The organism is Chloroflexota bacterium, assembly GCA_015478725.1.
In the GTDB taxonomy this organism is placed as follows: Bacteria; Chloroflexota; Limnocylindria; order Limnocylindrales; family CSP1-4; genus C-114.
Window position 1 is genome coordinate 1 of record JADMIG010000004.1, and the last position, 57,671, is coordinate 57,671.

Here is a 57,671-nt window from a genome sequence, read left to right on the forward strand (position 1 = left end):
CCGGTGGGACCCCACGAAGCCCGATGGACAGCCGCGGCGAGCGCTCGACACGAGCAGAGCCCGGGACCGTCTCGGGTTCGTCGCCGGGACACCCTTCGAGGTCGGCCTCCGGCGGACGATCGACTGGTACGAGCACCGGCGTATCGAGGAGCGCCCGACCGCCGCCGGGGTCCGTGACGCACCCTGACAGCAGGGCGGCCCACGGTTCGCCCGGCCCGATCCCGGCGTCGTCATCCGTCCCGGTCGTCGAGATCGGCGGGATCCCCATCGCGACGCTCACCTATAAGCAGGCCCTGTCGCTGTTCCTCGGGGCGCGCGCCGCCGGTCGGAGGCTGGCGGTCCACTTCTGCACCGCCCACACGATCGTCGAGTCCACGGACGACGATCGTCTGCGGACGGCGCTGCGACACGAGGCCCTCAACGTCCCGGACGGCGTGCCGCTCGTGTGGGTCGGGAGAGCGCGCGGGCGCCGCATCGAGCGGGTGTGCGGCCTCGATGTCCTGCCGGACATGGCAGACCGCGGGCGCGCGCTGGGAGCTCGGCACTACTTCTACGGCGGCGCGGAGGACGCGGCGGAGCGCCTTGCCGCCCGCCTCGACGAACGCTTCCCGGGCCTGATCGTCGCCGGGATCGAGGTGCCGCCGTTCCGGCCGCTCACGGCGGACGAGGACGAGGCCATGGTCGCCCGAGTCAACGCAGCCCGTCCGGACTTCATCTGGGTGGGACTCGGGACTCCCAAGCAGGACCTCTGGCTGGCCGACCACCGCGATCGCCTGGACGCCGCCGCGCTGATGGCCGTGGGTGCCGCCTTCGACATCGTCGGCGGACGGCGGCGGCGCGCGCCGCGAGTCATGCGCAGGCTGGGGCTCGAGTGGCTGTTCCGGCTGGCACTCGAGCCCCGTCGGCTCCTCCGCCGCTACACGATCGCGAACGCGCGATTCCTCGGGATCGTGCTGCGAGACGCCGCACGTCGCGGACCTCGCCGCGCGGACCGGCCGGGCGGCTGAACCCGCGCCCGGACTCAGGCCGCGGAGGACATCTCGGCTTCGAACGCCGCGACCGTCCGGGTGAGACCCTCGGACAGATCGATGCCCGGGGTCCAGCCGTAGCGCGCCCGCATCCTTGCGATGTCAGGCTGGCGGTGCTCGGGATCGCCCGGTCGTCGTTCGGCGTAATCGATGGGTGAGTCGGTACCGGTGATCCCGCGGATCCGTTCGGCGAGCTCGCGCATCGTGACCTCATCCGGGTTGCCGATGTTGAGCACCGCGCCGTCGAGGTCGCGGTCCAGGGTGACCGCCAGGAGTCCGTCCACCAGATCGCTGACATAGCAGAACGAGCGGGTCTGCCCGCCGTCGCCGTGGAGCACCATCGGCCGCCCGGCCAGCGCGGCCGTTATGAGTTCTGGGATGACCCGGCCGTCGTCGTGCCGCATCCGCGGGCCGTACGTATTGAAGAGGCGGACGATGTTGGCCTGGACCCCGTGTCGCCGGCGCATCGACATGACGAGCGCCTCGCCGAACCGCTTCGACTCGTCGTAGCACGAACGCGGGCCGATCGGATCCACGTTTCCCCAGTACGTCTCGGGCTGCGGATGGACCAACGGGTCCCCGTAGACCTCGGACGTCGAGACGAAGGTCATGACGGCGCCCGACTCGCGCGCGACATCGAGCAGTCGCCAGGTGCCGGTCGAGTTCGCCGCCAGCGTCTCAAGGGGCATCCGCACGTAATCGATCGGGCTGGCCGGCGAGGCAAGATGGAGGACGACGTCTGCCTGCATGGAGAGCGGCCTGGTGATGTCGCGTTCGACGAACTGGAAGTCCGGACGAACCTCGAGCTCGGAAATGTTCCGTCGAGCGCCGGTCGAGAGATCGTCCACACAGACGACCTCGTGCCCTCTGGAGAGAAGCTCGCGGCAGACGTGGCTGCCGATGAAGCCCGCGCCGCCGGCGACGAGGACCCTCAATAGTCCGAGCTCCGTCGGCGCGGCGTCGTCGCCGTCCGGCCAACTCCCATGTACGCCAGCCCCTCAGCCTCGACCAGGTGCCGGTCCAGGACGTTCCGCCCGTCGAAGACGAGACTGCCCTTCATCGCGGTCCGCACCGCGGCGAGATCGACGGACCGGAACTCGGCCCAATCGGTGAGGATCGCCAGGGCGTCAGCGTCCCGTGCCGCCTCGAGCGCGCTGGATCGAAGGTACGGGGCGAACCGGCCGGGCACGAGCCCCGCGTCACCGGCGACCGCGGGGTCGTAGGCCTGGATGTTCGCGCCGGCGTTCGCCAGGAGGCCGACGACGTCCATCGCCGGGGACTCTCGCGTGTCCTCGGTGTCCGCCTTGAAGGTGAGCCCCCAGACACCGATACGTCGACCTTCGAGGCTGCCGAGCCTCCCCTGGAGGCGGCGGACCGCGCTCGTGCGCTGCGCCTGATTGACCTCCTGGACCCCGGACAGGACCGGGGTCGCCACCCCGAACGTCTCACCGATGTAGCGCAGAGCGGCGACATCCTTGGGCAGGCAGCTGCCGCCGAACCCGATGCCCGGTCGGAAGAAATGATCGCCGATCCGCGGGTCGAGGGCGATTCCCTCGACGACGCGGTCGATATCCACGCCGATCGCGTCGCACAGGCGGCCGATCTCGTTGATGAACGAGATGCGCGTCGCGAGGAACGAGTTGGCGACGTACTTGATCATCTCCGCCGTGCGCAGATCCGTGACGATCACCGCGCCACCGGTGCCCGTGTAGAGGTCCGCCACCTCACGCGCGTCGGCGGAGGACCGGGAGCCGACGACGATGCGTTCGGGATGGAAGAAGTCGTGCACCGCCCGGCCCTGACGGAGGAATTCGGGGTTGGAGACGATGCGCGGCGCGCGGTGCCGCCCGGCGAGCTCCGTCCGCAGGACTTCCTCGATCGTCTCGCCGGTGCCGATCGGCGACGTGCTCTTGTTGGCGATGATCGGCGACGTCCCGTTGAGCGAAGCGGCGATGGTCCGGGTGGCTGCGCGGATGTTGCGGAGATCCGCCGCCCCCGCGAGGGTCTCCGGCGTGTCCACGGCGAGGAAGATGATCTCCGCCTCCGGGATCGCCGCGGCGTAGCTCGTCGTGAAGGCGAGCCGGCCGGAGGTGAGTCCGGAGACGACAAGATCCTGTAGGTCCGTCTCGCGGATGCGGACGACGCCGCTGCAGAGCTCCGACACGAGACTCTCCTGCGTGTCGATGCCCACGACGGAATGGCCGAGCCTCGCGAGACCTGCGGCGAGGACGAGACCGACGTGCCCGCAACCGACGACCGCGACGCGGCGCGAGCCGGGTGCTCGCCCGTAGCCGTCAGCGATCGCGGCAGCGACCGGAACCTGGTCCGGCGTTTCGTTCAGTGGATCGATCAATCAGCGGCCCTCCGCGCGAAGCATGGCTGGGATGGTCTGGACGATGAGGCGGAGGTCGAGCCAGATCGACCAGTGGTCGATGTACTCGAGGTCCAGCTGGACCCACCGATCGAAGCTGGGTTCGGACCGACCGGCGATCTGCCAGAGCCCGGTGATGCCGGGCTTCATGGAAAGGCGACGGCGATGCCACGGGTGGTAGCCGGCCAGGTCGTCGAACGGATGGGGCCGCGGCCCCACGAGGCTCATGTCGCCCCTCAGGACGTTGAGCAGCTGGGGAAGCTCGTCGACGCTCGTCTTGCGCAGGATGCGACCGATCGGCGTGATCCGGGGATCGTTCGTCATCTTGAACGAGGCGCTTCCGGCGATCTCGTTATGGGCACGGAGTGCCGCTCGCTGCGCGTCCGCCTCCCGCGTCATGGTCCGGAACTTCACCATCCTGAAATGCCGGCCGTTCACGCCTGCCCGCTCCTGGATGAACAGGATGGGCCGGCCATCGGCAACAAGGATGGCGACCGCGGCGGCGGCGAAGATGGGCGCGAGGATGACAAGGCCGATCGTCGCCCCGACGACGTCCACCACCCGCTTTGCGGCGAGGGCGACGGTGTGATCCGGGCCGCTGACGACGGACAGGACGGGCGTGCCGTCGAGATCCTCGACCCGGCCGGAGGACAGCACCTGATCGGGAAGCTCGATGGGGATGCGGATCGTCTTGCCCTCGTCCGCGCAGAGCTGGTAGATGCTCTCGATCCGGCGCCGTTCACTGGCCGGAAGACAGATCGCGACTTCATCGACCACCTGCTCGTGGAGGATGGCCGGGATGCGGTCGAGGGTGCCCAGGTATGGATCCGGTCGGCCGCCCCGCTGGTTTCCGGGCCCCACGTACCCGACGACCCGCAGCCCAAGGTCCCACCGTTCGGCGATCTTCCGACCGAACTCGACGGCGGGCCTGCCCGTGCCGACGATGAGGACGGTCTCGAAGTTCCGTCCCCTGCGGCGGGCCTGCCGGAAGACTTCGCGAAGCGCGGCCCGGGCGACGATGGTGGCGGTCGCGAGGAGTGGGAAGATCGCGAGCAGGGCGAACCGGCTCATGCTCGTCCAGCCGAGCATGAACAGCACGGCGATCGTGCCGAAGGCAAGGAGGACCGCCGCTCGCGCCACGCCGATCGCGTCGCTCCGGACGGACCATCGCGCGCGGGGGCGGTACAGGCCGTGGGCGGCGAGGAGGCCGATCCAGGCGACGCAGAAGATGGCGATCGAGACTGCCGGCTGGGGCAGCAGCTCGGTGAGGACGTCTGGCCATCCAGGTCCGAAGCGTGCGGCGAACACGACCACGATGAGGGCCGACGCAAGGGCAGCGTCTGAGCCCATCAATGCGACCCGGAAACCGGTCTCATGACGACGGATCATGTCCTGGGACCCGTTCCAGCGCCCGGCGGTGACGAGATCGATCTCGCGTTGCGGCCGGCGGCCGGGAGGATCCGTCTCCCTTCTGAATGACTCATGCATCCCCCATCGCGTGCGCGATCGATGGGGGTCGGGCTGGCCAGTTCACCACCCGACCACAGGCATCGTCAAGCGCAATTACCCGATATGTCGGCCATGGTGGTGACACGACGCACCAACCCATCTGAAGCAGTCGAGGGGCGATGACGTCTGAGCCGTCACCGCCCCTCGTATAGGAAGTCCAGGTCAGCTACCGGGCGTCGTCCCGCTGGACGGCCAGGCCGGTGTGACCGGGCGCGCCGGTCAGCGGCGCCGCCGGGTCGTGCGGGAGACCGCCTGACGCGGTGTCAGGAGGAGGACGGAGAGGCCGAGGCCGACGAGGGCAGCGATGGCGATCGGCAGGCCCGAACCCGTCGAGCCGCCGACCGAACCGATCGTCGAGGTGGACGGTGGCGTGACGCCGGGTGTCCCGGTCGCTCCCAGGACGCCACCGCTCGGCGTCGAGGAGGCGGATGGAGTCGGCGTCAGGACGGGGGTCGGGGTGGGCGTCGGCGTCGAGGGCGGCGGGGGCGGGGTGTTGAAGAAGCAGTTGTTGGCCGGTGTGCACGGGATGACCGGCGGCGTCGGTGTCGAGGGCGGCGGGGGCGGGGGCGATTCCGTGCACGCGCCGACCTTGAGATCAAAGGTCACGATCGGAGGCGAATCCTGGTCGAACGTCGTGATGACGACCTTCGCGGTGTGGGGCGACGTCGTGGGCGGAATGGGATTGAGCTGCCAGTGGTAGTCCCCCCAGAAAATGAGACTCGAAACGATCGGAACGCCGTCGACGGTGATCGACACAGTGTTGACGAAGCGGCTGTCCCCGGAATGGGGATAGCCCAATAGGTCGACTTTGAGTCCGTTCGTGCAGTCCATCGTCGCGCTCGGCGTGTTCCCGACGGCCGTGCCGGCGAACAAGGCGAGACCGAGAGCCGCGGCCATCACCGCCCCGCCAAACCGCAGGGCTGTTCGGCGTTGACGAGACATCAGTTGAACCTCCGTCGAGCGATATGGAGTGCGGCCGCGTCCACGGAGCGTCTCCGATGAGGATGGATGAGTGCTCCCCGTCGTTCCCGATTCGGGAGCGCCGGGAGGGCCATTCTGCCCCTGCAGTCGTGCGCGCGTCTAGTACCTTTGCAGGACCGGATACTACTCGTAACCGGACCCGATTCACACTATCCAACCCGCACCACGGCACTGATGTGGTGTGAGCGGGCAACGCCGGTCCCACCCGATGGGCAGGACCATCGCCGCCGGGCCACGGCTCGGACGTCGTCTTGGGAAGGGATCGCCGGATGCTGGATCACCTTCGGGGCCTCATCAGGAACCCGTTAAAGGTGCTCGTCTGGATGTACTACGCGTGGCGGTTCACGGTGGCGCGCCTGATCCGACGCCGATCCGGCTCCGCCTTCTTCACCCCGGAACAGCCGCGCCTGGTCTACTCAGTCTGGAAGATCTGCCGCGAGCTCGGGCTGCGCGTCACGGAAACGTACGGCTCCGACTGCGTCATGGCCTTCAGCTGGGAGGACACCACGGTCAACCGGCAGCCGCCAGCGGCGCCGCCGCTCGGCCGGCCGCGCCTGATCAACGAGCGCTGCGTCGACATCCGCAAGTCGACGGTGGAGGCGGCATCCATCGCCGCGTTCGGGTACGGGCTCGCCGTGGATCCCCGCACCCACGTCGGGCGCTACGTGCGGAAATCGGAGGAGAACGCCGTCCACGACGGGACGCTGATCGAGGGCCCGAGGGAGCCCGAGGCCGGCTATGTCTACCAGCAGCTCGTGGACAACGTCGTCGACGGTGATCGGGTGGTGGACGTGCGCGTGCCGATCGTGGGCCGACGCATCCCCTTCGTGTACCTCCGTCATCGGAGCGAAAGGGAGCGCTTCACCCAGCTCCACGACCGCACCGAGATGCGGTCGACGGCCAGCGTGCTGGCCGTCCGGGAGATCGAGCTGCTCCTGGACTTCTGCGCGCTGATCGGTCTCGAGTTCGGAGAGCTCGACGTCCTCCGGGATCGCCACGACGGGCGGATCCACGTCGTGGATGCGAACAAGACACCTGGCGGGCCGCCGCTCCACGCCCCCTTCTGGCTCGGCGTGCGCGCGAACCGGATCCTGGCAAGGGCGGTGGCCCAGGAGTTCCTCGCGGATCGCGGGCAGCAACCCACCGGGCGCGACGTTCGGTGAGCACCTATGATCGGAGCCCATGGCGAGTGTCCACCTCCTCCACGCTGGCTATGCCGGCGATCGCGTCGCGAGCAGCGTCGTCCTGGTCCTCGACGGAGCGGCCCGGATCGTCGTGGACCCGGGGATGGTCGCCGACCGGGCCCGCATCCTCGATCCGCTCGCGGCCCTCGACGTGACTCCGGACTCCGTGACCCACGTCTTCCTCAGCCATCACCACCCCGATCACACGATCAACGTGGCCCTCTTCCCGAACGCCGAGGTGGTGGACTTCTGGGCCCGCTACGTCGGCGACCAGTGGCTCGACCACGACGGCGACGGGTATCGCCTCGCCCCGTGCTCGCAGCTGTGGCTGACGCCCGGCCACACGGAGGAGGACGCATCGCTCATCGTGCAGGCGGACGATGGGATGTACGCGATGACCCATGCGTGGTGGCGCGGCGACCGCACCCCGGAGGTGGACCCATACGCGCCCGATCAGGCGGTCCTCGCCGCGAGCCGGGCCCGGATCCTCGCCGTCGCGGACATCGTCATCCCCGGCCACGGATCGCCGTTCACGGTCCGCCGCTGAGGTGAGCGCCGCCTCGCGGCGTCAGACAGCGCGCGTCGCGACGATGTTGAGCCGGACGTAGTCGATCGGCGCGCCGGCCAGGCGGGCGGCGACGGCGCGGACGAACGGCATTCGGTCCACCTCCGGTAGCCGGAGGAGATGCGCCCGGAGGATGACGGTCGCGAGGTAGGTCTCGAGCGGCTCGCCGGGCTCGATCGGCGTCGGCTCCGGCTTGAGCCAGGTGGCGATCTCGCTGAAGCCCGCAGCGGCGAGTCGGACCGTCGTCGCAACCGGCGACTCGAAGCGCCACGGACCCTGCCAGCCCGGGTCGATACCAAAGCCCTCCCCCACCTCCGAGGCTGCCGCGAGGACGGCCGCGATGTTGCCCAGCCCGCCGCACTGGGCGACGAGGCGACCGCCCGGCCGCAGGACTGCCGCGAGGTTCGAGAACAGCGCGTCGTGATCCGTCACCCAGTGGAACGTCGCGGTCGAGAGGATGGCGTCGAGCGGCTCGATCGGCAGCGGCTCGAGGAGGTCGGCGACGATGAACGTCACGCGGTCGCCGGCCGCAGCCAGACGGCGGCGAGCCTCCGCCACCATCGCCGCGGAGGCATCGAGGGCGACGACACGGCCAGTCGGCAGCCGTTCGAGGAGCTGTTCGGTCACCCGACCGGACCCGCATCCGGCGTCGAGGACCCGCTCGTCACCGGCGAGCGGCAGGCGGTCGAGGACGGCCGAGCCCCAGCGGGTCATCGGGTCCGCGATCCGGTCGTACGTCGCGGCGTCCCACTCGCGGGCGCTCACCGAGCGAGCGTCGCCGGACGCAGGCGCCGGGTCATGGATCGGCCCCGCCGGGGTCCGGTGGGGCCGATGGAGGCGCCGATGTGACGAGAGCGATCAGGCGACGCTGCGCGCCGCCTTCGCGACGATCGTGCCGGCGAACTTGTCGTGCCAGCCTTGCTTGGTCGGACTCTGTGCAGTGGTGACGAGGAGGAAGATGACCCACACGAGGGCCGCGAGGCCGATGAGCAGGCCGACGAGCGGCAGCGGGTTGAGCGTCTGGGCGAGCGAGAAGATCCCGCCGAGGGCGAGCCAGCGCCGGATCGCCTGGTCCATGGACATCGTCGCGCCGTTGGCCGCGTTGCCGACCTGCATCCCGAGGGCCCGCATCCCGATCGTGCCGCGCATCGCGGTCCACGTGTAGATGAAGTAGCCGGCGGAGAGGCCGATCCCGAGGACGGCGTACACGAGCGTCGGCAGGATGTTCGTCTGGGTCTCGAAGCGGACGCCGAGGAGGGCGTTCGGATCGGCCACGGTGGAGACCGACGTCGGCGAGCCGAGGACCGCGAAGACGACGATCGAGATGATGAGCCCGACGATGCCGACGATGATCGCATCGATGATATAGGCGATGACCCGGTTCGGAACGTCAGCGTAGAACAGGCCGGCCGGTCCGGGCGTCGGAGCCGTCGAGGTGAGCGCGCCCGTCCAGGCGGGCATGCTCGGCGGGGCGGACATCGGCCCGGGCGGTGGGGCGCTCGGTGGCTGCGGCGACGGTGCGTTCTCTGGCCCTGGACCGGACATGGACGACCCTCCGTTATGGCCGCGATTCCCGCGCCGGCGGCGTGGGCATCGCCGGATGGCGACGGGCGACCGGCTCGCGTCCCGACAGCATACGCACGTCGGCAAGCGTCGAACAGGCCGATTCGCGCCCCGCCTCCACAGCGGGCACCGATGTCAGCGGCGACGGCGGCCGAGGAGCTCGTCCGCGCGGAGCTGGCAGACGACGACGAGCGCCTCAACGACGATCCGGCGGCTCATCTTTGACTGGCCGACGCGCCGGTCGCGAAAGGTGATCGGGATCTCGCGGATGCGCGCGCCGGCCCGGCTCGCCCGGTAGGTCATCTCGATCTGGAAGACGTAGCCGCCGGCGTGGACTCCGTCGAACGGGATCGCCGCCAGCGTCTCCGCCCGCCAGGCCTTGAAGCCACCGGTGAGGTCGTGCGCCCGGAGCCCGAGGACGAGGCGGGCGAACAGGCTCCCGCCGCGACTGACGATGCGACGCCCGAGGCCCCAGTCCACGACGCCGCCGCCCTCGACGTACCGCGAGCCGACGACGAGGTCCGCCCCGTCCTCCGCGATCGGCCGGAGGAGCCCGGGCAGCGCTCCGGGGTCGTGCGACCAGTCCGCGTCCATCTGGACGACGGCCGTCGCGCCGCCATCGAGGGCGATCCGGAACCCGTCGAGGTACGCCCGCCCGAGTCCCTGCTTCGCCGGGCGATGGCGGACCCGGATCCGCGGCTCTGCGGCGGCGAGCTCGTCCGCCAGCCGGCCGGTCCCGTCCGGCGAGCCGTCGTCCACCACGAGGAGCGTCGCAGCCGGGAGCGCGGCGAGGATCGCAGCCGAGATCGACGGCAGGTTCTCGGCCTCGTTGTACGTGGGGAGGACGATCCACGGACGGTGTTCTGCCGGCCGGCCGCTCACCTCATCGTCCATCGCTCGCAGTGTACCGGGCGGCAGCAGCGTGCTCGGCAGCCGCGCGCTCGCCAACCGCGCACCCGGCAGCGGTCAGACCGGGGTACGGCGCGACAGGCCGTTTCGGACAGGTGACCCCCAGGCGGGCGCACGTCAATGACTCCCCACACGGCGCTGGCAGATCTGAGCGTGGACCGGGCCGGGCCGACGGGTGGATCCTGCCAGATGCCCGGCTGAGGGCCACCTGTCAGCGACGTGCAGACCAACGCCCGCCTGATGGCCATATGCCGGAATCTCGGACGGCGGGCTCGATCCGATGGGCGTCCTCGTCACCCAGACGCCGGCGGTGCGGTGTCGTGGAGGAACGCGAGGGCCAGCGCGCGGTTGAGCTCGGGCCGCGTCCCGTCGTAGCCGAGCGCCCAGATCCCCACGCCGCGGAGTCCGCTGCGGATGACGAGGTCGCAGCGCGCCCTGAGCGCCTGCGCGTCGTCGAAGTAGACCTGCCGCCAGCTCGTCGCGCAACCGGACGTGGTGCACGTCAGGCGACGGTAGGAGAACCAGGCGACCTGCTCGGTCGGGTCGTACCGGCGCCCATAGACCGTGGCGAACGATGCCGCGTCGCTGTAGAGGACCGGGTTCGACGTCCCGTATCTCGTCCCGCTGCGGTTCGGGGCGCGAACGGCGTTCGTCGTCGTGGACCAGGCCCGACCGAAATACGGGAGGCCGAGGATGAGTTTGGACGGCGAGACTCGGGCCGTGTACGCCGCGATCGTGTCGGCGAGGGTGTAGCCGGATCCGCCGAGGGGATCGATGGAGCCGGCGATGGACGTGCCGGCGGTCCGGTAGTCGTAGCCCATGATGAAGATCGCGTCCGCGCCGCCCCGGGCGGTCGCCGCCTCGACCGGATAGTTGCCGATCCAGCCGGTCGTATCGAACGTCACCTGGTAGCCGCGGTGGACCCGGTCGAGCTCGGTGCGCATCGCCCGGACGAGCGCCGTGAACTCCCGCGCGCGGCCGGCGGCGAGCGGCTCGACGTCGAGGTTGATCCCATCGGCACCCCGGGCGCGGACGGCCGCGGCCGCCTGGCGGGCGAGGTTGCGTCGTGCCGAGGCGCTGCCGAGGGTGGCGCCCTGGAGCGCGGCGCCGGCGGTCGTCCAGCCGAACATGGAGATCGTGAGGACGACGCGCGTGCTGCGCCGATGGGCGGCCGTGATGACGCTCGAGAGCGCCGAGCTCGTCCAGCCGGCCCAGCCGAGTGCCGTCGAGCCGTCCGGGTTCCGCCTGACGAGGTTCCCGCTGCGGTCCACACCGACGCTGAAGTAGGCGATCGTCGAGAGGAGCGAGTAGTCGAGGCGGGTGGTCCGGTCGCCGAGCGTCCAGTAGGGGAGGAAGCCGAAGACCTCGCGGCGCCTCTTCGTCGTGGCAGCGACGTTCTGGACGGCGACGTTCGGGCCGAGGGCCATGACTCGAGACGCCGCGCCGGCGGCGGGCAGCGCTGTTGGCGCTCCGCCACCCACCGGCCAGTTGTCGGCGCTGCTCGGGGTGAATCCCACCTCGACCGGGGGCCCGGGCGTGAACCGGATCGGATCGTGGGCGTGGGCTGCGGCCTCCTCGTACTGGATGGACGGCTGGATTGCCGGCGGGAGGTCCGGCTGCGTCGCCGGCGAAGCGGCGGTCACGGCCGCCGGGAGGGCCGGCTCGAAGGTGGGGGCGGTCGCGGTCGAGCCCGGGATGTCGGCCGGCGCGACGATGACGGCGACGGACGTCGCGGTGAGGATCGCGACGAGGATTCCGACGACGGCTCCGAGGACGAGGCGCCCGGCACGGCGGCCGGGATGCTCCATTCGCACCGTAACGATCTGCTGCCGCTCAGTGGAGCGGGAGCCGCACCGTCGTCGAGTTCACGTGCCCGCTGCGGTCCCGTCCGCTCACGATGAGGAACATCGTGCCGGTGTGACCCGCCACGAGGCGGATGGAGGCCCGAAACGTCGTGGCCGAGACCTTCGTCATCGTCACGGCACGGGCGGCGAGGCGCGGCTGGACGATCGTGAGTCGCGGGTTCGCGCTCAGCGGCCCGGCGCTCGTGGCCGTGACGGTGATGATCTGACCGCGGCCCGGTGTGGTGTCGGAGACGACGACCTTCGCCCACGGTGACGCGGTGGGCGTCGGCGGCGGCGCGGTGAGCGTCGGCGGGACGGTCGGGGTCGGGGTCGGGGTCGGCATCGGCGTCGGCGTCGGCGTCGGCGGAACCGTGGGTGCCCCGCCGGCCGGGACGGTCGTCGTGCCGGCGACGACATCCGCCGTGCGGAGCGCGAGATCGGCCACGATCGAGCGGTGATACGGCGGCGCGAGAGGACCGTCGGGGTCCATCGCCGCGCTGAAGCCGGGCGATCGGACGGACGGGAAGCTCACGACGTTGCCATGAGCGGTGGGATCGCTCCGCCAGACCTGGTCGATGGATTGACTGGCCCCGAAGAGCTGGTCCACGTACCAGGCGGCGCCGCCGTAGAGTCCCTCGCCGTAGACCTCCGCGATGACCGCACGGGCTCCCGCGCCGATCCAGCCCGCGGCCATGTTGTCCACACGCTGGTGGGCGACGGCGAACGTGGGATCCGGATTCCCGGGCTCCGAGTTGCCGGCCGAGTAGCAGAGGTGGGCGAGGATAACGATCGCGTTCGGGGCAAGCCTGACGTCGCTCGCGAGGTACGACTCGCCCCAGTACTGGGTCGTCGTGTCGTCCGTCCCGGCGGTCGGGTTGAGCCCGAGGCCGTCCATGAGGTTCGGCCGGAACGGTGGATACGGGCTCGGCCAGCCCGTTCCGTGGCCCATGTAGATGACGATCGACGCGCCCTGGAGGGCCGCCTTCGCCGCGGCCCAGGTGGCCGTCGGCGAGTAGACCTTGACGACGTTCGGGGTGTACCTGAGGGCCTCCGCGGCCGCCGCGTCGGCATCGCTCCGATAGGCGTCCGTCGTCGCGCCCACCGGACCGACGATGATGACGACCTTGGGACCCGTCCCGCTCGTCGCGGCCGCCGTGGCGACCATCCCGGTCGACGGGAGCGCCCCGACGACGAGACAGGCGAGCACGACCGCGGTGAGAGTGTTCCGCACTGGGTGACCTCCGCTGAACAGGGACGGTGCACGGGCTCCGAGCCCAGCGCACGTCGTTCAGCCTGGCCGACCGGCGGCGCGCCCTCAATCGCGGGATGGTCCGGGTGGCGATGGCCCCATCGTCGGGCGCGACCGCCGGTGAGTGGCGGAGCGGTGGGCTGTTGTGCGGTCGGGCTGGCGAGGCCGGTGTTCGGTCCGCGTCGCGCTCAGGCGCGGCCGCTGCCCGGTCGCGTCGCGCTCAGGCCCGCAGGCGGTCGACGAGCGTGGCGAGGGTCGGCGTCGTCCGGTCCCGCTCGGAGAGGATCGGCCGACCATCCGCGGTCGGCAGCGCCGCCGGCCACGGCACGGCGGCGAGCGGATCGTCCCAGGCGAAGCCGTACTCGTCCGTGCCGTCGTACTCGTTGGTCACGAGGTAGAGGAGCTCGAGCGGCTCGAGGGCGAGGAACCCGTGACCGACGCCGGCGGGGATGACGACCCAGTCGTCCACGGTGAGCTCGTGGGTCTCGACGATCGGCGCACCCGCCCCGGCGACGAACGGCCGGACATCGACGAGGGCGACGAACGCCCGACCGGACACGACGACCCAGTAGTCGAGCTGCTGCCGATGGAGATGGATCCCGCGGAGGACGCCCGCCGCCGAAGTCGAGAGATTCGCCTGGACGAACGCCGGCGTGCCGTCGAAGGCGCTCGCTCGCCACAGCTCGCGGAAGGCGCCGCGGCCGTCCTCGTGACGGACGAGGCGCCCCACGCGGACGCCCTGGATGGGCACCTCCTCCGTGCGGTCGCCGCTCACGGGGCGGTGGCCCTCCCGACGCCGGCCCGCACGAGATCCGCCGCCCGGGCCCGGAGGAGGATCGGGGCGTAGTCGGCCATCGCCTCCTGCCAGGCGCGCAGTGGCTCGCCGGACGGCAGCTCGGTCGGCTCGAGGACGCCCCAGCGGGGCGGCGTGGAGCCACGTGACCAGGTCGAGCCGGGGACATCCTCGATCTCCACGTCGAGTCCGGCCCGACCGACGATCGCCCTCGCCCAGTCGGACCGCCGGGCGGATCCGCCATTCACGATGTGGTGCGTGCCCGCGAACGCGCCGGAGCCGAGCAGCTCGACGATCGCGTCGGCGAGGTCGACGACATAGGTCGGCGTGCCCCACTCGTCGGCGACGACACGGAGGGGCGCGCCGGCCGCTCGGGCGCGGTCCGCCGCGAGGAGGATCTTCGTCGGGAAGTCGGGGGCTCCCGGGCCGAAGAGCCAGGCGGTCCGGACGATGGCGAGCTGGCCCGGGTCCGCGCCGGCCCGGAAGGCAGAGCGAGCGGCCTCTTCGCCCGCGAGCTTGGACGCGCCGTAGGCATTGATCGGACCCGGAGGATCCGCGAGCCCGTAGCCGCGTCCGTCCGTCCGGGCGCCGTCGAAGATCTCGTTCGTCGAGACGACCACGAGGTCGAGGCCGGCGCCGACACAGGCGTCGGCGAGGACGGCGGTGGCCTGCGCGTTCCGCCGGTCCGCGGTGGCGGGGTCGCGGGCGCAGCCGTCGACGTCAGTCCAGGCCGCGGCGTGGAGGACGACCTCCGGTCGATCCCGCCCGATCGCGGCCACCGCGGTCTCCGGCTCGTCGAGGTCGAAGTCGCGACGCGTCCAGCCGATCGGGCCGGCGAGACCGGTGAAGGGCGCGTCGGCGAGGGCGGTCATGAGGGCCCGGCCCAGTCGGCCGCTCGAGCCGGTGACGGCGATGCGCACCTCAGTCCGTCGCGGGTGGAGCGACGCGCTCGGTCGTCGCGACGTGCTCGTTCGTCGCCTGGCCATGGGCGAGTCGCATCCCGTACTGGCGGTCGTAGTAGGCGTCCCAGCCTCCCGAGCGGGCTGCCCGCCACCAGGGCTCGTTCGCCCGGTACCAGTCGACCGTCGTCGCGATCCCATCCTCGAATGACACCCGATTCCGCCAGCCGAGCGCCTCGAGCCTCGAGCCGTCCATCGCGTAGCGGCGGTCGTGGCCGGGCCGATCCTCGACGGTCCGCACGAGCGACCACGGCTTGCCGAGCCGGTCGAGCAGCGCCGCCACGACATCGCGGTTCGCCAGCTCGACGGAGCCGGGGATGTTGTACGTCTCCCCGGAGGTGCCGTGCCGGAGGACGTGCTCGACAGCCCCGGCATGGTCGGAGACGAAGAGCCAGTCGCGACGCTGGAGCCCGTCGCCGTAGAGCGGGAGGGGTTCGTCGTCCATAGCGTTCGTGATGAAGAGCGGGATGAGCTTCTCCGGGTGCTGGTACGGACCGTACGTGTTCGAGCCGCGCGTGACGACCGCATCGAGGCCGTGGGTCACGACGTAGGACTGGACGAGCAGCTCGCCGGCGGCCTTTGCGGCGCTGTACGGGGAACGTGGCCCGAGTGGGTCTCCCTCCCCCGATCGGCCGGTCGCGACGGACCCGTAGACCTCGTCCGTGGACACCTGGAGGAAGCGCGGCGCGGCAGCGCGTTCGCCGATCGCGGCGCGATCGCGCTCGCGGCGGCACGCTTCGAGGAGCACGTGGACACCGATGACGCCGGTCACGAGGAACGCCTCGGGATCGAGGATCGAGCGGTCGACGTGCGATTCGGCGGCGAAGTTCACCACCGCGTCGGCCGCGGCGACAAGCGGGCGGACGACCTCCGGGTCGGCGATGTCGCCGTGGACGAACGCGAGTCGCTCGGCCTGCTCGGGATCCGCCGTCGTCGGATCGAGGTTGCGCTCGCTGCCGGCGTACGTGAGCTTGTCGAGGACGGTGATCCTCGTCCCGTCGTGGCGGGCGAGGATGCCGCGGACGAACGCACTGCCGATGAAGCCTGCACCGCCGGTCACGAGGAGATGCGACCTCGCCGGGGCACGGTCGGCGGCGGCGGTCCGCGGTCCTGCGGCAGCGGTCGGCGGTCCTCCGGCGGGGAGTCGACCGGTCATGCGTTGTCCCGGGGCGGTGGGGAGAGACGCCCGGCCGCGTCGTCCTCGGCGGCGAGTTCGGCCGCCCGGAGCAGGGACGGAACCGTGCCGGCGTCCATCCAGTGGCCTTCGTAGACGCGGCTGTAGAGGCCACCCTCGGCGATGTAGTGGTTGAGGACGTCCGTGATCTCGAACTCGCCACGCCCGGACGGGGCGAGACGCTCGATGACGGCGAAGGCGTCCGGGCGGAGGAAGTAGACGCCGATCGGGATGAGGTCGCTCCGCGGGTGAGCGGGCTTCTCCTCGAAGCGGATGACGTGGCCGCCCTCGTCGAGCTCCGCGACCCCGAATCGCTCGGGGTCCGGGACGCGGTAGAGGAGGGTCCCGGCGCCCCACGACCCCTCCTCGAACTCGCGGGCGGTCGCCGCGAGCGTGGGACCGCGGAGGATGTTGTCGCCGAGGACGCAGCAGAAGGCGTCGTCGCCGACAAAGTCACGGGCGAGACCGATCGCATGGGCGATGCCGAGCGCGCCGCGCTGGTAGCGGTAGGTGAGGTCGATGCCGAAATGCCGCCCGTCCCCGAGCAGCTCGACGACGTCGCCCACGCTCTTGCCGCCGACGATGACGAGGACCTGCCGGATGCCCATCCCGGCGAGCGTCTCGATCGGGTGGTAGATCATCGGCCGGTCGTAGATCGGCAGCAGGTGCTTGTTCGTGACGATCGTCAGCGGGAAGAGCCGCGTCGCGGTGCCGCCGGCCAGGACGATGCCCTTCATCGACGCGCAGCGTAGCAGGCCGCGGATGACGAGCGGCCACTCTCCCGGCCCTGGGCCGCAGCGATGCGGCCTACGGCACCGGCGACGGCGACCCCGGCGCCGAGGGCAGCGGCAGCCCGCCCTGGTAGTCGGTGATGACGAGGAGGTACTCGACTTTGTCGAGGTCCGCGGTGGGCTGGAGGAACGCGGTCTGGACGATCGCGTTCGCGTCCCGCTGGACATCGACGACCTGACCGACGAGAAGTCCCTTCGGATACGGCGAGCGGATCCCGCCGCCAAGGTCGATCCCGGCGGTGACGACCTGGTCGCCGATGTTGACCCGCGCGGTCGCCTCGATGTTCCGCATGACGAGCACCCCCCCGAGCTGGCCGGTCACGTCGCCGGTCACCCGATTCGATTCCATCATCCCGGTCACGGTGGAGGTCGGATCGTTGATGAGGGTCACGTGGGCGGTGGTCGATGCGGCGTCCGTCACCCGACCGGCGAGCGCGCCGCCCGCAGCGACGACGACATCGCCGACCGCCAGCCCGTCGTTCGTGCCGCGGTCGATGGTGACGATCCGTCCGATCTCGGGACGCTCCCGTCCGATGACGGTGGCCGCGATCGTGTGGAAGGTCGTCCCGTTCTTCACGGCGAGGAGCGCGGTGAGGAGATCGTTCTCGTGCTGGATCTCCCGGAGTCGCCCGTTGTCGGCGGTGAGACGGTCATTCGCCGCGCGCAGCGCCGCGTTGTCCTGCCGCAGCGAATCGATCTCCTGGACGGTGGCGACGACCGATCCGATGGAGGCCGCCACGCTCGACGCAGTCACCTGGAGCGGGCGGAACGCGAAGCCGACCCCGGACTGGAGCTCCCGCACGCTCGATGAGCCCGAAATCGCCATGAAGCCGATCGAGACACTCACGAGGACCGCATACACGATCGCCCGGCGGCGGGCGAGGCGGCTGCTGCGGGACGAGATGAGACCGGTCATCGCCGTCGCGCGTGCCCGGGCCGTCAGCGGGGGGCGCGGGCGTACGTGTCGGCGACGAGCACCCGCTGCATGCGATCGAGCTCCTCGAGGACGACGCCCGTTCCCCGGGCGACGCAGGTGAGCGGGTCATCGGCCACGTGGACCGGCATCTGGGTCGCCTCGGCCACCCGCCGGTCGAGGCCCGACAGGAGGGCACCGCCGCCGGCGAGGACGATGCCCTGGTCCATGATGTCCGCGACGAGCTCCGGCGGCGTCTCCTCGATCGTATCCTTGATCGTGTCGACGATCTGCTGGACGGAGGGCTCGATCGCCTCGCGGATCTGGTCTGCGCCCACCTCGACGGCCCGCGGCAGGCCAGTCAGGAGGTCGCGGCCCCGAAGGGTGACCCGCTGGACGTCCCAGTCCCCGGGACACGCCGAGGCGATCGCGATCTTGATGTCCTCCGCCGTCCGCTCGCCGAGCAGCAGGTTGTACTCGCGACGGGCGAAGGTGACGATGTCCTGATCCATCTCGTCGCCGCCGATGCGGATGCTGCGGCTGACGACGATCCCGCCGAGGCTGATGACGGCGACCTCCGTCGTGCCACCGCCGATGTCCACGATGAGGCTGCCGGACGGCTCGCTCACCGGCAGCCCGGCCCCGATCGCGGCGGCCATCGGCTCCTCGATGAGGCGGGCCCAGCGGGCACCGGCGTTGAGCGCCGCGTCGCGGACCGCCCGCTTCTCGACCTCCGTGACGCCGGACGGGACGCCGAGGATCATCCGCGGCCGCGGGATGAGGCCGTGGCTCTTGTGAACCTCGTGGACGAAATAACGGAGCATCTGCTCGGTGACGTCGAAGTCGCTGATGACGCCGTCGCGGAGCGGTCGGATCGCGATGATGTTCGCTGGCGTCCGGCCGACCATCCGCTTCGCCTCCGCGCCGATGGCGAGGACCTTCCGCGTCTTCGCGTCGATCGCGACGACGCTCGGCTCGCTCATGACGATGCCGCGGTCGCGGACGTGGACGAGCGTGTTCGCCGTCCCGAGATCGATCCCGATATCACGGGAGAAGAGGCCGAGGAGAGCGTCGAACATCGGCGGGTGAGGGTCCTCGTCGGGGTCGCAGGCCGCGGTCGCGGATCCGTCGGCCCACGTCGCCGACGGTGGCCGCCGGCAGGGCCCGAGCAGTATACCCGCCGTCGCGCGAGGGTCCGGTCGCGTGGCTCAGGTCACGTGGCTCCCGTCACGTGGCTCCGGTCGCGTGGCTCAGGTCACATGGCTCCGGTCACGCGTGACGATCGAACGCCACGCCGCGGTCGCGGAGCGAGACCCATGCATCGTGGCCGATGACGAGATGGTCGAGCAGGTCGATATCGAGGAGCCGTCCCGCGGCGAGCGCTTCCGCCGTGAGGTGGAGGTCGTCCGAGCTCGGTGTCGGATCGCCGGACGGATGGTTGTGGACGAGGATGACGCCCGTCGCGTTGAGCCTGACCGCGTCGCGAAACAGCTCGCCGACCCGCACGAGCGAGGCGCTCACGTTGCCCTGGTAGACCGTGACGACGCGGAGGACGGTGTTCTTCGTGTTGAGGAGGACCGCCCGGAGCTCCTCGCGCTCGAGGCGGCCCATCTGGAGGACGAGCCGGTCCGCGACATCGGTCGGCGAACGGACGGTCCACCTGCCGGCCGGCCAGTCGGCGAGGAGCCGGCGTCCGAGCTCGAACGCCGCCACGAGCTGGCCGGCCCGGACGGCTCCGACACCGGGGAGTGCAGCGAGCTCCAGCTCGCTCGCCCGGGCGAGGCCGGTGACGCCGTCGTGGCGGGCGAGCGCCTCTTCGGCGAGGTCGAGGGCGGACGCGCCGCGGGTGCCCGATCCCCAGATGAGCGCGATGAGCTCCGCGGTCGTCAGGCCGCCGACGCCCCGCAGGGCGAGGCGCTCGCGCGGCCGCTCGGCGGCCGGGACTTCGCGGATCCGCCGACCCGCAGGCACGGCCGTGGGCGCCGTCCGGGGACTCGGGGCGTCAGGGGTGGGTTCGAGGATCGCGACCAATGTACGTCTCCGCTCGTGGACACGCTCGGGGCGTCCCCCGGACCCGGACGACGGGAGCCCGCCGATTCCCCCCGCCATCCGGATCCGAGGAACGAGGCGAAGACTAGCGAAGCTCGCTCACCTGGCCATTACCGCGGGCGGCGGTTCGCGCGCGGCGGTTCGCGCGCGGCGGGTTCATCGCATATCGCTCCGCCGAGACCGTTACGGGGCGAACCGGGGCGGATCGACCGCCCCGCTGATCGCCGTGCGAGTCGACGCGCCACGGGTTGAGCGTGACGAGGACACCGGAACGCGCGCCACGCAGGCAGGAAGTGGGCCGTTGCCGGAGCTCGAGTGCCGTAAAAGTCTGCCGGTGTCGATACGCGATGAAATGGCGTTCCCGACCCGGGCCGTTACCCGTCCCCGGCCGCGCCGGGCGCGTGCGCGGTCGACGCCGCCGGTCACCACGCACTGCCCGGCGACTCAGCCGTGCGTGGCGACCTGGGCGAGGACGAGGAGCAGTCCGTTGAACGTCGCGTGGAGGGCGAGCGGGGCGGCAAGCGACCGCCGCCGGACGAAGATCGCCCCGAGGGCGAGGGCCACCGGCAGGCGGGTCACGAACGCCACCACCGCCCGGCCGGTCGCATCGCCGAAGTCGGTCCCGCCCACGGTGAGGACGTGGCCGATGGCGAAGAAGACCGCCGCCCGGAGGACAGCCGCTCGGACCGGCATGGAGCGGGCCCAGATCGTCGTCGAGAAGCCGCGGAAGAACAGCTCTTCGCCCAGGGGAGCGACGACGACGGCAGCCAGGACGTTGGCGGCGAGACCGCCGCCGCTGCCGGACGGCGGGAGCGGACTGTCCGGTGTCGGCAGGATCGGCGAGAGGAGCACCGCGAGGAGCGCGCTCGCGAGGAGGACGGGAACGGCGATCACGACACCCCAGGCGACGTCCTCCACGAGGGCGGGCAGCGGCCGTCCGCCGATCCCCATCGCCCGCCACGTGAGCGTCCCAGGGCCGACGACGAGGAGCCGGATGAGGGCGAGGTAGACGAGCGCCTGGACGGCGACCGAGAGGAGCGTCGCGACAGGTCCCGCGGTGTCCATGCCGAGCGCCACGAGGGGCACGCCGAGGATCGCGATGATGAGAAGCGAGAGCGGGATCGAGGCGGCGAAGACGAGGAACGGTGACGGCCCGACCGGCGACGATGGCGGTCCGTCCGGGGCGTGAGCCGCCCGCTCGATCGTCTGCGACCCCGCCCCGGCGACCAGCCCGAGCGAGAGGAGGGCGAGCCCGATGAGCGCGAGCGCGAAGGAGACGCCCTCGGCCACGCCGGACAGGAACGCCACGACGAGGAACCCGGCACCCATGAGGAAGGCGAGCCAGCCGACGAGGAAGAGCCCCGGTGCGGCGCGACCCTCGAGGGTGAACGTCCGCGCTCCGGGACGCGGCGGTCCCGGGAGATCGGGTCCGGTCAACGCTCCGGCAGCGGGTCGGACGAGGAGCGGGTCGGGTTCGCCGGGCGGATCGGGCGGGCTGGTCGGACGCGGGTCGACGGCGGGACCGCGAGCGGGTCCGGCGCGATCTCCGGCATCGCGCCCCGAGGGATCGAGCGGCCGACGCTCACGTCGGTCACGGCCGGGGCGAGCGCGGCCGGCGCCTCACGCCGCTCGAAGTCGCGTCCGCACCAAGCACAGAGCGACCAGTCCAGGCCGACGAGCCGGCTGCAGTTCGGACAGACGCGCTTGAGGCGGGTCCGACACGTGGGGCAGAGGATCCACTCGTCGTTGACGCGGCGGGCGCATGCGGGGCACGACGAGACGGACTCCACCTCCGCGAGGAGCGCCTCCTCGGCGAGCGTCCGCTCGAATACCTCGCCGATCTTCTCCTGCGGCCGGACGATCCGGTAGACGATGACCGCGGCGACGAAGGCGACCGGCGAGAAGACGATGATGAACGCCGCCGCCACGTACGGCAGCACCGGATTCTCGGTCCGCAGCTGCATGTCGCGGAACGCCCAGTACGACGCGGCGAGCCAGATGACGACGACGTAGACCGCGACGACCTGGGATGTCAGCTGGACGATCGGATTGCCGACGATCCCGCCGAAGAAGGATCCGACCTGCTGGATGAGTTGGTCCATGGGTCGGTTCGCGCGCCTCCATGGGTCGCCGATCCGGGAGTCGACGGGACGGCCCGGGGGGCGACGACGTGGGCCGCAGTGTAGCAGGGGCCCCGCCGCGGACCCGCCGGCTGGCGCGGACCCGGGTTTGGGCCGACGCGCCGTCCGTCCGGCCCGTCACACCGCGTCGCGGGCCGAGGGCCTCGTTCCGCCGGATCGGACGCGGGCCGTCCAGAGCGCGCTTCGCCACGCCGCGGCGATCGCGAGGATCGTCAGGCCCACCAGCCAGGCCGTGACGAGGAGGACGATCCACAGCCCGATGAGCGGCGGCGGCGCTGCCTTCGCGATGAGGTCGTGCACGGCGCCCCTCGCCGCCGCCGGTGCCCCGAGGGCGGGGACGAGGGCGACGAGCAGGCCGGCGAGCCCGACGACGACGACGACGGCGCTCGCCAGCGGGTCGCGGACCAGTCGCAGCACGGACCGTCCGAGCGCCCGGACCGTCGATGCATCCTCGACGAGGACGATGCGCAGGGCGACCCCGCCGATCGCCTCGACGGCGATCCAGGTGGCGACGACCGCGACGATCTGCGGGACGGATGCGCGGACGACGCGCTCGACGAGCGAGACGGCGATATCCGACGGTGTGAGCAGCTCGCGATAGACGGCCTCGCCGATGGACGGCGCCACGGCCACCACGACGAGCGCGAGCGGCAGGAGCGCGACGAGCCGCACGCCGACAAGCCGGCCGAAGCGGCGCGGTCGGTCGGCTGGAAGCGGCGGCTGGAGCGACGCCCGGACCAGCGTCGCCTCCATGATCGCCCCGAGCGCGACGCCGAGGAGGACGGCTCCGAGCGCCACCGCCGCGACCGCGCCGAGCGCGAGGATCGTCGAGCTCGTGGGGCCGGCCGCCGTGACCGCCGTGGGGCCGACGAGGTTCGCCAGGCCGACCGCCGAGGGGAACGGGATGAGCGGCAGGAGGACCACGCCGATCCCACCGCGAACGAGGAAGCCGGCGAGTGCGATGGGCCAGAGGCCCGGATCCTCGAGCGTCCGGCGGACGGCGGCGCGGACCGGCGCGGTCCAGCCCATCAGGGCGCGAGGCTCGCTCCGGACGATGGCGCTGCGGGGGATGAGGTTGGGGCGGCGGGTGACGAGGGAGCCGGAGATCCGCCCGTCAGGGTCGCGAGGCGCGCGAGCGCGTCCCGGACGAGGGCGATCTCCGATCCATACGTCGCGAAGTCTCCGGCCCGGAGGGCGGCCTGCGCTCGCTCGAAGTGGAGGTTCGCGTAGCCGACGAGTGCCTGGACATCCGCCGGCAGGGCCTGGCCGGTCCCTGGGCTCGCCGTGGGACCGGGGCTTGTTCCCGGACCCGGACTCGCGGTCGGGCCGCCGGATCCGCCGCCAGCCGCCCCGTTGCTGCCCGGGAATCCGCCGGCGAGGAGGAGCCGCAGCGCCTGGTCGAGCGTGTCGCCCCAGACGACGGTGGTCGACGTCGCGAGGACGACTTTCTGCAGCTGCGGGAAGGCCGCATTCGCCGATTGCAGGTAGATCGGCTGGAGATAGATGAGCGAGTCCTGGAGCGGGATGACGATGAGGTTGCCCTTGATGACCTTGCTCCCGGCCTGGTCCCACAGGCTCACCTGGGAGGAGATCGTCGGTTCCGCGTCGATCTTCGCCTCGATCTGGTTCGGGCCGAGGACGCTCGTGTCCTGGGGGAACTGGTAGACCAGGACCTGGCCCCGGTTCGACCCGTCGTTGCGAGCGGCGATCCAGGCGATCATGTTCGGTCGGGACTTGGGGACCATCGGCTGGAGGAGGAGGAATTCCGCCTTCGGCTGATCGGGCAGGCGCATGACGACGTAGTACGCCTCGGTCGGCAGGCTCTGCGAGCCGCCCGGGTTGGCGGGGACCGTCCACAGGTCGCTGTTCGAGTAGAACGCCGCCGTATCCGTCACGTGGTACTTCGCGAACTGGTTCGTCTCGACGTTGAACAGGTCCTCCGGGACGCGGAGGTGGGCCTGGAGATCAGCCGGCATGCTCGCCAGCGGGGTGAACAGTCCCGGGAAGATGCCCTCATAGGCCCGGATGATCGGGTCCGTGGGATCGGCGACGTAGAACGTCATGGACCCGTCGTAGGCGTTCATGACGATCTTCACGCTGTTCCGGATGTAGTTGAACGAATCGGCCGCGAGACCGCTCGTCGAGCCGAGGGTCGAACCGTCGAACGACTGGGCGTTCGGGAAGCGGTCGCTGATCGTGTACGCGTCCTGGACGTAGAACAGCTTTCCGCCCGAGATCACGAGGTACGGGTCCTGGTCGAAGCGAAGGAATGGCGCGATGAGGCCGAGCCGGTCGCTGAGCGAGCGGTGGAAGAGCAGCTGGCTGTCCGCGGTGATCTGGTCGCTGATGAGGAGGTTGACGTCCCCGAACCGGATGGCGAACAGCGCACGCGCGAGGGTCGTGTCGAGCCTGATTCCGGAGGTGCCGGTCCAGGGCGGCGCGGCGGTCCCGTCCGTCGCGCTCGTCGTGCTGCCGACCGGGTAGTCGAATGCCGCCTGCTTCGCGTCCACGATCACGTAGTCCGAGGGACGCTCACCGAAGTAGATCCGCGGCTGGGCGATCGCGGGCGCACCGCCGACCGAGACCGGCGGCAGATCCTTGATGATGAGGTCCGGCTGACCGGCCGGCGTCGCCTGGTTCACCGGGACCATCGCGACGCCCACGCCATGGGTGAACGTGATCCGCTGGTTCACCCACGAGTTTGCCTGCGGGTTCTTGTCCGGCGCCAGCTCCCGCGCCGAGAGCATCACCTGGCGTAGCTGGCCGTCGATCGTGTAGCGGTCCGTGTCGACGTCCGTGAAGGCGTAGTACTGCCGGATCGTCTGCAGCTGGCCAAGCGCGTCGCCGAGCGGCACCTTGTCCCACAGGCGCGCGTTCTGGAAGGTCGCTGATTCCGCCGTGACCTTCGCCTGGGTGAGCGGGGCGGCACCGTCGAACGGCGTCGGCGACCATGCGGACAGGCCGAACGCGAGTCGCGTCATCGCGATGTTGTTCGCGATGTATGGCTGCTCCTGGGCGTACTGGTTCGGCAGGACCGAGAACTGCTGGACGAGCGCCGGGTACACCGTCCCGAGCACGAACGAGGCGACGAGCCAGCTCGCCACGGCGAACCCGAGCGGCCAGACCCAGCGGGTGAAGGCGGCGCCCACAAGGAACGCTCCGGCGAGCGCGGCGATGACGGTGAGGACGTCGAAGGCGAGGAACTGGGCGTGCGCATCCGTGTAGCTCACGCCGGTCGCGACGCCGCGGTTCGAGTAGACGAGCTCGAGCTTGTCGAGCTGGTAGCCGACGGCGATGAGGATGAGCAGGAGGCCGCCGAGGACCGCGAGATGGACCCGCACGCGCGTCGTGAGCTGCAGGCCGGCTTCCACGAGACCGACCGCGTACCGCGCGCCGGCGAGGATGAGACTGCCGATCAGCAGCGTCGTCGCGACGGACTGCAGGAGCCGGATGAACGGCAGCTGGAAGAGGAAGAAGCCGATGTCGCGCCCGAAGACCGGGTCCGTCACCGGCGGAGCGCCGGCCGGTGCATACGGGACCTGGTGGGCCCAGAGCTGGATCGTCTCCCATCGGCCGGCCACGGTGCCGGCGATGCCGAGGGCGAAGAGGACGGCGATGACCACGAGCGCGATGCGGAGGATCGGCGTGAGCTCCGGCATCTCGTCTCCGTCGACGACCACGGGACGGGGCCCGCCGGGCCCTCGACCGCCACCGGCCCGCTGGTCGAACCGCTCGAACCGGGGATCGTCGCCGAGTCGACCGCCGAAGCGCCGGGCGTTCGCCACCCGCGCCTCCATGGAGCGTTCCTCCATCGTCCGCATCGCCTCGGCGAGACGGTCGAACAGCGAGCCGGCACCGCCGCGGCCGGTCGATCGCGGCACGCCTCGATCGGCAAGCCACAGCCCGCCGAGGAGGAGGACGAGGGCGACGACGAGGGTGCCGACGAAGAGGCCGAGCTGGGTGAGGACGCGGGTCCAGAAGACGCTCTCGAAGCCGACGCTCCGGAACCAGATCGCGTCCGTCCAGAACGTGACCGTCGTGCCGCCGAGTGCGAGGACGAGGAGGATCGCAACGACGAGGACCGCGAGGCCGATCCGCCGCCCTCCGCCGCGAGGGGATCTGCCGGCGCCGTCGTCCGGTCCGCCCGGCGGAGGCGATCCGCCGCCGCCCGTCGGGCGCCGCCCCCGAGGGCCTCGCAGGCCGCGCGGGCGGCGAGGCCGGTCGTCGATCGGCGTCGGGCGCGGTCCTGGTGGGACGTCGTCCCGCTCGTCAGGCGACGCGTCATCGAGTGCCTCGGCGGCCTCCGGCTCTGACGGCGGCGGCGCCGGGACCTCGTCCGACGCGTCCTCCACCGGGGCCTCGTCCGGTCCATGCGGCTCGCCGCTCGCCCGACGGTTCACCGATCCGCCGGCGGCCTGACCCGACGCCGCCGCCTGACGGCGTCGGAGTTCGTCCATGAACTCGTCGAACAGGTCACGCATGACGGTCCGCCGAGTCTACCCTGCGCGCCTCCGCTGCGCCGTGGGGCCGGGTCGAACGGCGGATCAGGGTCGCGCCAGGCCTTCGACGGAGCGGCGGAACCCGGCGAGGACAGCCTCCGCGAGCTCGTTCGGCCGCATCGCCGCGGCCCGGGCCGGTTCGGGCCGGATGGCCACGAGGACCGCGAGCGGCAGGTCCCACGGTCGCAGCGGATCGTCCGCCGCGCTGGCGGGGGCGAGTCGGAACTGGAGCCGGCCGGCCTCCTCGAGGACGAGGCCGGACAGCGATCCTGCAAGGCTGGGCCCCAGGCGCAGGGCCGGAGGATCCGGCGGTGGTCCCGCCGCGGGCGCCACGTCGCGGAACGAGACGATGCCGTCGCCGTCCGTCACCCAGCACATCGCCGTCCACCAGCCGCCCTCGATCTCGGTCGGGCGCCCCATGCCGGCCCGCAAGTCACGATCGCGGACGCGGATGACCTGCTCGCGGAGAAAGGATGGACCGGGGGATGGCAGTCGGGCTGGCACTCGAACGGAGTCTAGTCGTCGGACGGCGCGGGTCCCGGCGGTACGGTCGACGGTGGCGACGCGGTGGGCCGAGCGGACTCCTCGACGGCCGCCTCCGCGGCGAGCGCCGCAGCCTCCGCCGCAAGGCGCCCCCGGAAGGCCTCGAGCTCGAGCCGGACGATCTCCATCCGGACGTCGCCGCCCGGCGGGGCGAGCCGCTCGAGATCGGCCTCCGACGGGACCTCCGACTCGTCGCGGGTCTCGCCGGACAGGAAGCCGAGGATCCCCCCGCGCGACCTCCGGGCGCTTCGGGACTGGAGGACCGCCGCCGCATCGATGGTCGTCACGCCGGGGACCGAACTGTCTGCCGTCGAGACGAAGGAGGCGCCGCACGTCGGGCAGGTAGTCGTTCCTGCCGGAGCCTCCGTGGAGCACCACGGACATCGGATGGACCCGGGCGCAGGATCGGCGGTCGGACCGCTCGGAGCGTCGGACATGGCGGACACTGTACCGCCTGCGAAGCGGCCGCCGCACCCCTCGATGGTCCCGGGAGCGGTGCGACGGTGCACCGCGACCGCGGACGACCCGGTCCGTCACGCCGGGCCGGCGGTCACTCCCATTCGATGGTCGCCGGCGGCTTGCTGCTGATGTCGTACACGACGCGATTGACGCCCGGGACCTCGTTGACGATCCGGCTGCTGATCCGGCCGAGGACGTCGTACGGGAGCTTCGCCCAGTCAGCGGTCATGCCGTCCTCCGAGGTGACGGCCCGGATCGCGACGACATTCGCGTAGGTCCGCCCGTCACCCATGACCCCGACGCTGAGGACCGGGGTGAGGATCGCGAACGACTGCCAGACGCTGCGGTAGAGTCCGGCGGCCTTGATCTCGTCGATGACTATCCAGTCCGCGTCGCGCAGCGTGTCGAGGCGCTCGGCGGTCACTTCGCCGATGATCCGGATCGCCAGGCCGGGTCCCGGGAACGGCTGGCGCTGGACCATCGCGTCCGGCAGACCGAGCTCGATCCCCACCGCCCGGACCTCGTCCTTGAACAGGTAGCGGAGCGGCTCGATGAGCTGGAATCGGAGATCCGCCGGCAGCCCCCCGACGTTGTGGTGGGTCTTGATCTTCTGGGCGGCCTTCGTCTCGGGGGCGGTCGATTCGATGACGTCCGGGTAGAGCGTCCCCTGGGTGAGGAAATCGATCCGCCCGAGCCTCGTGGCCTCCTCCTCGAAGACGCGGATGAACTCGTCGCCGATGATCCGCCGCTTCTGCTCGGGGTCCTCGACGCCGGCGAGCCGGGCGAGGAAGCGACCGCGGGCGTCCACCATGACGAGGCGCATCCCGAGGTGCTCGGCGAACGTGGCCCGGAGGAGCTCGGACTCGCGCTTCCGCATGAGACCGTGATCGACGTAGATGCAGGTGAGCCGATCCCCCACGGCGCGATGGACGAGCGCCGCCGCGACAGCCGAGTCGACCCCGCCGGAGAGGGCGCAGATCACGAGCCCGTCCGATCCGGTGATACGGGCGTGAGCGTCCACGCGCGCCCGGATGTCCGCCACGGTCTGGTCGATGAAATTCGTCGGTGTCCAGCTCGGGGTCGCACCGGCGATGCCGACGATGAAGTTCCGGAGCACATCGCGCCCGCGCGGCGTGTGGACGACCTCGGGATGGAACTGGATGCCGTGGAGGCCGCGAGCGTCGTCGACGAGGCCGGCGTACGGTGTGGAGTCCGTCTGGGCGGTCGCCCGGAATCCCTCGGGCAGGCGGGTGATCGAGTCGCCGTGACTCATCCAGACGGGCTGCTCCCGATCGAGGCCGGCGAAGAGACCGTCGTCCTCCGTGACCGTCACGCTCGCCGGTCCGTATTCACGACGCGTCGCCGGCAGGACGTCGCCGCCGAGCTCATGGGCCATGAGCTGGGCGCCGTAGCAGATGCCGAGGACAGGGATCCGGCCGGTCCAGATCGCCGGATCCGGTTTCGGCGCGTCGGCGTCGTAGACGGAGTTCGGACCACCGGAGAGGACGATCGCCTTCGGCCGCCGCCGCAGGATCTCCGCCCAGGATGTGTCGTGCGGGAGGAGCTCCGAGTAGACATTGAGCTCCCGGATCCGGCGCGCGATGAGCTGGGCGAACTGACTGCCGAAGTCGAGGACGACGACGGTGTCCGGTTCGGCGGGCCGATCCGCGGACGATCGGGCGGGCGCCCCGGCGTCGAGCGCGACCTCGAGGTACGCCTCCACCTCCGCATCGTCGGGAGCGAGGACGCGGTGGCCGGCGTTGGCGGCCGTCCCGTGGACGGTCTTGCCGCGGTCCGATCGAGGGTCGGGGCTGGCCTCCCCGACCGGGTGGGCGGCTGTTGGTTCGGGATCTCGCCGCTGGGCCTTCGTGTCCTCTGCCGCCTCGGTCAATGCCCGCCTCCTCCGCCGCCGCCTGTCCGGCCAGTCTAGCGGACGGTCGTGGCACCGAGCTCCCGGCACACCGAGCTCCCGGCGTCAGGCCCGGTTGCGCATCGCCTCGGCGGCCATCACGAAATAGCCGTCGAGCTCCGCGGCGACATCCGCCGGCGGTGCGAGGGCGGCGATCGCGGCCCGCATGTGGACGAGCCATCCATCGCGCTCGGACGTGCCGATGGCGAACGGCGCGTGGCGCATCCGCAGGCGCGGGTGACCGCGCTCCTCGTCGTACGTGGTGGGTCCGCCCCAGTACTGGGTGAGGAAAAGGGTCAACCGGCGGCGGGCCTCGGGGAGGCCCTCGTCCGTCTCCGGATAGAGCGGCCGGATGAGGGGATCGCCGGCGACCCCATCGTAGAAGCGCCCGACGAGTGCCTCGAAGAACGGCATGCCGCCGGCCCGTTCGAACAGCGTCGTGCGTCCGGCGAGGCCATCCATGGACGAGGCGACGACGACGTCCGGGACCGGCCGGACTAACGGCCCCTTTGCCAGGACTTGCCCTCGGTCTGGACGGACGGCGCATACACCATTTCGACCTGCTGCATCTCGCGAATCGTGCGGGCCCCGAGCGCCGCCATCGACTGGCGAAGGGCACCGACGAGGTTCTCCGATCCGTCCGTCACGCCGGCCGGCCCGTACAGGATCCTCTCGAGCGGACCGACAGTCCCGACCCGGATCCGCGTCCCCCGCGGCAGGACCGGCGACGGGGCGGCCATCCCCCAGTTCACGCCGCCGCCGGGCGCCTCGGCCGCGCGGGCCAGTGGACTCCCGAGCATGACGACGTCCGCTCCGGCCGCGATCGCCTTGGCGATCTCGCCGCCCCGGCGCATCCCGCCGTCGGCGACGATCGGCACGTACCGACCGCTCGCCTCGTAGAACGCGTCACGGGCACCGGCCACGTCGCTGATCGCGGTCACCTGGGGGATCCCGATGCCGAGGACCTCGCGCGTCGTGCAGGCCGCGCCCGGGCCGACCCCGACGAAGACGGCCGCCGCACCCTGCTCCATCAGCTGGAATGCCGCCTCGGGGTTGGTCGTATTGCCGACGGCGACGGGGATCGGCATGAACCGGGTGAACTCGACGAGCGACAGCGGGTCATAGCCGGTCGCGAGGTGCCGGGCGCTCGAGACCTGGCTCTGGACGAGGAACAGGTCCGCGCCATGCTCGGCACAGAACGGACCGAAGCGGCGGGCGGCGGCGGGCGTCGCCGCAACGGCGACCTTCGAGCCGGCCGCGCGGATCTCCTCAATCCGGCGAGCGACGAGCTCATCGCGGATCGGCGCGGCGTACGCCTCGCCGAGCACGTCGTGGACCTCGACGTCCGGGGCGGCGGCGATCCGGGCGAGGATGGTGGCGGGTTCGTCGTAGCGGGTCTGGACGCCCTCGAGGTTCAGGATCGCGAGGCCGCCGAGGCGGGCAAGCTCCCCGGCGAGGCGGGCATCGACGACGGCGTCCATGGCGGCGGCAAGGATGGGGATCCGAAGGTCGATCCCGCAGAACGCCTGGCCGAGGTCGACGTCCGCCGGCTCGATGGTGTCCGTGCCGGGGGCGAGCGAGACGTCCTCGAAGCCATAGGTCCGCCGGATCGAATCGACCTTCGAGCGGAAGACCCGACGATTTGCAGCCGGACTCGCCGGACTCGCGGTCGTGGTGGCGGCGGCGGTCGTGGTCGTGGCAGCGGTCGCGGTCGCGGTCGCGGTCGTGGCAGCGGTCGCGGTCGCGGTCGCGGTCGTGCCTTCAGCGTGCGTCATCGATCGATCCGTGCCTCCGCCGTGTCGTCGTCAGTGCCGCCGCCCGCACCCGGTCGACGACCACAGTCTACCGCGCCCCCACCACCGCGCTCCCGGGATCCGGCCGCGGGATCGGACCGCCAGCGCGAGGCGCCGACCTCGCGAGGCTCCCACGCTGCGCCGATCCTGCCAGATGGTCACCAGGCGGGCGCTCGTCACGCCGATCCCGCCAGGTGGTCTCCACGCGGGCAGATGACACATAACGGATCCGCGGCGGTCGGCAGCCCACGCTCGATCCGGAACGTTGATCGTCGTGGGACCTCGCGCGCCCCGGACGAGTGCCTGCCTGGGGGTCGTTTGGCGGAAACGGCGCCCCGGCTCGACGGATTTGCCGGCGGCGCGATCCACCGTCAGGCGATCCGCCGTTGACCCTGGAGGTCGAGCTCGAACCAGGCGGCTCGATCCGGGTCGACGAGGTTGTCGGCGATCGCGCGGAGGGCGACGCGGTACCCGGGCCAGATGACGGTCGCGTGGGCGGCTTCGAGCGAGATCCAGCGAGCCGCGTCGTGTTCGTGCGAGAGGATCGGCTCGATGTCCGGGCGAACGCGCACCGCGAACACGGCAGCGCTGACGATCGCATCGGCCGGCGCCCAGTGGAACTGGTTCACGAGGTCGAGATCGTAGAACGCCTCGATCGCTGTCGGTCCGAAACCTGTCTCTTCGACGAGCTCGCGGAGAGCGCCCGCCGTCACCCGTTCCTCCGGCTCGAGCGTGCCCGAGACACCCTGCCACAGGCCGCCGAGGATCCGGCCGTGGGCGCGGCGGAGGAGGAGTATCTCGGGCGTGCCGTCCACCATCCTGTGGATCCACACGTCGACGAGGTCCGGCCGGAACGCCATCAGCCCGGGACCTTCGCGTCGACCGTGCCGAGCTGCGCGGCGAGCCCCTGGAGCTGCTCGAGGTGCATGAGGTCGTGGACGCCGGCGAAGAGCAGCCACTCGCCGCAGCGGAGCCGCCCGACGAGCGGATGTTCGAGCGGGCACGGATCCGTCTCGTGGCCGGCGATGGCACGAGCCGCCCGCTCCACGATCCGCTGGCTCGCTGCCAGCCGCCGGCGCAGCCCGTCCCGATCCGCCCCCGCCGGCCCCGGCACGCCCGGGACCACGACCGGCGCGTCCGCCGGCCAGCGCCCGGACGCGGCGAGGGAGCCCGCCATCGCCAACCCGGCCCGCGACTCCGCGTCGTGCCCGATCGCCTCGGCGACGTTCCAGCCCGCCTCGCCGCCGGGCATCGCGAACGCCTCGTCCGGCAGGCCGGACACGAGCGCGTCGAGCGCCCCGGCGACCGCCGCCAGCTGGTCGACGATCCTCTCGGCCGAACCCATGCCGGCCCGGCGACGGACCTCACGACGGACCGCAACGAACCGCCCGGCCTCGATCCCGCTGAACGCCGCGACGACGTCCGGGGCACCGGCTTCCAGATCGTCGAGCCACGTCATCGTCGCCGCTCGATCACCACCCCGTCCCTGCCGATACATCTCACGAAGAGCTGCTCGGGTCCAGGATCGACCGGTTCGCCGAGTTCCAGCGTGCCCCAGACGTCGTCCAGCGGGCTGTGCGCGGTCGTCTTGCGCACGATGGGAGACGGTGGCTTTCATACCTCGAGTGCAGGACCGGCGCTACAGCCGCTCGAACCGATCGACCGGGACGACGAAGACCGTCGCTCCGCCGACCTCGACTTCGAGCGGGTAGGGCATGAAGAACTCACCCGGCTCCATGATGGGCGGCATCGGGTTGACGACCTGGGTCCGGGCCTTGCAGTTCGCGGCGATGATCGACATGACCTCGTCCACGGCGGGCTCCTCGACGCCGAGGATGATCGTGGCGTTCGATTGCTTGAGGAAGCCGCCGGACGAATGGAGTCGCGTCGCGCGATATTCCCGCTTGAGGAGCGCCTCAACGAGCGCACCGGCGTCCTCGTTGTGGACGATCGCGACGACAAGCTTCACGCGGCGAGTATAGACATCGGTCGCGGGGGAACCACAGCCGCACCGAACCACCCGGAGGCGAGGTGTACGATGCCGTGCGATCCGTCTCCGCCGCCCGACAGGAGCCCCTGCAGTGTCCGCCGCCGACCGCTCCGCCGCGTCCACGCCGTTCGCCGTCCTCGCCCACGGCGCCGATCTCCTCGCTCACGGTCAGGATTCCGACGACAGCCTGGCCGCCCTGCTCGCCGCCGCACGTGAGGCGCTCGGCGGCCCGGTGATGAGCATGTTCGCCCAGGATCCGGACCGCGGCGGACTCCAGCTCGTGGCCGCCGTGGGCCTCGACGAGGCCTCCCTCGCAGCCCTCGTCAGCGCGGTCACCGATCCGAGCCATCCGATCAGTCGGGCGGCCGACGAGCGAGCAACCTCGTTCGACGTCCCGCCGGTCGGGTCCGGTGGCCCTGCGCTCCGGAGCCACCTGCCGTTGGCCGTCAGCCGCGACGGGATCGAAGTGACGCTCGGTGTCCTGGCCGTCGCCCACGACCGCCCGCTCGGCGCGGATGCCCGCGGACTCCTCCGCGCGGTCGCCGACCTTGCCGCGATCGCGATCGACCGGGCCCGCCTCGGCTCGCTCGCTGCCGAACGGTCCGAGTGGTTCGAACGGATGGCGCACACGGATCCGCTCACCGGCCTCGCGAACGGCCGCACGTTCGGGCGCGTCCTCGAGCTCGAGCTGGCTCGCGCCGGCCGTCAGGACAGCGAGGTCTCCGTCGCGATCTTCGACGTCGACGGGTTCGAGGCCATCAACGCCGAGCTCGGTCGGGAGGCCGGCGACGACGTCCTGCGGGCCGTCGCGGCGGTCCTCGCGGAGTCCGTCCGGCTCGTCGACACGGTGGCCCGCTACGGCGGCGACGAGTTCGTCGTGGTGGCACCCGGGTCGGCGGGCGTCACGGTCGCCCAGCGCGTCCTCGATGGGATCGCCCGGCTCGACCCGATCGCCGGTCGTACGGCGACCGTCTCCGCCGGCGTCGCCCGCTTCCCGGTCGACGGGACCACGTCGGAGGAACTCCTCGGGGCCGCCGAGGCGGCTGTGGGCCGGGCGCGGAACACCGGGCGCGGCACGCTCGCGACGGCGGCCGCCGCGTCGGGCTAGGAAGAGCTTCCGGCGACCCCGCTCGACACGATCGGGAGCGTCGGCGTCGTCGCCCCGGGCCCCGGCTCGAGCGTCAGCGCCACCGTCACCCCGGCCGCGCCCGGGCCGGCCCCGGTCAGCGATCCGGTCCCGTCCGGACCCACCGTGAACGATCCGATCGGGGTCGGGGCCGCAGAGCCCGCGATGACCCAGGCTTCGTAGACGTGGCCGCCGGTCGTCGGGGCGAGGCCGTGCATGACCACGTGCACGGAGCCGTCGGCTGCGATCGCGGCGAGGCCCGCACGACCGGGATTGTCCCTGCTCGACAGGACGGCGGTGTGACTGCCGGGCGCGGCGGCGGCGGCGAGCACCTGCCCGACGGCCTGCCGATATGCGGTGGCGCTGTCGAGCTGCGCGCGAAGGGCCACATTCCACGCTCCCAGCGCGACGATCGCGAGCACGGCGGCGATCCCGATCGCCCAGGCGAAGCGCGGTCGTCCGAGCCCTGCTCGTGCGGGAGCGATGGATGGCGGCGCGCTCCGCCGCTCAGCGAGATCGACCGCGGCAGCCGCCATGGATGACGGCGCGCTCCGCCGCTCAGCGAGATCGACCGCGGCAGCCGCCATGGATGACGGCGCGCTCCGCCGCTCAGCGAGATCGACCGCGGCAGCCGCCATGATCCGATCGCGGAGCGATGCGGGGGGCTCCACGAGCTCGATCGGCACATCGAGGGCCGGCACGACCGAGCCGAGCTCGGCGAACTCCTCATGCGCGTGCGGGCAGGTGGCCAGATGGCCGCGCACCGTCTGCTCCTCGTCTCGCTCGAGGGCGCCGAGCACGTAGGCGGGTGCCAAATCGCGGGCCTCGTCGCACGTCATGGGGCATCCCCCATTCGCGGCTCCTCGACGACGAGGACTCGACGCATGGCGAGGAGGCCGAGGCGCATCCGGCTCTTCACGGTCCCGAGCGGCGTGTCCGTGCGGGCCGCGATCTCCTGCTGCGTGAGGCCACCGAAGTAGGCGAGCTCGATCGCCTCGCGCTGGACCGCGCTCAGCGTCCCGAGGGCCGCCCGAACCGCCTCCCGATCAAGGTTCGCGGCGACGTCCGACCAGATGTCCGGCAGTGTGAGGCCGGGCGGCGGGATGTCCTCGCGATCCGGCAGCTCGATGGTGGGGCGCCGACGGCGGATCGCATCCACCGCGCGATGGTGGACGATCGACAGGAGCCAGGTCTTCACGCTGCCCCGACCCTCGACATACCGGGCGGCGTTTCGCCACGCGCCGAGGTACGCCTCCTGCACGACGTCTTCGGCGAGGGTGGCGTCGGCGGTGATGCGCAGGGCGATCGAGTAGGCCATCGTTCGGTATCGGTCGTACAACTCTTCGAGGGCACGGAGCTCACCGGCGGCCACCCGCTCGAGCACGGCTCGGTCCGCGTCGTCATCCGCGGACGGACGACGACCGGCGACCTGTCCACCAGGGTCCGTCACGTGGTGATGCGCAGACGGGGCCGCTCCGGTTCACCGGGCTGGCGCTCCCCGTCGGCAGCGGTGCGATCCCGATTCGCGACGGGCTCGGGGTTCGCGGCGAGCTCCTGGTTCGCGGCGAGCTCCGCGTTCGCGACGGGCTCGGGGGGCCGGGCCTCGATCGCGAGTTCCGGGAGTCGGGCAGCGACCATCGCGAGCACCCTCGCGAACACCAGGTCCGCGGATCCGGTCGCGTCGACCACGGCGATGCGACCGGGGTCGGCGGCCGCGATGGCACGGAACCCAGCCCCGACCCGACCATGGAACGCGGCATCGTAGGCGGCCTCGAAGCGGGTGATCTCGTCGCCGGCCTTGCGTGCCAGTCCGGCGGACACCGGCAGGTCGAGGAGGATCGTAAGGTCGGGTACAAGCCCGCCGGTGGCGAACCGTTCGAGCGCACGGAGCTCGTCGAGGGGAAGCCCCGCTCCGTATCCCTGGTAGGCGAGCGTGGAGTCCGCGAACCGGGCACTGATCACAAGGTCACCACGGGCGATGGCCGGTCGGACGACTTCGGCAACGAGCTGGGCGCGGGCCGCGTTGAAGAGGAGGGCGTCGGACCGTCCGTCCGATGACCGTGATCGTCGGTCGAGGAGGATCTCGCGAATGCGTTCGCCGGTGGTGGTCCCGCCGGGTTCCCGGGTGAGCGTGGCGGCGAAACCCGCCTCGCGGAGTGTGGCGTGGAGTCGCGCCGCCTGGGTCGTCTTGCCAGATCCGTCGGGTCCCTCGAACGTGATGAAGCGCCCGATCGAGGTCGCTCCACGCCGCATCGTCACAGCCTGAGTGTACCCGGCGTCGCGGCCCGCCTTGGCCGAAGCGGCACCAAGCGGCGCCGCATCCTGAGGTTGGCCGCCGGGTTGGTGCGCCGGGTTGGTGCGCCGGGTTGGTGCGCCGATCCCGATCCTGACAATCGACCATCAGGCGGGCGCTCGTCGCGGGTCACTCTGCCAGATGCCCGCGTGGTGGTCCGTTGGCAGCGACGGAACATGGAACGGTGGGCGACCACGTTCAGGACGGCGGGCCTCACCCGGGTGCGCCTGGGTTCCGGTGACCAATGGCCGCCTGAGGCACATCTGGCGGGATCGCCGTCCCCGGACCGGACGGGGTGCGGAGCGCCGCCCGCCATCGCCGTCTCCGGACGGGGTGCGGGTCACTGGCCCGTCGACCACAGACCGCGTCGGAGAGGTCTCCTCTGCTACCCTGACCGGCGATGCGCGAGCTCACGGACCGAGCGCTCGACACGGCCGCCCGGCGTGGGGCGACGTACGCCGACGTACGCATCGTCCGCCGGCTCGACGAGTCGATCTCGGTGAAGTCCGGTCGACTCGAAGGCGCCTCGTCCGGGGAAAGCGAAGGGTTCGGCGTTCGCGTCCTCGTCGACGGCGCGTGGGGCTTCGCGGCGTCGCATCGGCTCGAAACACCGGAGATCGACCGGGTCGCGGCAGAGGCGGTCCGCATCGCCCGGGCCTCGGCGACCGCCCTTCGCCGGGCCGTCGCCCTCGACGACCGACCAGCGGCCCACGGTACCTACGAGACGCCGGTGGCGGAGGACCCGTTCACCGTCCCGCTCGAGGCCAAGATCGGCGACCTCCTTGCGGCGGACGCGGCGATGAACCGGGTGAAGGGCCTCGCCTACACGGAGTCCATGTACGCCGCGCAGCGTGAATGGAAGACGTTCGCCGCTTCGGACGGCAGCTTCACCGAGCAGACGATCACGCACGTGGGATCGGCCGTCGAGGCGAATGCGGTCGACGGAGACGAGCACCAGCGGCGGAGTTATCCGGACAACGGCGGCGGTTGGCAGGCGGCGGGTTACGAGCACGTCCGCCGGCTCGACCTCCTCGGCAACGCCGAGGCCTATGCGGACGAGGCGGTCGCACTCCTCTCCGCACCGCAGTGCCCGCCCGGGCGGCGGACGATCGTCCTCGATCCCTCGCAGCTGTACATGCAGATCCATGAGTCGTGCGGCCATCCGACCGAGCTCGACCGGGTCTTCGGGACGGAGGCGAGCTACGCAGGGACGAGCTTCCTCACGACGGACAAGCTGGAGTCGGGCTTTCGCTACGGATCCGACCTCGTCACGATCGTCGCCGACGCAACGGCAGCGGGGGGCATGGGCACGTTCGGCTGGGACGACGAGGGCGTGGCGGCGCAGTCCGTGCCACTCATCCGCGAAGGGATCCTCGCCGGCTACCTCACGAGCCGCGAGACGGCGCCGCGGATCGGGCGGCGGTCTGGCGGCGCGATGCGGGCGGATGGATGGAACCGCATCCCGCTCATCCGGATGACGAACATCAACCTCCTGCCGGTCGCGGGGATGAGCCTCGACGACATCGTCGCCGACACGGATGACGGGCTCTACCTCGCCCAGTGCCGGAGCTGGTCGATCGACGACCGCCGCCTCAACTTCCAGTTCGCCACGGAGGTCGCCTACGAGATCAAGGGCGGCAGGAAGGGCCGGCTCCTCAAGAACCCGACGTACACCGGCATCACGTACGAGCTGTGGCGATCGTGCGACGCGGTGGGCGACGCGTCGAGCTACCGGATGCTCGGGACGCCCAACTGCGGCAAGGGTGAGCCGGGCCAGGCCGGCCACATCGGCCACGCGGTCTCCGGCGCCCGCTTCCGCAACGTCCAGGTCGGGGTCCTCGACTGATGGGCTCGACGCCTCCCGGGGAGTGGCTCGCCGTCGCCGAACGGGTGGTCGCCCTCGCGATGGCGGCCGGGGCGACGGAGGCGGAGGCGCTCGTGAGCGCGGACGATGCCCAGCTCACCCGATTCGCCAACAGCGAGATCCACCAGAACGTCGCAGAGACGAGCGTCGGCTGCAACCTCCGATTCGTCGTCGGAAAGCGGATCGGCGTCGCCTCGACCGGGCGACTCCACGATGACGGTCTGCGTCGCCTCGTCGAACGGGCCGGCGCGATCGCCCGGCACGTCGAGGAGCTCGAGGATTGGGCCGGGCTTCCGGAGCCGGCCGGACCGATCCTCGACCTTCCGGCGGCCTTCGCCACCGGTACCGCGTCATCCTCGCCGGAGGAACGCGCTGCCGGAGCGCGAGCGGTGATCGCCGCAGCCGACGCAGCGGGCGTGACCGCCTACGGGTCGTTCGCGACCACCACCGAGCGACTCGCGGTCGCCAACAGCAGGGACGTCCGCGCGGCGGGCGAACGGACATGGTCGCAGCTCATCACCGTCTCGATGGGACCGGACGGCGGTACCGGCTACGCGGAGTCGGCCGCGGTGGACGCGACCGCGATCGACGCGGCGGCCCTCGGCCGGGAGGCGGCCGCGAAGGCGCGAGCGACAGCGGCTGCCCGCCCGATCGAGCCGGGCGACTACCCGGTCGTCCTCGAGGAGTATGCGGTCGTCGATCTCCTCGACATGCTCGGCTACCTCGGCTTCAGCGCCCTCGCCGTCCAGGAGGAGCGGTCGTTCGTCGAGATCGGGAAGCGGGTCGGCTCGGACCTCGTCACGATCTGGGACGACGGGGCGGACCCGGCAGGCCTGCCGATGGCGTTCGACTACGAGGGTCTCGCGAAGCGAAGGGTCTCGCTCATCGATCATGGCGTATGCCGCGGCCTGGTCTACGACGCGCAGACCGCGGCGCGGGCGGGAGTCCACTCGACCGGCCACGGCCTGCCGGCCCCGAACCCCTACGGACCGTTCCCCCTCAACATGCTCATGGCGCCCGGGACGACGCCTCGAGACGAGCTCATCGGCGGCCTGGACCGGGGCCTCCTCGTCACGCGCTTCCACTACACGAACCCCGTCCATCCGAAGCTCGCGATCGTCACCGGGATGACCCGCGACGGGACCTTCCTCGTCGAGGGCGGCCGGATCGTCGCTCCCGTCCGCAACCTCCGGTTCACGCAGAGCTACCTCGAGGCGATCGCCGGCGTCTCGGCCGTCGCGAGCGAGCGGCGGACACTCAAGGGGTTCCTCGGCGGGGTGGTCGTGCCGGCTGTCCGGATCGACGCGTTCACGTTCACCGGCGCGACCGAGCACTGAGGGCGACGGTGCCAGCGCGACCGGCGCGAGGACCCGCGCGACCGGCGCGACCGGCGCGAGGACGAGGAGGACGCGGGTGACGGACCGCGGATCGATCCGGGGGCGCCTCGCGCGTCGATTCGACCCTGCCGAGCTCCGCCAGATCAAGCGTCTCTGGGTACGCCACTCGATCGCCGAGGATCGGCGCGACATCGACGGTCTCGTCGCCACGCTCGCCCCGGATTGTGTCTACGAGCTCATCCCGACCGGCCAGCGCTGGGACGGCCACGACGGTGCCCGGGCGTTCTACTCGGAGCTGTTCGCCGCCTTCCCGGACAACGCCTTCGCCCTGAGCGAGATCGTCGTCGGGCCGCAGGGCGTCTTCGAGGTCGCGACCCTCACCGCGACGAACCTCGGACCGTGGGCGGGCGTACCGCCGAGCGGCCTGCCGATCCGCATGACCGTCCTCATCCTCTTCCCCTGGGATCCCGCCACGGAACGCTTCGGCGGGGAGCGGATCTGGCTCGACCGGGGTCCGTGAGGCGCGCATGTCACGGGGTCCGAGCTGGTCGCCGGGCACTTCCTCCCCAGCCCCAGCTGCGCACCGCCGGCCACCGGATTCCCTGTCATATGTTCCTCAGGAGGGCACTCGTCAGGCCGCGCGCACGCCCCGATCGACGGGCCGTACGGCGGTGACCTGTCCGGTCGTGACAACCGACCCTCAGGCGGTCATCAGACGCTGGCCTGGTGACGAGTGACCGCCTGAGGGTCATCTGGCGGGATCGCGGACCCACGAGGACGCGCGCCACGCCGTCCGCCGATCCGACGACGCGTGAGGCGCCGCTCCGCGACCATAGGGGGATGAACGGCGATCGCGCCCCCGATGTCGTCGTGGTCGGCTCGGGCCCGAACGGTCTGGCGGCTGCGATCACCCTCGCCCGGGCGGGCCGCTCGGTCGTGGTCTACGAGGCGGCGGCGACGCCCGGCGGCGGGACGCGCTCGGCGGCGCTCACGCTCCCCGGCTACGTCCACGACGTCTGCTCGGCGATCCACGGGGTGGCCCTCGCGTCGCCGTTCCTCCGGACCGTCGACCTCGCCGCCCGCGGCGTCACGTGGATCCAGCCGGATGCGCCCGCCGCGCACCCGTTCGACGACGGCCGGGCGGCGATCCTCGAGCGGGACGTTCGCGCCACCGCAGACGGGCTCGACGCGCTCGGCGGTTCGGACGGCCGGGCCTGGCGCCGGCTCTTTGAGCCGCTCGTCACCTCGGCTGAGCGACTCCTCCCCGAGCTCCTCGGACCGGTCCGCCACGCCCCTCGACCGGGCGGCGTGCTGCCACTCCTGCGGTTCGGTCCGCCGGCTCTTCTGCCGGCGCGGCGACTCGCGGCGACGGCCTTCCGCGGCGATGCCGCGCGCGCCCTCTTCGGAGGATTGGCCGCCCACTCGATGGTCGCCCTTGACCGTGCGGCCACGGCAAGCTTCGGGCTCGTCCTCGGGACCGTCGCCCACGCCTACGGCTGGCCGATGGCGCGGGGTGGGTCGGGTGCCATCGCCGACGCCCTCGTCGCCGAGCTCCGCTCGCTGGGCGGAGAGGTCGTCACGGATCGGCGGATCGCCTCACTCGCCGAGCTGCCGCCGGCGCGGGCGATCGTCCTCGACGTCACCCCGCGTCAGGTCGTCGCGATCGCCGGCGAGCGGCTGCCGGCCGGCTACCGACGTCGTCTGGAGCGCTTCCGCTACGGCCCCGGGATCTTCAAGCTCGACTGGGCGCTCGAGGGGCCGATCCCGTGGACGGATCCCGCGGTCTCCCGCGCCGCGACGGTGCACCTCGGCGGACGGCTCGAGGAGATCAGATCGGCCGAGGCTGACGTGGCGGCAGGTCGCCATCCGGACCGTCCGTACGTCCTCCTCGTCCAGCACACGCTGTTCGACCCGAGTCGAGCGCCCGCCGGGAAGCACACCGCCTGGGCCTACTGCCACGTACCGAATGGCTCGACCGTCGACATGACCGACCGGATTGAATCGCAGATCGAGCGCTTCGCGCCCGGATTCCGGGGTCTGGTCCTGGCGCGATCGGCGCGCGACAGCCGGACGATGGAGGAGTACGACGAGAACACCGTCGGCGGCGACATCAACGGCGGGCTGCAGGACCTGGGCCAGCTCATCTTCCGGCCGACCCCACGCCTCGACCCCTACGCGACACCCGTCCGAGGGCTCTATCTCTGCTCGTCGTCGACGCCACCCGGCGGCGGCGTGCACGGGATGTCCGGCTACCACGCCGCGCGGTCCGTCCTGCGACGGGAGTTTCGGTAGGGCGGGCGGAGGCGGCGGGACCGCCGAGCGGGACGCGCCCCGTTTGGTGTCAACTGCTCCTCAGACGCGCACTGGTCCGCGTCCGCGACGATCCAGAGCAGGCTCGCGTGCATGAGACCCGCGTCGAGCAGTGCCATCGGGTCGCCTGGCGCACATCTGGCAGGGACCAGGTGACGAGTGCCCGTGTCAGGGCCATCTGGCAGGAACCGCGAGCGACGAAACCGCGAGCGCCCGTACCGCGAGCGCCCGAACCGCGAGCCCTCGAACCGGCCCGGCCCCCCGCACCGCGACCTACCGCCAGGCGCTCCGAGCGACGTCCGGGTACAGCCGGACCCGCCGATAGGGCTCGCGGCCGCGCGATCGGGAGACGAGGTTCGCCCGCTCGGCCATCTGGTGCTGAAGCCGCCGAATGTAGGCGTTCTGTGGCGAGAGTTCGACCGGCTCGGAGCGGTGCAGCACGATGTCGATCGCCTCCTCCGTCTCCCGCATCGCCGCCTCCCGGGGATCGAGCTCGAGGGCGAAGATGGAGGTCAGGCTCGCCTGGATCTGCTGGGTCGTGTTGTCCTTGAGGACGTAGATCGGCATGGCCCGTTCCTCGGCTTCGCGGAGGAGCGGAGTCTTCTGGCGGTACTCGTTCTTGAGGGTCATGACGACGTCCGCATCGTCGACGTCGCGAGCGATGAGGACGGGCAGCTGGAGCTCGCGGACGGCCAGCTCGAGGCGCTTGCGGCTCAGGCCCTGCGGGAGGACACGGATGGTCGGAAGCGTCCCCGCACCGTCCACCCGAAGGATCGCTGCGGACCCGGCGCCGAGTGGGCCGGCGTCGCCCTCGCCTTCGTCCGCCTCCTCCGGCTCCTCCGGCTCGAAGTCGTCCACCAACCCGGAGACCAGTGCCAGATCGGCGGCCGCCGCGATCTCGTCGGCGTTGATCGGACGCGTTCCCTCCTCGACCCGCAGGGCGCCGATCGCGCGCGCCGCCTGCTCGCGCCACTCCCGCTGCCGCTGCCGCTCCCGGGCATCGCGGGCCCGAACGTCCGCCGGCGTGTCGAGCGCGCCGGCCGGTCGCTCGAGCGGACCGCGGTCGGCGATCTCGCCAGCGATGAACGGACCGTTGGTGGCGACGACGCTCAGGCCGCCGGCACCGCGCATGGCGCCGGTCGGCGGCGCCGCGAACCGCTCGCCCTGGATGATCCCGTGCGACGACCCGGGCTCGAGCGGCTCCCTCGCGGGGCCACCGAGCGCACCGCTCGGTCGGCCACCCTCCGGGGCGGGTCCCCGGGGCGCACTCTCGCGGCTCGAGCCGCCCCGCGTCTGGCGCCAGCCGCCGGAGGCTCCCGGCCGATAGCCGGGCCGGAAGCCGCCCCGATCCGCTTCGCGATAGCCGCTGCCTCCGGCGGCGATGCGGCCGCCCGTCCGGTACGTCCCCTCGCCACGCCAGCCCGGCTCCATCCGCCATGGCTGTCCCGAGCCGATGAGCCCGGCGAACCGCTCGGCACCGAGCTGGTCGCGTGGCGATGGGCGCGGCCGCGACTGCGATCGGTGGACGCCCTCCTCGTCGCGCCAGCGGAGCTCAGGCGCGACGGCCTCGCCGCGAAGGAGCGAGTCGACGGTCTCGGCGACATCGCCGTGGACGACGACCCGTTCCCGATCCTGGATCTCGATGATGACGTCGAAGGTCGGCGGCGCCTTCCGCTCCAGGACGCTCTTCTGGGTCCGTCGCCGGCGGGCCTCCTCGTCGCCGAGGGTGACGCTCTGGATCCCGCCGATGAGATCGGACAGCGTCGGGTTGAGCATGAGGTTGTCGAGGTTGTTGCCGTGTGCGGTGCCGATGAGCTGGACACCGCGTTCGGCGATCGTGCGGGCGGCCTGCGCCTCCAGCTCCGTGCCGATCTCGTCGATCACGATGATCTGCGGCATGTGGTTCTCGACCGCCTCGATCATCACCTCGTGCTGCATCGACGGCGTCCGGACCTGCATCCGGCGGGCCTTGCCGATCGCCGGATGAGGGATGTCGCCGTCGCCGGCGATCTCATTGCTCGTGTCGACGACGACGACCCGCTTGCCGAGGTCGTCGGCGAGGACCCGGGCCGCCTCGCGGAGCATCGTCGTCTTGCCGATGCCGGGACGGCCCATGATGAGGATGCTCTTCCCCGACTCGACGAAGTCGACGATGATCTCGATCGTCCCGAAGACGGCCTTGCCGATCCGGCAGGTCAATCCGACGACCTTGCCGCTGCGGTTCCGGATCGCGCTGATCCGGTGGAGGGTCCGCTCGATGCCCGCCCGGTTGTCGTCCCCGAAGCTCCCGATATGGTCGACGACGTGGGCGATGTCCGCCTCCGTGATCTCCCGTTCGAGGAGCGTCACCTCGCTGTTCGGAAAGCGCGCCTCCGGGCGGCGGCCGAGGTCCATGACGACCTCGATGAGGGTCGACTGGTCCGCCAGGGCATGAACAGCCGCCACGACCTCGTCCGGGAGAGCGGAGAGCAGGAGGTCGAGATCGTCCATCGCCTCGCGGCCACGGTCCGGCAGTGTCACGTCGTCTCCCATCTCTCCTCGGTGTGCGGTGTCGGGGTGTGATCGGGTCATCCGACGGCCGGGACGAGCGTGGGCTCGGCCACCCGGACGAGGGTCTCCTTCATCAGGAGCGTCACCTGGGAGACCGCAGCGAAACCGTCCGCCTCGAGGACCCGGTCGACCGGGTGTTCGTACGTCCGGACGGGGGCGAGGATCCCGTGATCGTGGCCGTGACTGCCGTCGCGCGCGGTCCGCGCAGCGATGACCCCGAGCCCGAACCGGACGAGGGGCGCCGTGTCCGCACCGGGCCGGGCGAGGACCTTGAGGTAGTGCGGCTGATCCTCCTTGGCCACGCCGACCTGGAGGAACGCGTCGAGCTGGGTCCCGTCCCCTCCGCCGCCGGGCGTGGCCTGGACATACGCCTCGACGTCGGCGAAGCGGAGGATCGGCGCGAGCGAGCTCCGCGGCACCCGCCAGGCCGTCCCCTGGCGTTCCCAGTCGACGAGCCGCACCGCCTCGAGTCGCTGCACGGGCTGCGGGGTCGCCGCCGCGTAGAGGCGGGCGAGGGGCAGGGCGTCGAGCGGCCCGGCCGGCCGGATCCCGCATCCCGCCGCCTCCTCGTCCGTCCACGGCTTCGGGAGGCCGGCATCGGCCGGACGCGAGAGGACGATCTCGTCGCCGAAGCGGGCGAAGCCCGCCTGCATGAACAGCTCGACGTTGCCGTCCGCGTCGGCGCACGCGACGTGGAACCGCACCGCCCCGCGCTTCGCGCCGTCGCGGAGGAGGTGCTGGACGAGGCGGAACCGGATGTCGCCCGCCTCCGCCTGGCCGATCGCGTCGAGCTCGACGATGGTCCAGTCGTCGCGCCGGCTCTCCCGCTCCACGCGGAGGAGCCCGGACAGGCGTCCGTCGTCCTCGTAGACGTAGAGGAGGTCGTGGGGGCTGAACGCACCGAGTGGCAGTCGGAAGAGGTTGAACATCCCGATCGGGGGACCGCTCACCGGCAGCCCGAGCGAGCGCGTGAGCGCGCCGTCCCCCTGGCACAGCCGCGACAGTTCGCCCAGAGCGGACAGGTCGGTCAGTCGAGCCATCCTGATGCGGCCCGATCGAGCGCTCATCGGAAGGTGGCCGTGCGGCGTGTCGGATGGTGGCGCCGGCCACTCCCCTCGCCCGGATCGTCATGCTCGGCGGCCATGGTGGCGACAAGACGGTGGAAGCGCGTCTCGCCGGCGAGCTCCGGATGGAACGCCGTGGCGATGACGTTCCGTTCGCGCACCGCGACGATGCGACCGTCCGGAAGGATGGCGAGGATGTCCACCGCCGGCCCGGTCCGGACGATGACCGGAGCCCGGATGAAGATGCCGTGGACGGGCTGATCGCCGAGGACCGGGACGTCGAGGTCCGTCTCGAACGAGTCCAGCTGGCGACCGAACGCGTTGCGGGTCACGGTGACGTCGAGGAGCGACAGGACGGGCGGGTCGGCGCCGTCGATCTCCCGGGCGAGGAGGATCATTCCGGCGCACGTGCCGAACAACGGTGCGCCGCTCTCCGCGAGCCGAAGGATCGGCGCGCGAAGATCCCAGCGCTCGATGAGTCGGCGCATCGCCGTGCTCTCGCCGCCCGGCAGGACGAGCCCGCTCAGGCCGTCGAGGTCGTCGGGCTGACGGACCTCCACGGGCTCGACGCCGATCGAGCGGAAGGTCCGGACATGCTCGATGAAGGCACCCTGGACGGCCAGGACTCCGATCTTCATGGGTCGCGCTCCCGGCGCCGTGATCGGGCTACCAGCCGCGGACGGCGAGCCGCTCCTGCTCCGGGATCGTCTCGAGCGAGATGCCCCGCATCGGGGCCCCGAGGCCCTTGCTCACCTCGGCGAGGATCTTCGGATCGTCGAAGTTCGTCGTCGCGTGGACGATCGCGTTCGCCATGCGGGCCGGATCCTCGCTCTTGAAGATGCCCGAGCCGACGAACACGCCCTCCGCCCCGAGCTGCATGGCGAGCGCCGCGTCGGCCGGGGTGGCGATCCCCCCGGCGACGAAGTTCACGACGGGGAGCTTGCCGTCGCGGGCGACCTGTCGGACGACCTCGAGCGGCGCCTGGAGCTCCTTCGCGGCGACGAACAGCTCGTCTTCCCGCAGGTTCTGGAGCCGCCGGATGTCGGCGTTCACGGTCCGGATGTGGCGGACCGCCTCGACGATGTTGCCGGTCCCGGCCTCGCCCTTGGTCCGCATCATCGCCGCGCCCTCGCTGATCCGGCGGAGCGCCTCGCCGAGGTCGCGCGCCCCGCAGACGAACGGGACCTTGAAGGCGTGCTTGTCGATGTGGTTGCTCTCGTCGGCGGGGGTGAGGACCTCCGACTCGTCGATGTAGTCGACGCCGAGCGCCTCGAGGATCTGGGCCTCGACGAAGTGTCCGATCCGTGCCTTGGCCATGACCGGGATGGACACCGCGGCCATGATCGCCTCGATCATCGTCGGGTCGCTCATCCGGGCGACACCGCCGGCGGCGCGGATGTCCGCTGGCACGCGCTCGAGCGCCATGACGGCGACGGCGCCTGCCTCTTCCGCGATCTTCGCCTGGTCGGGCGTGACGACGTCCATGATGACGCCGCCCTTGAGCATCTGGGCGAGGCCCGTCTTCGTGGCCCAGGTGGACGTTTCGACGGTCATGCTGGGGTGTACTCCGGTCTCCCGCGCGCCCGCTGCCTGCCGTGCTGGCCCCGGGGTCCTCGCCCGTTCGAGTCGGTCGGGTCGCCGCGCGCGTACCGGATTATGGCACGGGCGTGCTCGAGGCCCGATGCGGGTCACGACGGGTCACGGATCGGCCGAAACGGCCAGCTTCACGCCGTGCGAGCGTAAGGTCGGTCGCGAGGTCCTCGAGGCGGCCCCGGCGAGCGACTACAGGGTCACGTTCTCGTGACCCACGCACGGGACGAGCGTGATCGCTTCGCTGCCGCGTCGATCCCCGCCCTCCCGATGGTCCCAACGTTCAGAGGCCGTGCATCTGGCCGAATGCGACGCCCATGCGACGCCCAGCGAACGACGCTCAGCGAACGAAGCGCGCGCGAGCATCCGGCTCGAGAAGGACCGGGCGGACTGCCGCGAACGACATCGCTGCGAGTCGGGTCGCGGCGAGCGACCCGACCTAGCGCCCGACGGTTCGCACCACGCCGGCGATGAGCTTCGTCGCTCGACGCGCGCCGGTGGGCGAGAGGCGGCTCATCGCGTCGAGGAGCGGCACCACGTCCGCGTCGGGGATCGTGACGAGGAGCCGGACCAGCCGCAGTGCGGTGTCGTCCGGGACGCGACCAATGAGTCGGAGCGCTCGCTCGAGCTCCCGTGGGTCGAGCTGCGGGATGATGCCGATCGCGCGGTCGAAGAGGCGAACGAAGTCCTGGAACGAAACGAGCCAGTCGCGGAGCGCGGCGAGTTCCGCATCGTCCGGTCGCGCCGCCGTGCCCGCGATCGCCTCAGCCGTGGCCTCTTCAAGTGCCGCGACCGCCGGGTCGCCCTCGCGAAGCTTCCGCTGTGCGACGACCGCCCCGAACCAGCGCCAGTGATCGCCGATGGCCGAATAGGCGACTCCGGCCGGCCCGCGCCGTCCGACCCGTCGTGGCTCCGGCACCCGCTCGATCAGCCCCCATGCCTCCGATTCGGCGAGGGCCATGCTCGCCGCTCGATGACTGAGCCCGAGGGCCTCACGCACCTCCCGCTCCGTGAGCGGCGCCTGGCGGGAGAGCAGGTAGCCGTGGACCCGGGCGATGGCCGGCGCGACACCCCACGCCGCGCCCATCTCGCCCCACGCATCGGCGAGCTCGCGGCGGATCCGCTCGGCGGGACTGAGCGACTCGGGCATCGTCTCCCCATCGGCAGCGCCGCACCGGACCGTGCGTCGCAGGCCGGGAAGATGCTACTCGACGCCGGTGGCGTACCGCGACGCCGATGGCGTGCCGCGACTCGTCACCGCCGCGGTCGATCCGGCCTCGTATCATCCGGCCATGCCCATCCTGCGCAGCCGGCTCGATCCGGGGAGCGATGATGTCCGAGCGAACGAGGCGGCGATGACGTCCCTCGTCGCGGATCTGCGCACGCGGCAGGGCGCGGTCGCCGCTCGGGGTGCCGGCGGCGACGACGCCGCGCTCGCTCGCCATCGGGATCGGGGCAAGCTCCTCGTCCGGGAGCGGATCGACCGTCTCATCGACCCCGGGAGCGCGTTCCTCGAACTCAGTCCCCTCGCCGCCGACGGCCTGTACGACGGAGAGGCGCCGGCCGCCGGGATCGTCACCGGCATCGCTCGGATCGAGGGCACCCTCTGCGTCGTCGTCGCCAACGACGCCACCGTGAAGGGCGGGACGTACTACCCGATCACGGTGAAGAAGCACCTCCGCGCCCAGGAGGTGGCGGCCGAGGATCGCCTGCCGTGCGTCTACCTCGTCGACAGCGGCGGCGCCTTCCTGCCGCTCCAGGCGGACGTCTTCCCGGACCGCGATCATTTCGGTCGGATCTTCCACAACCAGGCCCGGATGTCCGCCGCGGGCATCCCGCAGATCGCCCTCGTCATGGGGAGCAGCACGGCCGGCGGCGCCTACGTCCCGGCGATGTGCGATGAGACCGTCATCGTCGCGGGCACCGGGACGATCTTCCTCGGTGGGCCGCCGCTCGTGAAGGCCGCCACGGGTGAGGAGGTCACGGCGGAGGAGCTCGGTGGCGGCGACGTCCACGCCCGGCGATCCGGCGTCGCGGATCACCTCGCGGTGGACGACGAACACGCCCTCGCGATCGGCCGCTCGATCGTCGCGAGCCTCGCCCGCCGTCGGCCAGAGCCGCCGTGGGAGCGCCGTCCGCCAGAGCCGCCGGCAGTGACGAGCGGCCTGTTTGGGGCGATCCCCGCCGATCCGCGCCGCCCGATCGACGTCCGGGAGATCGTCGCCCGACTGCTCGACGGCAGCCGCTTCCACGAGTTCAAGGCGCTCTACGGCGAGACGCTCGTGTGCGGATTCGGACACCTCGAGGGCTATCCGGTCGGCATCATCGCGAACGACGGGATCCTGTTCAGCGAGTCGGCGCTCAAGGGCGCCCATTTCATCGAGCTCGCCGCCCAGCGGCGGATCCCGCTCGTGTTCCTCCAGAACATCAGCGGCTTCATGGTCGGGCGCGAGTACGAGGCGGGCGGCATCGCCAAGGACGGCGCGAAGATGGTCACCGCGGTCGCCTGCGCCGAAGTCCCGAAGTTCACGATCCTCATCGGCGGGAGCTTCGGGGCGGGCAACTACGCGATGGCCGGTCGCGCGTACGGCCCGCGATTCCTCTGGTCCTGGCCGAACGCCCGGATCTCCGTCATGGGCGGTCGCCAGGCGGCACGCGTCCTCGCGACCGTGCGCGAGTCCTCGCTGCCTGGCGGGCACTGGCCGACCGACGAGGAGCGCGACGCCTTCGAGGCCCCGATCCTCGCGACCTACGAGCGCGAAGGTTCGCCGTATTTCGCGACGGCGCGGCTCTGGGACGACGGGATCGTCGACCCGAACGACACGCGACAGGTCCTCGCGATGGGCATCGAGGCATCCCTCTGCGCACCGATCCCGGAGACGCGCTTCGGTGTCTTCCGGATGTGACGGTGGCTGGGGCGGCCGGCGGGCGCGGGGCGGCACGGCCGGGCGCGGCCGCTGCGGGGCGGGGGCGCGGGCGGGCGGGACCCACCATCCGGCCAGATTCCCGTGGAGCGAACCTTGGGCTCGACCGCCAGCGACCCGGCGCAAATTGATCGCCCCGTCCGAGCGTGACGACAGCCTGAAGGCGCTGTCGAGCCGCAGATTCGGCCGCAGCGGCGGCTCGGACCCGACCCAACGCTCCGGTGATGAGAATCTGGCCACGTGCTCGAACCGCGGGTGGCCGCGATCTGGCCACGTGCTCGAACCGCGGGTGGCCGCGATCTGGCCACGTGCTCGAACCGCGGGTGGCCGCGATCTGGCCACGTGCTCGAACCGCGGGTGGCCGCGATCTGGCCACGTGCTCGAACCGCGGGTGGCCGCGATCTGGCCACGTGCTCGAACCGCGGGTGGCCGCGATCTGGCCACGTGCTCGGGCGGCCACGTGTTCGGGCGGCCAGGTGCTCGAACCGCGGGTGGCCGCGATCTGGCCACGTGCTCGAGCCCCGGCCCTCGAGCCACCAGCGCACGAACCGGGATCCCATCCGTACACTTGCGGCTTCATGAGCCACCCCCACACGAGGGTCGAATCGCCATTCGCCGCGACCGTCACTGAAGGCCGCGTCATCCAGGTGAACATCTCGCCCGGCGGCGTCCCGAAGCGGGCCGTGTCGGAGGCGCGGGTCGGACCGCTCGGCCTCGTCGGCGACCGCCATCGGGCGGACACTGTCCACGGCGGGCCGCATCGCGCCGTCTGCCTGTTCGGCATCGAGGCGATCGAGCGGGTCGCCGGCGAGGGCAACCCCATCGAACCGGGCTCCGTCGGCGAGAACCTCACGACCGAGGGGATCGACTGGTCGCTCCTCCCGCCCGGCCTGCGGATCGCCGTCGGCGACGAGGTCCTGCTCGAGCTGAGCGCGCCGGCCAACCCGTGCGACACGATCGTCGACGCGTTCCACGACCGGCGGTCCGGTCGGATCAGCATCCTCCGCCACCCGGCCGACAGCCGGATGTACGCCCGCGTCCTCGTCGAGGGGACCGTCCGGACCGGCGACCGGATCGTCGTGCTCCCGCCGGCGGACGGCACGCTCGCCGGGACGCACCGCCTCCTCGACCTCCTCGATGCCGTCGAGCGGCACGCCTACCTCGCCCTCTGGGGAGCGCTCGCCGCGACCGGTCGGCCGGTCCACGTCCTCGACCAGGGCGAGCTCGCGGCGGCCGCCTGTCCGGCGATCGCGTCGTCGGCGTTCAATCGGGCGCTCGGCCATCGTCAGCTCCCGAATCTCGTGGACCGCCTGCTCGACGTCTACCGCCGCGCCGGAGCGCCCGGCTGGATCGTGGCTGCGCCGGACGCCGCTCCGTGGCCCGGTGCGGAGCCGGGCGCATCGGACGGCGGTTCGGCCATCCTCCACGCGACGCTCGATGGCCTCGATGGGGGCGGCCTCGATGGGGGCGGCCTCGACCGGTTCGCCGCCGACCGGGCCGCCGCCGACCAGCTAGCGACGGCCCAGGCGTTCGACCCGGGCATCGCCGTCCGCAAGCTCGGCCCCGACGAGACCGCATCGTGGGCGGACGCGATGGTGGCCGGATTCGGCCTGCTCGAGCCGGAAGCCGCCGCCTGGCGCGATCTCGCTCCGCATCTCGCCCGGGCGACCGGCGAGCACCTGTTCATCGCCGAGCGCGACGGTCGGGTCGTTGGTGCAGCCGCGCTGTTCGCGCGCCGGAAGGTCGGCCTGCTCGCCGCCGCCGCGGTCATCCCCGAGGCGCGCGGTCGGGGTGTCCATCGCGCGCTCATCGCGGCCCGGACGCGACTCGCGGCGCAGATCGGCTGTGACCGGCTCATGGCGACCGCGACATCCGGTGGGCCGTCCGAACGCAACCTCGTCCGGGCCGGCCTGCGGCCCGTCTGGGCTCGACACCTCTGGCGATTCGACCCCACCGCTCGACCGCACGCCTGACGGCGGACTCGAATCGAAGCCCGCGGGAAGCCTCGCCGGGCCGCCAGTCAGGCCGGGTGGGCGTCGAGCCAGGCGATGACGTGCTCCGCGTCGCGGTCGGACGGGAAGACCGGGTAGAGGACGTGCTCGATGCGGCCGTCGCGGATGATGAGCGTGTGGCGCCGGTGGAGCGTCAGCCCGCTCGTCTCGAAGGTCGGGAGGCCGAGCGCCCGGGTGAGCTCGAGCCGCTCATCGGAGAGGATCGGATACGGGAGATGGAGCCGCTTGACCGCCTCCCGCTGGTAGGCGGTGTCCTGCGTGGAGAGGCCGAAGACGCGGACGCCCCGCCCCACGATCTCCGCGTACCGGTCGCGATAGGCGCATGCCTGTGGGGTGCAGCCGCGGGCCCCTGGGATCGCATTCCAGGACTCCATCCCACCCGGCGGATCCTCGTTCGGACGACCGGTCCGCGGATAGGCGAAGACGACGGTCCGCGACACCGTGGGCTCGTCGAGCCGGACCACGGATCCGTCGGTCGCCGGCAGTCCGATCGGCGGCAGCGGCGTGCCCGGAAGGTGAGCGCACGCACCGTCGTCGACGGGGACGGGAAGTCCCTCCGGGAGGTTGAGCAGCTCGTCGGTCCGCATCGAGGCGATCGTACTCCGCTCCGCAGCGGCCCGGGTACGATGCGCCGGTGAGCGACCGACTGCGGATCGAGCGAAGCGGGCCGAACGAGACGGTCGCCCGGGTGACGTTCTCCCGGCCGGAGATCCACAACGCCTTCGACGCCGCCGTCATCGCCGAGCTTCGGACGGCCTTCGCCGGCTTCGCGCGCGAGAACCGCGAGAACGCCGCCGGTCTTCGCGTCGTCGTCCTCGCGGGCGAGGGACCGAGCTTCTGCGCCGGCGCGGACCTCGCGTGGATGCGGGCGGCCATGGCGCTCGATCGCGAGGCGAACGAGCAGGACGCGATGGCCATGGCCGAGATGTTCGACGCGATCGACACCTGCCCGGCGCCCGTCATCGCTCGCGTCCACGGGGCCGCACTCGGCGGCGGGATGGGCCTGTGTGCCGTCGCCGATCTCGTCATCGCCGAGAGCGGCACGCGCTTCGGGTTCACCGAAACGCGGCTCGGCATGCTCCCGGCGGTCATCGCTCCGTTCGTCATCGCGAAGATCGGCGAGAGCCATGCCCGGGCGCTCTTCCCGTCCGGTCGCCGGTTCGACGCCGTCCGGGCGATGCGCGTTGGGCTCGTCCACGAGATCGTGGAGGGGGAGGCTGCCCTCGACGCGTCGGTCGAGGCGGCGGTCGCCGACATCCTCGCCGCCGGGCCCACCGCGGCGCGCGCCGCGAAATCGATCGTCCGCGAGGTCCGCGGGTTGCCGCACGGATCGTCGAAATGGCACACCGCCCGGATCATCGCGAAGCAGCGCCAGACCGAGGAGGCGGCGGAGGGCTTCCGCGCGTTCGCGGAGAAGCGTCGCCCGGCCTGGGCACCGGAGGACTGACCGGCGATGCGGATCGCCGACTTCGAGCTCGAGCGGTATTTCGCCCGCTGGGAGTTCGCCGTTCGATACGTCCTCTGCGCATCGGACGTCGAGGGCTGGCGGATGGCGGACCTGCTCGCCCTCGCCGATCCCGAGGCCCGGGCGTTGTGGGAGGGCCTCCGGCTGGGCTACACGGAGTCGACCGGGCATCCGGCCCTGCGGGCGGAGATCGCGACCCTCTACGAGACCGTCCGCCCGGATGACGTGCTCGTGTTCGCCGGCGCCGAGGAGGCGATCTTCTGCCTCGCCAACGTCCTCCTCGGACCGGGCGATCACACCATCGTCGCCTGGCCGGGCTACCAGAGCCTGCACGAGGTCGCGCGGGCGGTGGGGGCGGATGTCACGCTCCACGAGCTCCGCGAGGACGACGGTTGGGCGCTCGGCGTGGATCGTCTCCTCGGTGCCATCCGGCCGGAGACCCGGGCCGTCATCGTGAACGCCCCGCACAACCCCACCGGTTCGCTGCCGACGCACGAGGAGTGGCGTGCCCTGAGCGCTACGTGTGTCGAGCGCGGGATCCACCTCGTCGCCGACGAGGTCTACCGGTTCCTCGAGTTCGACGAGGCGGACCGGCTCCCCGCGGGGGCGGATGCCGCGCCCGGCCTCGGGATCTCGATCGGTGTCATGTCGAAGTCGTTCGCCCTCGCCGGGCTGCGGATCGGCTGGCTCGCGAGCACGGACCGGGAGCTCCTCGCCCGTTGCGCCGCGTTCAAGGACTACACGACGATCTGCTCGTCGGCACCGGCGGAGATCCTCGCCCTCATCGCGCTTCGGGCGCGCGACGTCGTGCTGGCCCGATCGCGAGGGATCGTCGCTGCGCACCTGCCGCTCGTGGACGCATTCCTCGAGCGATGGGCCGCGGCGTTCTCCTGGGTCCGGCCGCGTGGCGGCTCGATCGGGTTCCCGCGGTTGCGAGCGGACGTCTCCATCGAGCGATTCGCGGCGGACCTCGTCGAAGCCGAGGGGGTCCTCCTCCTGCCGGGCTCGACCTTCGGTCATCGGGGCAACCACTTCCGGCTCGGTCTCGGCCGCGAGGACCTACCGGCGGCGCTGGCCGGCCTCGATCGGTTCGCCGAACGGACGCTCCGTGGAGGTTGAGTCGGACGCCTTCGTGGCTCGCACGCCGCCGAGTCGGCCCGCTCCGGCGCCCGTCCGGCGGCTCTTCATCGCGAACCGCGGCGAGATCGCCGCTCGGATCTCGCGGACGGCGAGCCGCCTCGGGATCGAGTGCGTCCTCCCGGACCAGGCCGGCGACGCGCCTCTCGACTTCCTCGACGGCGACGCGGTCGTGGCCGCTGCTCGCGGCGGCGGTGCGGATGCGCTCCACCCGGGCTATGGCTTCCTCGCCGAGTCGGCCGACTTCGCCGCGGCCGTTGAACGGGCGGGCATCCGCTGGGTGGGTCCGCCGCCCGCGGCGATCCGCGCGATGGGCGACAAGGCCGCCGCCCGGCAGCTCGCTGCGTCCCTCGAGATCCCGACCATTCCCGGCTACGACGGTCCGGACCAGACGGACCCGGCACTCACCGCGGCCGCCGAGCGCATCGGTGCGCCGATCATCGTCAAGCCGGCCGCAGGCGGCGGAGGGAAAGGGATGCGCGTCGTGCGCGACCTCGGCGCCGCGGACCTCGGCGCCGAGTTCAGCGCGGCTCGTCGCGCGGCGCTTGCCGCCTTCGGCGACGACCGACTCATCCTCGAACGCCTCGTCGGCGACGCCCGGCACGTGGAGGTCCAGGTCCTCTTCGACGCGGCCGGAGAGGGGGTCACGCTCGGCGAACGTGACTGCTCGCTCCAGCGTCGCCATCAGAAGATCCTCGAGGAGGCACCGGCACCGGGACTCCCGCGCGCCACCCGCCGGGCACTTGCGGAGGCCGCCATCCGCCTCGGCGCCGCCGCGGGCTACCGGAACATCGGGACGTGCGAGTTCCTCGTCGAGGAGCGGGGCGGCTGGTACTTCCTCGAGATGAACACCCGACTTCAGGTGGAGCATCCCGTCACCGAGGCGGTCACCGGCCGCGACCTCGTCGCGGACCAGCTCGCGATCGCCGCCGGCGCGACCCTCTCGGACCTCGCGCTCGATCGCCCGCGGCCGACGGGCGCCACGCGCGGTCACGCCATCGAAGTCCGCCTCTGCGCCGAGGATGCCGAGGCGGACTTCCTGCCGGCGAACGGGCGGGTGGAGGCCCTCCGCTGGCCGGCCGGCGACGGGATCCGGGTGGAGGCCGGGATCAAGCTCGGGACCGTCGTCGGGGTGCAGTTCGATCCCCTGCTGGCGAAGATCGTCGCCCACGGCACGGACCGGGCGGACGCGCTCGGCCGCCTCGAGGCCGCGCTCGACGGGACCGTGGTGCTCGGCCTCACGACGAACCTCCGATTCCTCCGCTGGCTCGTCCGCGAGCCGATCGTCCGTGACGCCGCGGCGCGCACGGACAGCCTGGAACGGATCTGGCCGCCGGCGGATCGGCCGGATCGGGCGGCGACCCCGGATGCGGCCTGGTCCGTCGCAGCCCGATGCCTCGCCTCGGCGCGCGCCGAGGCGCGCGCCGAGGCGCGCACCGGCGCGACCGACCCGTTCCGCCGAACCTGGCGACTCAACGCTCCCCCGACGCTGCGCGTTGAGGCCGAGGGCGAGGCTGACGGCAAGTGGCGAACGATCGTCCTCGAGACGCCGCGCGCGCGAGCGGGCGAAGTGGTCGAGCCGTCCGCCATCCGGGTCGAGGATGTCGTCCACGTCGACGTCGGCGGGCGAAGCGTCGCGTTCCGGCTCGCCCCGCCGCCGGACGCCGGCCGTGCGGTCGTCGCGCCCGGTGCACGGTTCGGGCCGTCGGGCGTCGCGAGCGTCATATCGCCCATGCCGGGCCGGGTCATCGCCCTCCGCGCCGAGGTCGGCGACGAGCTCGTGGCGGGGGATCCGATCGTCGTCCTCGAGGCGATGAAGATGGAGCACGTGGTCGTCGCCCCGGTCTCCGGCCGGCTCGTCGAGTGCTTCGTCGTCGTGGCGGATCAGGTGAGCCGCGGCGCGGCCCTCGCGACGATGGAGCCGTCGGCGCTACCCTGACGCGAAGCCAGCGGCGCACCGGGCCAGGACCGGTCGACGGCACCGTTGGCGATGCGACCGAGGACGGACGGAGGACGGACCGATGACGACTGAGCCGAAGACCCGCGAGACCCTGCTCGTCGAGCACCTGGCCGCCCGCCATCGCCGCGACGCTGCGCCGCTCGGGAGCGAGGCGTACGAGGCCGCCTGCGGCGAGATCGCGCGGATCGAAGTCGAGATCGCCCGGCTCGAGCGGTCGATGACGCCGCCGCGCGTCTGACGGACGCGGCCCGCAGCACGCCAGACCTCGCCGCACGACCACCGATGGACTCGTCCGCCGCGGACCGCCGCGTCCGGATCTACGAGGTCGGACCCCGCGATGGCCTCCAGAACGAGGCGACGCCGATCCCGACCGCGACGAAGGTCCGCTTCATCGAGCAGCTCGCCCGCGCGGGCCTCCGTGAGATCGAGGCGACAAGCTTCGTCTCGCCCCTGGCGATCCCCCAGCTCGCCGACGCCGAGGCGCTGATCGCGGCCCTGCCCCCGCTGCCCGGCTTTCGCCTTCCCGTCCTCATCCCCAACGAGCGCGGGATGGCGCGGGCAGAGGCCGCCGGCGCACGGGCCGTCGCCGTCTTCACTGCCGCGACAGACGCGTTCACAACGCGGAACATCGGGATGACGATCGCCGAGTCGATCGACGCGGCGCGACCCGTCCTTCGACGCGCGGCCGAGCTCGGATGGTGGCGTCGGGCCTACGTGTCCACCGCGTTCGGCTGTCCGTACAGCGGTCGCGTCGAGCCGGCCCGCGCCGTGGACGTCGCCACTCGCATGCTCGGGCTCGGCGTCGACGAGGTCTGCTTCGGCG

54 protein-coding genes (1 of these 54 running past the window's edge) are annotated in these 57,671 nt (G+C 71.9%); 16 read left to right on the top strand and 38 right to left on the bottom strand.

The features are described from left to right. Together IVW53_04815 and IVW53_04820 are read left to right on the top strand one after the other, a co-directional pair. Positions 1-187 (top strand): hypothetical protein (locus tag IVW53_04815; GenBank protein MBF6604886.1); only part of this gene is annotated, 187 nt, incomplete at its 5' end. Further along, the gene (locus tag IVW53_04820) at positions 174-1,007 is read left to right on the top strand and encodes a WecB/TagA/CpsF family glycosyltransferase (GenBank protein MBF6604887.1); all 834 of its coding nucleotides are present in this window, start codon (positions 174-176) and stop codon (positions 1,005-1,007) included. The genes IVW53_04815 and IVW53_04820, both read left to right, overlap by 14 nt. Positions 1,008-1,021: 14 nt before the next feature. On the opposite strand, the gene IVW53_04825 is transcribed toward IVW53_04820, so the two are convergent. The 4 genes from IVW53_04825 to IVW53_04840 form a co-directional block, all read right to left on the bottom strand. After that, on the bottom strand, positions 1,022-1,963 hold the full coding sequence (locus IVW53_04825) for an NAD-dependent epimerase/dehydratase family protein (protein ID MBF6604888.1): 942 nt from the start codon (positions 1,961-1,963) through the stop codon (positions 1,022-1,024). Continuing rightward, entirely contained in the window at positions 1,960-3,381 is a 1,422-nt protein-coding gene (locus IVW53_04830; GenBank protein ID MBF6604889.1) for a UDP-glucose/GDP-mannose dehydrogenase family protein, read from the bottom strand. Before IVW53_04830 ends, IVW53_04825 begins: the two co-directional genes overlap by 4 nt. Beyond that, a complete protein-coding gene (locus tag IVW53_04835) occupies positions 3,382-4,788 on the bottom strand; it encodes a sugar transferase (protein MBF6604890.1) in 1,407 nt (468 codons plus the stop codon). Between the two features lie 339 nt (positions 4,789-5,127). After that, the gene (locus IVW53_04840; protein MBF6604891.1) at positions 5,128-5,850 is read right to left on the bottom strand and encodes a hypothetical protein; all 723 of its coding nucleotides are present in this window, start codon (positions 5,848-5,850) and stop codon (positions 5,128-5,130) included. A gap of 308 nt (positions 5,851-6,158) precedes the next feature. On the opposite strand from IVW53_04840, the gene IVW53_04845 reads away from it, so the two are divergent. Together IVW53_04845 and IVW53_04850 are read left to right on the top strand one after the other, a co-directional pair. Then, positions 6,159-7,052, top strand: a complete 894-nt coding sequence (locus IVW53_04845; protein MBF6604892.1) for a hypothetical protein — start codon at positions 6,159-6,161, stop codon at positions 7,050-7,052. Positions 7,053-7,071: 19 nt separating this feature from the next. Further along, positions 7,072-7,620 (top strand): MBL fold metallo-hydrolase, encoded by a 549-nt coding sequence (locus IVW53_04850; protein MBF6604893.1) that lies wholly within the window; start codon positions 7,072-7,074, stop codon positions 7,618-7,620. A 21-nt stretch (positions 7,621-7,641) separates the two neighbouring features. On the opposite strand, the gene IVW53_04855 is transcribed toward IVW53_04850, so the two are convergent. The 25 genes from IVW53_04855 to IVW53_04975 all read right to left on the bottom strand — a co-directional run bounded on the left by IVW53_04855 (position 7,642) and on the right by IVW53_04975 (position 33,195). Further along, positions 7,642-8,352, bottom strand: a complete 711-nt coding sequence (locus IVW53_04855) for a methyltransferase domain-containing protein (GenBank protein ID MBF6604894.1) — start codon at positions 8,350-8,352, stop codon at positions 7,642-7,644. 144 nt (positions 8,353-8,496) lie between these two features. Beyond that, the gene (locus tag IVW53_04860) at positions 8,497-9,099 is read right to left on the bottom strand and encodes an RDD family protein (protein MBF6604895.1); all 603 of its coding nucleotides are present in this window, start codon (positions 9,097-9,099) and stop codon (positions 8,497-8,499) included. Positions 9,100-9,336: 237 nt separating this feature from the next. Then, a complete protein-coding gene (locus IVW53_04865) occupies positions 9,337-10,095 on the bottom strand; it encodes a polyprenol monophosphomannose synthase (GenBank protein MBF6604896.1) in 759 nt (252 codons plus the stop codon). A 308-nt stretch (positions 10,096-10,403) separates the two neighbouring features. Continuing rightward, positions 10,404-11,918, bottom strand: a complete 1,515-nt coding sequence (locus IVW53_04870; protein ID MBF6604897.1) for a hypothetical protein — start codon at positions 11,916-11,918, stop codon at positions 10,404-10,406. 25 nt (positions 11,919-11,943) lie between these two features. Continuing rightward, complete coding sequence (locus IVW53_04875) at positions 11,944-13,185, bottom strand: hypothetical protein (protein MBF6604898.1); 1,242 nt, start codon at positions 13,183-13,185, stop codon at positions 11,944-11,946. 238 nt (positions 13,186-13,423) lie between these two features. Beyond that, positions 13,424-13,978 (bottom strand): dTDP-4-dehydrorhamnose 3,5-epimerase family protein, encoded by a 555-nt coding sequence (locus IVW53_04880; GenBank protein ID MBF6604899.1) that lies wholly within the window; start codon positions 13,976-13,978, stop codon positions 13,424-13,426. Continuing rightward, positions 13,975-14,916 (bottom strand): NAD(P)-dependent oxidoreductase, encoded by a 942-nt coding sequence (locus IVW53_04885; GenBank protein MBF6604900.1) that lies wholly within the window; start codon positions 14,914-14,916, stop codon positions 13,975-13,977. The genes IVW53_04880 and IVW53_04885 overlap by 4 nt, the downstream gene beginning before the upstream one ends. 1 nt (position 14,917) lies before the next feature. Then, positions 14,918-16,111 carry a dTDP-glucose 4,6-dehydratase gene (rfbB, locus tag IVW53_04890; protein ID MBF6604901.1) on the bottom strand — a complete coding sequence of 398 codons (1,194 nt, stop codon included), beginning with the start codon at positions 16,109-16,111 and terminating at the stop codon, positions 14,918-14,920. Further along, positions 16,108-16,866 (bottom strand): NTP transferase domain-containing protein, encoded by a 759-nt coding sequence (locus tag IVW53_04895; GenBank protein MBF6604902.1) that lies wholly within the window; start codon positions 16,864-16,866, stop codon positions 16,108-16,110. Before IVW53_04895 ends, rfbB begins: the two co-directional genes overlap by 4 nt. A 70-nt stretch (positions 16,867-16,936) precedes the next feature. Then, complete coding sequence (gene mreC, locus IVW53_04900) at positions 16,937-17,836, bottom strand: rod shape-determining protein MreC (protein MBF6604903.1); 900 nt, start codon at positions 17,834-17,836, stop codon at positions 16,937-16,939. 23 nt (positions 17,837-17,859) lie between these two features. Next, a complete protein-coding gene (locus IVW53_04905; protein MBF6604904.1) occupies positions 17,860-18,912 on the bottom strand; it encodes a rod shape-determining protein in 1,053 nt (350 codons plus the stop codon). Positions 18,913-19,102: 190 nt separating this feature from the next. Then, positions 19,103-19,942, bottom strand: coding sequence for a DNA repair protein RadC (gene radC, locus IVW53_04910; protein ID MBF6604905.1), 840 nt, complete (start codon positions 19,940-19,942; stop codon positions 19,103-19,105). A gap of 384 nt (positions 19,943-20,326) precedes the next feature. Further along, positions 20,327-21,319, bottom strand: a complete 993-nt coding sequence (locus tag IVW53_04915; GenBank protein MBF6604906.1) for a CPBP family intramembrane metalloprotease — start codon at positions 21,317-21,319, stop codon at positions 20,327-20,329. Further along, entirely contained in the window at positions 21,316-21,984 is a 669-nt protein-coding gene (locus tag IVW53_04920) for a zinc ribbon domain-containing protein (GenBank protein MBF6604907.1), read from the bottom strand. The genes IVW53_04915 and IVW53_04920 overlap by 4 nt, the downstream gene beginning before the upstream one ends. 156 nt (positions 21,985-22,140) lie before the next feature. Continuing rightward, positions 22,141-23,052 (bottom strand): hypothetical protein, encoded by a 912-nt coding sequence (locus IVW53_04925; protein MBF6604908.1) that lies wholly within the window; start codon positions 23,050-23,052, stop codon positions 22,141-22,143. Next, positions 23,052-26,504 carry a UPF0182 family protein gene (locus IVW53_04930; protein MBF6604909.1) on the bottom strand — a complete coding sequence of 1,151 codons (3,453 nt, stop codon included), beginning with the start codon at positions 26,502-26,504 and terminating at the stop codon, positions 23,052-23,054. Before IVW53_04930 ends, IVW53_04925 begins: the two co-directional genes overlap by 1 nt. A gap of 63 nt (positions 26,505-26,567) precedes the next feature. Further along, a complete protein-coding gene (locus IVW53_04935) occupies positions 26,568-27,026 on the bottom strand; it encodes a hypothetical protein (protein ID MBF6604910.1) in 459 nt (152 codons plus the stop codon). 11 nt (positions 27,027-27,037) lie between these two features. Then, positions 27,038-27,352, bottom strand: a complete 315-nt coding sequence (locus IVW53_04940; GenBank protein MBF6604911.1) for a hypothetical protein — start codon at positions 27,350-27,352, stop codon at positions 27,038-27,040. Between the two features lie 263 nt (positions 27,353-27,615). Next, a complete protein-coding gene (gene guaA / locus IVW53_04945; protein MBF6604912.1) occupies positions 27,616-29,247 on the bottom strand; it encodes a glutamine-hydrolyzing GMP synthase in 1,632 nt (543 codons plus the stop codon). Between the two features lie 252 nt (positions 29,248-29,499). Continuing rightward, positions 29,500-29,895: a globin gene (locus IVW53_04950; protein ID MBF6604913.1), complete on the bottom strand. Its 396-nt coding sequence runs from the start codon at positions 29,893-29,895 to the stop codon at positions 29,500-29,502. Positions 29,896-29,930: 35 nt separating this feature from the next. Next, positions 29,931-31,208, bottom strand: coding sequence for a GuaB3 family IMP dehydrogenase-related protein (locus tag IVW53_04955; GenBank protein MBF6604914.1), 1,278 nt, complete (start codon positions 31,206-31,208; stop codon positions 29,931-29,933). A 389-nt stretch (positions 31,209-31,597) separates the two neighbouring features. Further along, positions 31,598-32,086, bottom strand: a complete 489-nt coding sequence (locus tag IVW53_04960) for an NUDIX domain-containing protein (GenBank protein MBF6604915.1) — start codon at positions 32,084-32,086, stop codon at positions 31,598-31,600. Further along, complete coding sequence (locus IVW53_04965; protein MBF6604916.1) at positions 32,086-32,685, bottom strand: DinB family protein; 600 nt, start codon at positions 32,683-32,685, stop codon at positions 32,086-32,088. Before IVW53_04965 ends, IVW53_04960 begins: the two co-directional genes overlap by 1 nt. Continuing rightward, on the bottom strand, positions 32,682-32,822 hold the full coding sequence (locus IVW53_04970; GenBank protein MBF6604917.1) for a hypothetical protein: 141 nt from the start codon (positions 32,820-32,822) through the stop codon (positions 32,682-32,684). Before IVW53_04970 ends, IVW53_04965 begins: the two co-directional genes overlap by 4 nt. Positions 32,823-32,865: 43 nt before the next feature. Then, positions 32,866-33,195 (bottom strand): cyclic-di-AMP receptor, encoded by a 330-nt coding sequence (locus IVW53_04975; GenBank protein MBF6604918.1) that lies wholly within the window; start codon positions 33,193-33,195, stop codon positions 32,866-32,868. 112 nt (positions 33,196-33,307) lie between these two features. On the opposite strand from IVW53_04975, the gene IVW53_04980 reads away from it, so the two are divergent. Then, positions 33,308-34,324 (top strand): GGDEF domain-containing protein, encoded by a 1,017-nt coding sequence (locus IVW53_04980; protein ID MBF6604919.1) that lies wholly within the window; start codon positions 33,308-33,310, stop codon positions 34,322-34,324. Here the strand turns inward: IVW53_04980 and IVW53_04985 are convergent. From IVW53_04985 to tmk, 3 genes are all read right to left on the bottom strand, one after another. Then, positions 34,321-35,181 carry an anti-sigma factor gene (locus IVW53_04985; protein MBF6604920.1) on the bottom strand — a complete coding sequence of 287 codons (861 nt, stop codon included), beginning with the start codon at positions 35,179-35,181 and terminating at the stop codon, positions 34,321-34,323. The two genes, IVW53_04980 and IVW53_04985, sit on opposite strands and share 4 nt — an antisense overlap. Continuing rightward, entirely contained in the window at positions 35,178-35,660 is a 483-nt protein-coding gene (locus tag IVW53_04990) for a sigma-70 family RNA polymerase sigma factor (protein MBF6604921.1), read from the bottom strand. The genes IVW53_04985 and IVW53_04990 overlap by 4 nt, the downstream gene beginning before the upstream one ends. 128 nt (positions 35,661-35,788) lie before the next feature. Beyond that, a complete protein-coding gene (tmk, locus tag IVW53_04995) occupies positions 35,789-36,595 on the bottom strand; it encodes a dTMP kinase (GenBank protein ID MBF6604922.1) in 807 nt (268 codons plus the stop codon). A gap of 440 nt (positions 36,596-37,035) precedes the next feature. Between tmk and IVW53_05000 the strand changes: the two genes are divergently transcribed. The 4 genes from IVW53_05000 to IVW53_05015 all read left to right on the top strand — a co-directional run bounded on the left by IVW53_05000 (position 37,036) and on the right by IVW53_05015 (position 42,128). Next, positions 37,036-38,481: a TldD/PmbA family protein gene (locus tag IVW53_05000; protein MBF6604923.1), complete on the top strand. Its 1,446-nt coding sequence runs from the start codon at positions 37,036-37,038 to the stop codon at positions 38,479-38,481. Next, positions 38,481-39,836 carry a TldD/PmbA family protein gene (locus IVW53_05005; protein ID MBF6604924.1) on the top strand — a complete coding sequence of 452 codons (1,356 nt, stop codon included), beginning with the start codon at positions 38,481-38,483 and terminating at the stop codon, positions 39,834-39,836. The genes IVW53_05000 and IVW53_05005 overlap by 1 nt, the downstream gene beginning before the upstream one ends. Before the next feature lie 76 nt (positions 39,837-39,912). Next, the gene (locus tag IVW53_05010; GenBank protein ID MBF6604925.1) at positions 39,913-40,356 is read left to right on the top strand and encodes an ester cyclase; all 444 of its coding nucleotides are present in this window, start codon (positions 39,913-39,915) and stop codon (positions 40,354-40,356) included. 320 nt (positions 40,357-40,676) lie between these two features. After that, positions 40,677-42,128 (top strand): NAD(P)/FAD-dependent oxidoreductase, encoded by a 1,452-nt coding sequence (locus IVW53_05015; protein MBF6604926.1) that lies wholly within the window; start codon positions 40,677-40,679, stop codon positions 42,126-42,128. A gap of 291 nt (positions 42,129-42,419) precedes the next feature. On the opposite strand, the gene IVW53_05020 is transcribed toward IVW53_05015, so the two are convergent. The 5 genes from IVW53_05020 to IVW53_05040 all read right to left on the bottom strand — a co-directional run bounded on the left by IVW53_05020 (position 42,420) and on the right by IVW53_05040 (position 48,500). Beyond that, a complete protein-coding gene (locus IVW53_05020) occupies positions 42,420-44,678 on the bottom strand; it encodes an AAA family ATPase (GenBank protein ID MBF6604927.1) in 2,259 nt (752 codons plus the stop codon). A 35-nt stretch (positions 44,679-44,713) separates the two neighbouring features. After that, complete coding sequence (locus IVW53_05025) at positions 44,714-45,736, bottom strand: hypothetical protein (GenBank protein ID MBF6604928.1); 1,023 nt, start codon at positions 45,734-45,736, stop codon at positions 44,714-44,716. A gap of 23 nt (positions 45,737-45,759) precedes the next feature. Beyond that, positions 45,760-46,398, bottom strand: coding sequence for a pyridoxal 5'-phosphate synthase glutaminase subunit PdxT (gene pdxT, locus IVW53_05030; protein MBF6604929.1), 639 nt, complete (start codon positions 46,396-46,398; stop codon positions 45,760-45,762). Positions 46,399-46,426: 28 nt separating this feature from the next. Continuing rightward, on the bottom strand, positions 46,427-47,314 hold the full coding sequence (pdxS, locus tag IVW53_05035; GenBank protein MBF6604930.1) for a pyridoxal 5'-phosphate synthase lyase subunit PdxS: 888 nt from the start codon (positions 47,312-47,314) through the stop codon (positions 46,427-46,429). A gap of 475 nt (positions 47,315-47,789) precedes the next feature. Further along, on the bottom strand, positions 47,790-48,500 hold the full coding sequence (locus IVW53_05040; GenBank protein MBF6604931.1) for a hypothetical protein: 711 nt from the start codon (positions 48,498-48,500) through the stop codon (positions 47,790-47,792). 142 nt (positions 48,501-48,642) lie between these two features. Here IVW53_05040 and IVW53_05045 point away from each other — a divergent pair, with 142 nt between their 5' ends. Then, on the top strand, positions 48,643-50,256 hold the full coding sequence (locus IVW53_05045) for a methylcrotonoyl-CoA carboxylase (protein ID MBF6604932.1): 1,614 nt from the start codon (positions 48,643-48,645) through the stop codon (positions 50,254-50,256). Positions 50,257-50,852: 596 nt separating this feature from the next. Next, the gene (locus tag IVW53_05050; protein MBF6604933.1) at positions 50,853-52,247 is read left to right on the top strand and encodes a GNAT family N-acetyltransferase; all 1,395 of its coding nucleotides are present in this window, start codon (positions 50,853-50,855) and stop codon (positions 52,245-52,247) included. Positions 52,248-52,294: 47 nt separating this feature from the next. On the opposite strand, the gene IVW53_05055 is transcribed toward IVW53_05050, so the two are convergent. Next, positions 52,295-52,873 (bottom strand): peroxiredoxin, encoded by a 579-nt coding sequence (locus IVW53_05055; protein MBF6604934.1) that lies wholly within the window; start codon positions 52,871-52,873, stop codon positions 52,295-52,297. Positions 52,874-52,920: 47 nt separating this feature from the next. On the opposite strand from IVW53_05055, the gene IVW53_05060 reads away from it, so the two are divergent. The 5 genes from IVW53_05060 to IVW53_05080 all read left to right on the top strand — a co-directional run. Next, positions 52,921-53,733 (top strand): enoyl-CoA hydratase/isomerase family protein, encoded by an 813-nt coding sequence (locus IVW53_05060; protein ID MBF6604935.1) that lies wholly within the window; start codon positions 52,921-52,923, stop codon positions 53,731-53,733. 6 nt (positions 53,734-53,739) lie between these two features. Continuing rightward, positions 53,740-54,870, top strand: coding sequence for an aminotransferase class I/II-fold pyridoxal phosphate-dependent enzyme (locus IVW53_05065; GenBank protein MBF6604936.1), 1,131 nt, complete (start codon positions 53,740-53,742; stop codon positions 54,868-54,870). After that, positions 54,860-56,827 carry a hypothetical protein gene (locus IVW53_05070; protein ID MBF6604937.1) on the top strand — a complete coding sequence of 656 codons (1,968 nt, stop codon included), beginning with the start codon at positions 54,860-54,862 and terminating at the stop codon, positions 56,825-56,827. Before IVW53_05065 ends, IVW53_05070 begins: the two co-directional genes overlap by 11 nt. Before the next feature lie 82 nt (positions 56,828-56,909). Next, positions 56,910-57,086, top strand: a complete 177-nt coding sequence (locus IVW53_05075; GenBank protein ID MBF6604938.1) for a hypothetical protein — start codon at positions 56,910-56,912, stop codon at positions 57,084-57,086. Between the two features lie 44 nt (positions 57,087-57,130). Then, positions 57,131-57,671: the 5' portion of a hydroxymethylglutaryl-CoA lyase gene (locus IVW53_05080; GenBank protein ID MBF6604939.1), read on the top strand. The gene runs 401 nt beyond the window's last position; 541 of the gene's 942 nt are visible here — the first part of the coding sequence; it begins with the start codon at positions 57,131-57,133; its stop codon lies beyond the right edge, outside the window.

Coding starts and splice junctions, on each gene's coding strand:
- IVW53_04835 (MBF6604890.1), bottom strand. CDS start 4,788: ATGATCCGTCGTCATGAGACCGGTTTCCGGGTCGCATTGATGGGCTCA.
- IVW53_04840 (MBF6604891.1), bottom strand. CDS start 5,850: ATGTCTCGTCAACGCCGAACAGCCCTGCGGTTTGGCGGGGCGGTGATG.
- IVW53_04845 (MBF6604892.1), top strand. CDS start 6,159: ATGCTGGATCACCTTCGGGGCCTCATCAGGAACCCGTTAAAGGTGCTC.
- IVW53_04850 (MBF6604893.1), top strand. CDS start 7,072: ATGGCGAGTGTCCACCTCCTCCACGCTGGCTATGCCGGCGATCGCGTC.
- IVW53_04855 (MBF6604894.1), bottom strand. CDS start 8,352: ATGACCCGCTGGGGCTCGGCCGTCCTCGACCGCCTGCCGCTCGCCGGT.
- IVW53_04860 (MBF6604895.1), bottom strand. CDS start 9,099: ATGCCCGCCTGGACGGGCGCGCTCACCTCGACGGCTCCGACGCCCGGA.
- IVW53_04865 (MBF6604896.1), bottom strand. CDS start 10,095: ATGGACGATGAGGTGAGCGGCCGGCCGGCAGAACACCGTCCGTGGATC.
- IVW53_04870 (MBF6604897.1), bottom strand. CDS start 11,918: ATGGAGCATCCCGGCCGCCGTGCCGGGCGCCTCGTCCTCGGAGCCGTC.
- rfbB (MBF6604901.1), bottom strand. CDS start 16,111: ATGACCGGTCGACTCCCCGCCGGAGGACCGCCGACCGCTGCCGCAGGA.
- IVW53_04895 (MBF6604902.1), bottom strand. CDS start 16,866: ATGAAGGGCATCGTCCTGGCCGGCGGCACCGCGACGCGGCTCTTCCCG.
- mreC (MBF6604903.1), bottom strand. CDS start 17,836: ATGACCGGTCTCATCTCGTCCCGCAGCAGCCGCCTCGCCCGCCGCCGG.
- IVW53_04905 (MBF6604904.1), bottom strand. CDS start 18,912: ATGTTCGACGCTCTCCTCGGCCTCTTCTCCCGTGATATCGGGATCGAT.
- radC (MBF6604905.1), bottom strand. CDS start 19,942: ATGGCGGGGGGAATCGGCGGGCTCCCGTCGTCCGGGTCCGGGGGACGC.
- IVW53_04920 (MBF6604907.1), bottom strand. CDS start 21,984: ATGGACCAACTCATCCAGCAGGTCGGATCCTTCTTCGGCGGGATCGTC.
- IVW53_04925 (MBF6604908.1), bottom strand. CDS start 23,052: ATGGGCTGGACCGCGCCGGTCCGCGCCGCCGTCCGCCGGACGCTCGAG.
- IVW53_04930 (MBF6604909.1), bottom strand. CDS start 26,504: ATGCGTGACCTGTTCGACGAGTTCATGGACGAACTCCGACGCCGTCAG.
- IVW53_04950 (MBF6604913.1), bottom strand. CDS start 29,895: ATGGATGGCCTCGCCGGACGCACGACGCTGTTCGAACGGGCCGGCGGC.
- IVW53_04955 (MBF6604914.1), bottom strand. CDS start 31,208: ATGACGCACGCTGAAGGCACGACCGCGACCGCGACCGCGACCGCTGCC.
- IVW53_04960 (MBF6604915.1), bottom strand. CDS start 32,086: ATGGCGTTCCGGCCGGACCTCGTCGACGTGTGGATCCACAGGATGGTG.
- IVW53_04965 (MBF6604916.1), bottom strand. CDS start 32,685: ATGACGTGGCTCGACGATCTGGAAGCCGGTGCCCCGGACGTCGTCGCG.
- IVW53_04985 (MBF6604920.1), bottom strand. CDS start 35,181: ATGACGTGCGACGAGGCCCGCGATTTGGCACCCGCCTACGTGCTCGGC.
- IVW53_04990 (MBF6604921.1), bottom strand. CDS start 35,660: ATGGCCTACTCGATCGCCCTGCGCATCACCGCCGACGCCACCCTCGCC.
- tmk (MBF6604922.1), bottom strand. CDS start 36,595: ATGCGGCGTGGAGCGACCTCGATCGGGCGCTTCATCACGTTCGAGGGA.
- IVW53_05000 (MBF6604923.1), top strand. CDS start 37,036: ATGCGCGAGCTCACGGACCGAGCGCTCGACACGGCCGCCCGGCGTGGG.
- IVW53_05005 (MBF6604924.1), top strand. CDS start 38,481: ATGGGCTCGACGCCTCCCGGGGAGTGGCTCGCCGTCGCCGAACGGGTG.
- IVW53_05015 (MBF6604926.1), top strand. CDS start 40,677: ATGAACGGCGATCGCGCCCCCGATGTCGTCGTGGTCGGCTCGGGCCCG.
- IVW53_05020 (MBF6604927.1), bottom strand. CDS start 44,678: ATGGGAGACGACGTGACACTGCCGGACCGTGGCCGCGAGGCGATGGAC.
- IVW53_05025 (MBF6604928.1), bottom strand. CDS start 45,736: ATGGCTCGACTGACCGACCTGTCCGCTCTGGGCGAACTGTCGCGGCTG.
- pdxT (MBF6604929.1), bottom strand. CDS start 46,398: ATGAAGATCGGAGTCCTGGCCGTCCAGGGTGCCTTCATCGAGCATGTC.
- pdxS (MBF6604930.1), bottom strand. CDS start 47,314: ATGACCGTCGAAACGTCCACCTGGGCCACGAAGACGGGCCTCGCCCAG.
- IVW53_05040 (MBF6604931.1), bottom strand. CDS start 48,500: ATGCCCGAGTCGCTCAGTCCCGCCGAGCGGATCCGCCGCGAGCTCGCC.
- IVW53_05045 (MBF6604932.1), top strand. CDS start 48,643: ATGCCCATCCTGCGCAGCCGGCTCGATCCGGGGAGCGATGATGTCCGA.
- IVW53_05050 (MBF6604933.1), top strand. CDS start 50,853: ATGAGCCACCCCCACACGAGGGTCGAATCGCCATTCGCCGCGACCGTC.
- IVW53_05055 (MBF6604934.1), bottom strand. CDS start 52,873: ATGCGGACCGACGAGCTGCTCAACCTCCCGGAGGGACTTCCCGTCCCC.
- IVW53_05065 (MBF6604936.1), top strand. CDS start 53,740: ATGCGGATCGCCGACTTCGAGCTCGAGCGGTATTTCGCCCGCTGGGAG.
- IVW53_05075 (MBF6604938.1), top strand. CDS start 56,910: ATGACGACTGAGCCGAAGACCCGCGAGACCCTGCTCGTCGAGCACCTG.